A 57671-nucleotide genomic window follows, 5' to 3' on the forward strand; every position below is an offset into this window, starting at 1 on the left:
GAAAGTTTTCCTGTTGTGTATTTAGTATCAGAATTCGCGATTAAAGAAGGGAAATTTATAGATCCTATATTTTGTCCGTTTGCTGCTATTCCAAATGAAGTAGTGGTGAACGATGCTGCCGCTGCACTTATCTCTATCTTTACGGGAACAGAAGTGTCTAGGTTTGGAAAACTAAAGGAGAATTCTTGCTCTTGATTAATATCAAAAGATTCTCCAAGCCATTGACGACCTAGATGAACTATGTTGGTTTGATCGATTTCATGGTATTGATAGTCATCAAACGTGTTCAGCTCTAAAGTGCTGTTTCCTGTTGGTTGATTTAAGTTTTGAATCCTCTTTCCGTCGCCTCCAGATGTTGTAATATAATAATAGGACTTGGTGTCGTATAAATTTAAATTGGTCTGGCTTTCTGAATTCCAATTATCGGTGCCTTCAGCATAAAAAAGAATGTAATCTTCGTTGTTGAAAACACCGTCATTTTCGCCATTTATTTGTATTGCGTTTTCGGTTAAATCATCAGGATAATAAGTGTTATTGGCTAGGGGAAGCATTCGTCCGCCATTTCCATATATTTTTATTCTTCTGGGATCAATTTTCGAAGGGTCGAATCCTAAACTTTGCAAGAAAGATTTGTCTATTTTGTAAACGCCTGATTTCTGAATGTAAAATCGATACCAATCTCCAGAAGCTAAAACAGAATTTATAATTGCAGCCGATTTTTGAAATGAAGAAGTGGATGCAGTTCGCGCTGTGGTATTGCTGATAAAGTAAGAAAAAGATTTTATACGTTTATAGCTGTTTCCTTCCTTAATTATAGGAGACAAAGACAAGAAAGAATATCTCAGATCCCTTGCATTTGTCACTATTATCGATTCATTAAGCTTTTCGGGGATATTTTCGGGTGTTAAATCTCCTAAATCAGCTCTGGAAATAGGTTCGTAAGAGATATTGTTAATTTGTACAGAGCTTCCGTTTGAGACGTTAGGAAGGTTAAGGTTTTGCAGTAATGTTATGCTTTTTTTTGTAATGTCGAAGCGAAAACTGTTTCCTAAGAAGTATGGAATTGTGATTTTATTTTCGCCATAATTTACCTCTTTTTTGTTTTGCCAGTCTATCGTTATCGTCCCATTTGACTGGGAAAACAGGAGAATTGGAACTAAAAAAAGACAGGTAAGAAATGTTTGTTTCATCGTTTAAAAAGGCGAAATTTAATTAAAAAATAATTAGTAAGTAAAAATATAGTATTTCATGTTATAGTAATAATAAAAAGTATATTTTTGCGTTCGTAACTAAAGGTTATTTTCTGGTAAAAAACAGCTAAATAAAATTATTAGAACAGATGTTGCCAATTAAATGTTAATTATTATATTGCAGCACCTAAATTTATCACCTAAGAATGAGTATGAAAGTAAACAAAATTGTAGTCTTGCAGTTAATGATGTCAATGGTATTGATGTTGGGCACGGCTAGTTGTAGCAAAAAATCGAGTTCCACTCACGCTTCTAGAGCTACTGGCTGGGATGTAGATAGTCAGAATGGAACTGCTGCCAGAAATGCAGGAAAAAAACAACAGGCTGGTCCTGGTTTAGTTTTTGTTGAAGGAGGTACGTTTACTATGGGTAAAGTACAGGATGATGTTATGCACGATTGGAATAACACACCAACTCAACAACACGTTCAATCATTCTATATGGATGAAACCGAAGTTACGAACGGTATGTACTTAGAATACCTAGAGTGGTTAAAGAAAGTTTTCCCACCAACAGAAGAAAATTACAAAAATATTTACGAAGGAGCATCTCCTGATACATTAGTTTGGAGAAATCGTTTAGGATACAACGAAACGATGACTAACAACTATTTAAGACACCCTTCTTATGCTAATTACCCTGTAGTTGGTGTTAACTGGATTCAAGCAGTTGAATTTAGCAAATGGAGAACTGACCGTGTAAACGAAGCAGTTTTAGAGAAAAACGGATATCTTAAAAAAGGAGCTAAAACGACCGATGTTAATGCTGAAAATGCATTTAATACTGAAGGTTATTTAATGTCTCCAAGTACATCACGTGGAGCAAGCGATGAGATTGTATTAAAGAAAAATCCTAGCGGAAAAAGAACAAAAGCAGGAGAAGAAGAGAAAAACGTATACGCACAACGCTCTTCAGGAATTATCTTGCCAGAATATAGACTTCCTACTGAAGCAGAATGGGAATATGCAGCTGCAGCTGATGTTGGACAAAGAGAATATAATATCTACAAAGGACAAAAGAAATACCCTTGGTCTGGAGATTACACACGTTCTAACAAACGTAAAAACAGAGGTGATCAATTGGCTAACTTTAAACAAGGAAACGGTGATTACGGTGGAATTGCAGGTTGGTCAGATGACGGAGCAGATATTACAAATGCTGTGAAAAGTTATGCACCAAACGATTTCGGTCTTTATGATATGGCAGGAAACGTTGCAGAATGGGTTGCCGATGTTTACAGACCTATTATTGATAACGAAGCAAATGATTTCAACTATTACAGAGGAAACCAGTATGCTAAGAATAAAATTGGTAAAGATGGTAAAGTTGAAATCGTTACAACTGCTACTATTAAGTATGATACTTTAAGTAACGGTAAAGTAATTGCAAGAAACCTTCCTGGAGAAATTGCTCAAGTGCCAGTTGATGAACAAGAAACTTATTTGAGACAAAACTTCAGCACAAGCGACAATATCAACTACAGAGATGGTGATAAACAATCTTCAAGATATTTTGATTTTGGTGATTCAGAGTCTGGATCTAAAGCAGATCAGGCAATGTACAACTCTCCTAAGCACAATGTTACAACTGACAGTTTAGGAAAAATGATCAGAAAGTATGATAACTCTAGTAAACGTACTACTTTAATTGATGATAAAGTAAGAGTTTACAAAGGAGGTTCTTGGAGAGACAGAGCTTACTGGTTAGACCCAGCTCAAAGAAGATATTTCCCTCAAGATATGGCAACTGATTACATTGGTTTCAGATGTGCAATGTCTAGAGTAGGATCAAAATCTGAAAAAAGAAAATCTCCTAGAAACTAAGATTTAGGAATTCTAATAATAAAAATTCCAAATTCCAAAAGCTGAATATTCAGTCTGGAATTTGGAATTTTTTTATTGTTTTTTTTCTACTTTTATGACTTATTAAAAAATATATAAATGAATATTAAAGACATTCATAACTTGTTTTTACAGTGTAGTTCTCTATCTATTGATACCAGAAAAATCGAAAAGAATTCGATGTTTTTTGCCATTAAAGGAGAGAATTTTGACGCTAATACATTTGCCAAAGAAGCCTTAGATTTGGGAGCTTTATTTGTTGTTATAGACAATGAATCTTATTTTATTGATGACAGGACTATCTTGGTAGAAAACAGCTTGCAAACGCTTCAGGAATTGGCAAAATTTCATAGAAGTTATTTAGGACTTCCAATTGTTGCTTTGACAGGAAGTAACGGAAAAACGACGACAAAAGAATTAATCAATGTTGTGCTTTCAAAAAAGTTCAAAACAAAAGCGACCATTGGTAATTTAAATAATCATATTGGTGTACCGTTGACTTTGCTTTCTTTTACAAAAGAAACAGAAATCGGAATTGTTGAAATGGGGGCCAATCATCAAAAAGAAATCGAGTTTTTGTGTCAGATTGCACAGCCTGATTATGGATATATAACCAATTTCGGAAAAGCCCATTTAGAAGGTTTTGGGGGAGTTGAAGGTGTGATTGCTGGTAAAAGCGAAATGTATCAATATCTTTCAGCAAATCAGAAAACAGTTTTTGTAAATCTAGAAGATCCTATTCAAATAGAAAAATCAAAAGGAATTAAGGCATTTACTTTTGGGGTTAAAAAAGAAAATGCAGATTTAAATATTCAAAATATTACAGCAAATCCATTTGTTGCTATTGAATATAATGATTTTACAATAGAATCTCATTTAATCGGACTTTACAACGCGAACAATATAAATGCAGCTGTAGCCATTGGAAAATATTTTGATGTAAAAGAAAGCGATATAAAAAGCGCTATTGAAAACTATATTCCTGCAAACAATAGGTCTCAAATGATGCAAAAAGGTTCAAATGAGATTATTCTAGATGCTTACAATGCCAATCCTAGTAGTATGGCGGTCGCGATTGCTAATTTTCTTCAATTAGATAAGAAAAATAAAATCATGATTTTGGGAGATATGTTCGAACTTGGAGATGAAAGTCTTTACGAGCATAAGGTTATTATCGACTCTTTAGCTGATCAGAAACAGGCCCAATGTTTCTTATTAGGAAAATCTTTTTATGCTAATAAGATTTCGAATGAAAATATTCAGTTTTTTGAAACATTTGATGCTTTTGCTGAATTTTTAAAAACCTTTACATTTGATTCTAATTCAATATTAATAAAAGGTTCACGAGGTATGGCCTTAGAACGAACATTAGATTATATTTAAAAAAAAGGCCATTCAATTGAATGGCCTTTTTTTTATTAAATACTCATTAAAAACCCGATTAGATTTTCTTTCTTATTTAGGCCTAATTTCTTTCTTAGACGATAACGTGCCAATTCAACTCCGCCTGTCGAAATGTTCATAATTTCGGCTATTTCTTTCGTTGACATATTCATTAACAGATAAGTCGACAAATCTAATTCTCTAGGAGAAATGGTAGGATATTGCCCTTTTAATCGCTTTAAAAACTCAAAATGGACGTTTTTAATGTGTTTTTCTAGGTCTTTCCAGCTTTTATCTGTATTTACTTCTTTTACAATGCTTTTATGCAGTTTGCTAAATTCTGCTTTGGTGGTGTCATCTAATATGGCGGTATCTATATCCTTCAGTTTGTGAATAATTCCATTTAAGACTTTGTTCTTTTTTACTACTTGTAAAGAGTTGTTTACCAATTCTTTATCTTTTGCTAAGATTTTAATTTGAAGCTTATCATTTTTCAGCTTTTCAATTTCTTTTTCTAAATCATGCTGTTCATGTCTGATTTTGGATTCTTTTTCAAGATACAATCTTCTTTGTTCGATAGTTTCATAATACCTGTTTTTTCTAATCTTAAGTTTGATTCTAACAGAGATTAGATAAGCGCCGAGTAAAATGAGTATCAGGTAAAATAAATAAGCCAAAAAGTGTCTGTACCAAGGTGGAGATACTGTAAATTCAACTTCAGTAATGTTTGACTCTATGCCATAACTATTTCTGGCTTTTAATTTCATTACATAATTGCCCTCTCTTAAGTTGGTGTATTCTTTTATTGCAGTTGATGACCAGCCACGCCAGTTCTCTTCAAAAGGTTCTAGTTTATAGGAATACATTACGTTTTCCTGATTTTCATACGTTGGTGATGCAAAAGTAAATTTGACACGATTGTATTTATAAGGTATGCTGTATGATTCTAGCTTACTAGTCAGATTTCCAGTTAAAATAGTATCTCCAGGATTCGTAAAACTTTCAATAAAAGCTTTCGGTTTTGTCATAAACGTGTTCGGAATGGTCGAGTTGTAATGCGCCAAACGATCGGTTAATCCGATAAAAATATTTTGAGGATCTATCGCGTTCACCGAAATGTAATTGTTTACCAAATTCCCTGTTAAATTGGAGAATATGGCTTGTTTCTTAGTGAAAGTTCCGTTTTTATTTTTAACTAATACACCAAGGGACTCGTTGAATGCGTACCATAAGTTTCCTGTAGAATCTTCAATTAAGGTATTGATAGTTGGGATTCCGTTGAATAGATTTGTGATTTTTTTATCTTCAAAAAATGTTTCCTGTTCTACAGAATATCTGTAAAAATGATTTTTTACTTGAAAATAGACTTTGTTATTTATGCTTTGAAGGCTATTTATTCCTTTGAATTTATCTGAAATGTTTACGTGTTTTTTAATGAAGTCAAACCTTTGTAAATCTTCTGATAACTTTACTTGGTATAAGAAAGGATTTTTCTTTAGCCATAAATAATTTGCATCTATTTCTATAGAAAAATTATTGGTGGTTTCATCAAATCCTTTTACTTGATGCAGGTAATCATATCCACTGGCAGATCGTTTAAAAACTGAGAATCCGTTATAGCTTTCGCCTATTATATAGTTTTCGTGGTCAGGTATTTTTTTGAATCCAAAATATCCTTTATTATCGAGTATTTTTGATACTCTATTGTTCTCAATAATTAAGGCTCCACTATTACTGGCGCAAATTAATACGTTATTTATGACTTGAATATTCCAAACTTGCGAGATCGTCCCTTCGACTCTTGTAAACGGACTGTCTTTAAACGAACTTCCCCAAGGATGATAAAATAACCCCTGATTTGTAGCCACATAAAGATTTCCGTTGTGAGTTGTCGAAGCATAGACCGTCCCTATATTGTAGCTGTAGTCAAAATAAGAAAAAGGCGAATTTTCATTAATAAAAGTGATACCGTTATCCAGCCCAAGCCAGATATTGCTTTTTTTGTCAACAAATGAAGCTAAGATTGTATTGTTCTGAATTCCTTTTTGTCGGTTTAGATGTTGGATTATTTTCCCGTTTAAATCGCAGATAATTGCTCCATCTAATACAGAATTAAGTATTATAAACTTGTTTTTGATGATTGATCCGCCTAAGGATGTATTTTTCTTTATAAATTCGTTTGCTTCCGTTGCCCATGGTTTGATAATATCATTTTCAGAGACAAAAAGACCCTTTTCTAAAGTGGCATACAATAATCTGTTGTTAGATAATGGAAAAAGGGACCAGATTTCCTTGTCATTAAAGACAGTAGTGCCTTTTATTGCTGTAAGTTTTCTGTTTTTGTATTCAAGAAGACCAAGAGTTTTGTCCTGAAAATACAAACGATTATTGACCAAAAATGAAAACTGAAATTTATGAGGAGCAGTAAGAGTCGTAACTTTTTCATTTTTTAGAAAAAATACTTTGCTGAAAGATTGAAATATAACCTCTCCTTTAAAAATATGGATTCTCCAAATAAGATTGATGTTTTCTTTATCTATTGGGCTTAATAGATTGTAGAGAGAATGATATTTTAAAATTCCCTTTTCATCATTTTTGAAATACCCAAATTCATTATTTCCACCTACAAATATTCTTCCTAAAGCATCAATTTTTAGGCTTCTAATCTCAGATTTGTTTGGTAATGAATATTTATGCCAGTTTGAACCGTCAAATTGAATTAAACCGCTATTGTTTGCAAAATAAATGTTTCCATTTTTATCTTGATCAATACTCCAGTTTTGAGTTCCACCTTTATACTCTGATCTTTTATAATTTTTTATATCTGGAATTCCAATATTTTTTACCTGCGAAAAACTTTTAAATTGTAAGAAAAATAATAAAATTAGTGCAAAAGGTCTAACTATGAATTTCATAAAATTTTAAATATATTTTTAATATAAATGGGTTATTTTGATTTTTTATTGTTGATTTATCAATCAGGATAAATCCAGTTTTTTAAATTATTTCTAATTTATAACACAATAGTTGCTGTTAAACTAATGTAATATACGTTTTTTTTAATTAACATTTTTATAACATTTTTTTTAAAAACTAAATCATTGTAAATTAATTGATTGTAAAATTAATGTTGTGTTTTTTTAGAATATTAAAATTTAATTTGAAGTGTTTTTGTAAATAAATTTAATCTAATACTTATTAAAATTTAACATTATAATTGCATCAAATTACTAATTAATTAACCAAAATTTTTAGAAAAATAAAATTAACAAAATTATTTATTTTTTGTGTTTCGTTTTTACTGCTTTTTACTTAGGACGTGACGATAAATGGAATCATTACTGACGAAATTGGATTACCTGTCTCAGATGTTTAGACGACCCATTTTTTGATTTAATTTCACAGCTCCATTTGTGAATTTTTTTTCTGCGATAGCCTTTTTTACAAGTTTTTTACAACTTTAAAACAAATTCTTTGGATTGCTTTAGCGATTCTCTTCTTTCTGTCTTTTACTGCTTTTGCTAATTTTATAAGTTCTCCCCTATGATATAACCAAGTTTCAAGTTTTGAATGTTTCACTCTAAAATGGGTTAAGTTGGCAATTTTCATAAAAAGATGCCTTTTTTTCAATTTTACAAGGTGAAATGTAGGCTTTAATATGCTTAATAATATATAATTTTATAAGTTATTTCTTGTAATAATATAAAAAATAAGATTTTTCTTCTGTTAAAAATTATTGCTAATAATGTAAAAAAAGTAGGCTAAAAATATCATATTCTCTATTTTTTAGATTTTGTGGAAAAAGGAGTTTTTTAGCTTGTAATTATTTGTAAAATAGCTGTTTATATGATGTTGGTTACTACTACCACGTTGTAGTTTTAATAATTTTTCACAAGATATCGAGGCAAAACAATAGTGTAGTGTTATTTTTAAATATTAACTTTTCTTTAGTACTATTTTTTATTTTCTTTAAATACTGATAATTAGATTTTTATGTTTTTTTTGATGTGTTTTTATAATATTATAAATTTCAATTTGATGTGTTTTTGTAATGATTTTTAGATATGAAAAGTAAAAATTTAGTTTTAGTATTGCATCAAATTACTAATTAATTAACCAAAATTTTTAGAAAAATGAAATTAACAAAATTACTTGTTTTTTGTATTTCATCTTTATTATTCTCGGTTATAGCTGTGGCTCAGGATGTCACAGTAAATGGAATAATCAATGATGAAAATGGTTTGCCTGTTCCAGGTGCAACAGTTTTATTAAAAGGTACTACTAAATCTACTGCGTCAGACTTTGACGGAAAATTCCAGATTCAGGCTCCTTCAAACGGATCATTAACAATTACTTTTATTGGTTACTCTACAGTAACAGAAGCAGTAAACGGAAGAACAAAAATTACAATTCAATTAAAACCAGAATCACAATCTTTAAATGAGGTTGTAGTTGTTGGATATGGAACTCAAAAGAAATCTGTTGTAACAGGTGCAATCTCAAGTGTAAAATCAGCTGATCTTGAAAAAGTACCAAACGGAAGAGTTGAGCAAGCTTTACAGGGTAGAGTAGCAGGGGTTTCTGTTGCTGCAACTTCTGGAAGTCCTGGTGCGGCGTCTAAAGTTCGTATTAGAGGTATAACTACTTTTAGAGAAGGGGGAAATGATCCATTATGGGTAGTTGATGGAATTGCTGTAGATGCTGGTGCAGTTGGTTTTATTAATCAATCTGACATTGAGTCTATCGAGGTGCTTAAAGATGCTGCTTCTGCGGCAATCTATGGTACTCGTGCTGCTACTGGGGTTATTTTAGTAACTACTAAAAAAGGAAAATCAGGAAAAATTTCTGTAAACTATAATGGTTTTGCAGGTATATCAGCTCCAGCTAAAAAATTAGATATGTTGAATGCGACTCAGTATGCAACTCTTATGAATGAAAAATCTTTGAATGATGGTGGTGCTATTAAATATCCAAATCCAGCGGCTTTCGGTAAAGGAACAAATTGGCAAGATGCAATTTTTAACGATTCTGCATTCAGATACACTCATGAATTAAGCATTAGCGGTGGTGGCGAAAAATCTACTTTCTATGCTTCTTTTGGAATTCAAGATCAGCAAGGTATTGTTGTGACAGATATTTCTAACTATACAAAGAAGAATTTCCGATTAAACTCAACACACAAAATTTCTGATTACTTTACTTTCGGACAGACTTTTGGATATACACACCAAAAAACAAAAGGAATTGGTAACGTAAATAACGAGTTTGGTGGACCTTTAAGCTCTGCAATTAACTTAGATCCGCTTACTCCACTTGTAGTTACTGATCCTGCTGTAGCAAACTCAGGTTATTACACAAACCCAAATGTTGTTAGAGATGCAAATGGAAATCCTTACGGAATCTCTTCTCTAGTACAACAAGAGATGACAAATCCTCTAGCTTATACTCAAACTAGATTAGGAGGATTTGACTGGTCAGACGATTTTGTTGGTAATGCTTATTTAGAGGCTAACATTACTAGTCATTTAAAATTTAGAACAACACTTGGTGGTAAGTTAGCTTACTGGGGGAATGAAATGTTTACTCCAGTTAACTTCTTAAATCCAAACATGAAAGCTGACAGAAATAACTACAACCAAAATAACGAAAAAGCACTTTCTTGGACTTTGGAAAATACATTGTCTTATGCTAACAAATTTGGAGATCATAATGTAAGTGTTTTAGCTGGACAAGGTGCTTATGTAGAAAATATTGGTAGTACTATCGGAACAACAATGTTTGGTCTTCCAATTACAAGCTACAAAGATGCTTCTTGGAATTTTGATATTCCTCAAACTGATAGAACAACAAGAACAAGCGATAAAGTAGAGCACAAATTAGCTTCATTGTTCTTACGTGCTAACTACGATTACATGGAGAAATATCTTTTTACAGGTATCGTTCGTCGTGATGGATCAACTCGTTTTGGTGAAAACAATAAATTTGGAGTTTTCCCTTCATTCTCTTTAGGATGGGTAGTTTCTAAAGAAGGTTTCTGGAAAGAAAACAATGTGGTAAATACTTTGAAATTCCGTGGAGGTTACGGAGTGGTAGGTAATGATAACATTGAAGAATTTAAATATAGAGCTACAGTTGTAGGAGGTTACAATTATACTATTGGAAATTCAGGAAGTATTACAACTGGATACGGAAACTCTACTTTGCCAAATGCAAACTTAGGATGGGAAGAAACATCTCAAACTACTGTAGGTCTTGACGCAAAATTATTCAATGATTTTTCTCTTACACTTGATTATTACAAAAAATCAACAAAAGGAATCTTAAGAAACGTTGTAATTCCTGGATATGTTGGAGCAACTGATGCACCTTCTGCTAACATTGCAGATATGGACAATAGCGGTTTGGAGGTTGAATTAGGGTACAAGAAAAGACTTGGAGACTTTAATTTAGGAGTTAATGCAAACTTTGCTTACTTGAAAAACGAAATTACTTACGTGGGTTCATCTACTAATTTCATTGTTGGAGATGCTACATTCCAATCTATGGGACCTGTAACAAGAACACAAGTTGGACATTCATTTAACGAATTCTACGGATTTAAAACAGCTGGAATTTTCCAAAATGAAGCTGAAGTTGCAGCATACAAAAATGCAAGTGGAGGTTTAATTCAGCCAAATGCTAGACCTGGAGATTTCCGTTGGGTAGATTCAAATGGAGATGGAGCTATTACTGAAGATGATAAACAATTCTTAGGAACAAATATTCCTAAATATACTTTTGGTTTCACAGTAAACTTAGACTACAAAAACTTCGATTTTATGGCATTTACTCAAGGAGCTGCGGGAAGCAAAATTTTCCAAGGTTTAAGAAGATTAGATGTACTTAATGCAAACTACCAAACTAAAGCTTTAGAGCGTTGGGTTGGAGAAGGAACTTCTAACGATTACCCAAGATTGACAAATAATGACCCAAATAAAAACTACACAAACATGTCTGATTTTTACTTGGAAAATGGAAACTACTTACGTTTAAAAGTGGTAACTCTTGGATACACAATGCCAGTTAGTTTATCATCTAAAATTGGAGCAGATAAATTACGTTTTTACCTAACAGGAGAGAACTTAATCACTTTTACAAAATATACTGGATTTGATCCAGAAATTGGAGGCCAAGTTTTTGGTATAGATAAAGGAGTTTATCCGCAAGCAAGATCTATTCTGTTTGGAGCTAACGTTCAATTTTAAAAAAATTAAAGAATCATGAAAACGATAAAATTTAAATATATTTATATAGCTGTGGCACTGGCAGTTCTAGGATCTTGTTCTGAAGATTTTGTGACCACTAATCCGGAAGGAAAATTTGATACAAGTACTTATTTTTCTAACGAGCAGCAATGTTATGCTGCTTTAGTGGGGGTTTACGATCCATTGAGAAAAAATACAGGTGGTTTCGAAAACTTAGTAGCAATGCTAAATGCTGGTTCTGATGATTTTTATGCTGGTGGAGGTAGTTCTACAGATGGAACTGGGATTCAAAATTTCTCTACACACTCACTTTCTTCAATAACTATTCCAGCAAGTTACTGGAACGATCATTACCAAGGTATTTCTAGAGCAAATCTTTTGTTATTTAAATTGCCAGCAGCTAATATGAATGATGGAGTTAGAAAGAGATTTACTGCAGAAGCTAAGACATTACGTGCGTTTTACTATTTTAATTTAGTAAGAATGTTCAAAAACCTTGCTTTAGTTTTAGAGCCGTTAACTACAGAAACGATCTATAATCCAGAGCAAGTTGCACCAGAAGTAATTTATGCTCAAATCGAAAAAGATTTAACAGAAGCTATTGCAGATTTACCAAATACTGTAGTGGCAGATACTGAATCAGGAAGATTTAACAAAGGAGCAGCTCAGGCGCTTTTAGGAAAAGTGCTTTTGTTTGAAGGTAAAAAACCTCAAGCAGCGGCAATTTTAGCAGAAGTAAATGGTACTCCAGGGGGGACAAACCAATATGGTAATAAATTACTAGATAAGTTTAGCGATCTATGGGTAACATCAAACAAATTTAATGCTGAGTCATTAATCGAAGTATCTCACAGTAGTGCAGGAAACTCTGATTGGACTTTCTGGGGCAATGGTAGAGACGAAGGTAACTCTTTAAACATCATGGTTGGACCTAGAGGATATTCTAGACCAAAAGGCTCAGATGCACCAGATCTTCCAGCAGGATGGGCTTTTAACGTTGCAACTCAAAAATTATATGATGCAATGCAAGGCGATCCACGTAAGGATGCTACAATTCTTGACTTAAAAGCATTAAAAGCAGCTGGAAAAGCAGATTATATTCCTGCTTATCAAGACACAGGATATTTCTTGAACAAATATCTTCCAAGACAATCAGATGTTAGTACAGGTGGTGGTAACTCTGAGTTGAACTACAAACAAAACTCTTATGTAATTAGACTTGCAGATACTTATTTGATGGAAGCAGAAGCTTTAGGATCAGGCCCAAGAGCTCAAGCGTTACTTGACGCAGTGAGGGAAAGAGTTGGATTACCTTCAGTTCCTGTAACATTAGCTGCTATCAAGCATGAAAGAAGAATGGAATTAGCAGGTGAAGGACATAGATTCTTTGATTTAGTAAGATGGGGAGATGCAGCGGCTGCATTATCTGATAGAGGTTTTGATGCTGGAACAGATGAGATTTTCCCAATTCCGTACACAGAACTTAATGGTACTAAATTGAAACAAAATCCTAACTATCAATAGTCTTACTAATTAACCAAAACAAAGAGAAATGAACCTAAATATATATTTAAGAAAAAGTGTATACCTAATGCTAGCTTTAGCATTAGGAACACTAAACAGCTGTAGCGAAGAAGTTAATGAAAACCCTCTTGTAGCTACAAATGTAGATCCTTCGTTTACAATTACACCAGTTGCAGGTGCTATGAATACTTATCTTCTTACAGCACAGCCAAAAGGAGTAATTCTTTCGCAATGGGATCTAGGCGATGGTGCGAGTAATGGAAAAATGAATCAAGTAATTTCTTTGCCTGATGCTGGAACATATACTATTACGCACACAGCCGTAGGAGCAGGAGCTGCAATGGCATCTTCTTCTCAACAGATTGTTGTTGCACAAACAGATCCTGCAAAAGGAAACTTAGTGCAAGGAGGAACTTTTGCAACAGCTGCTGATGTAGCTAAATGGACTAGCGCACAATTAAGCCCATCAGGCGCGGCTTTTTGGACTTTTGCTAATAAAAGTGCTACAATTTACTCACCAGGAGGATGGGCTCAGGAAGGTATTTATCAAGCAATCGAAGTTGTAAAAGATAGAGAATATACTATCGATATGACAATTTCTTGCCCTAGTGGTTTAAAAGAAACATTTTTTGAAGTTTATGCAGGTAAATCGGTACCAAAACCAGGTGTTGAGTATAAAGAGAACCTAGTAATGGGTATTGGTACTTGGGATGGTTGCGGAGTATCTAAATTTGCTGGAAAATTATCTGGAATTGGATGCAAGAAAAATGATGCAACTGGGACAGTTTCTAATGTTGTTAAATTCTCTGAAAGCGGTACAATATATCTTTTAATCAGATCTGGAAGTAACGCCACAGGTAATGAGCCAATTACTATCACAAAAGTTGAGTTCAGAGGAAAATAAAAAGTTAAGTTAAGTTTAAGTTTAAGTTTGGTTGTAAATAGCCCATAATCATTATGAGTATGGGCTATTTTTTAAATCCTTCATAGGTAGAACTCGATTTTGATTTCTTCTAAACTTCAATTTAAAAACATAATAATTGGAAGCGAATGAAAAAAAATAGCCTAAAAATTTTATGCCTTTTGTTTTCAGCTGCTGCATTTGCACAGCAGCCAAAAACAAAAAAAGAGTTTACAACCAACGGCAAAAAAATAACCGTTTACACTACCGCAGAAAACTCTAAATTGCGATTAACCACCACAGATAATTTGACTTTTTCTGCCGCAAAACAGCCTTTAGAAACTGAAACTTCTGTTTTTGTACAGCCAGCTAAAAAATTTCAGACTTTTATGGGAATCGGTGGAGCTATTACAGATGCGAGTGCCGAAATATTTGCAAAGCTTTCAAAAGAAAAACAAGCAGAATTCTTAGACGCTTACTACGATCAGCAAAAAGGAATTGGCTATTCTTTGCTAAGAACAACAATTCAAAGTTCTGATTTTAGCAGTGGAAGCTATTCTTATATCGAAGAAGGTGATAAAGAGCTGAAGACTTTTTCTATTGATCATGATAGACAATATCGTATTCCTTTAATAAAACAAGCGATACAGAAAGCTGGAGGAAAATTGACAACTTACGTTGCGCCTTGGTCACCAAATGCTTTTATGAAAAGCAATAAAAATGTATTAAAAGGCGGTACTCTACTTCCTGAATACTATCAGACTTGGGCAAATTTTTATGTAAAGTTTATTAAAGCTTATGAAAAAGAAGGTATTCCAATCTGGGGAACTTCTACGCAAAATGAGCCAATGGCAGTACAGACTTGGGAATCTTGTATTTACACAGCTGAAGCTGAAAGAGATTTCATCAAAAATTATCTTGGACCAACTTTGAAAAAAGAAAACCTTGGCAATAAAAAAATTATTGTTTGGGATCATAACCGTGATTTGATGAATTATCGTGCCAACGTAATTTATTCTGATCCTGAAGCAGCAAAATATGTGTGGGGAATGGGATTTCACTGGTACGAAACTTGGTCAGGCGGAGCACCAATGTTTGATAATGTTGGAAAAGTAAATGAAGCTTATCCTGATAAAAAATTGATGTTTACCGAAGGCTGCATCGAAAAATTTGACGCATCAAAATATCAATTTTGGGGTAATGCAGAACGTTACGGAATCAATATGATTCATGATTTTAATAACGGAACAGTTGCTTGGACAGACTGGAATATTCTTTTAGACCAGTTCGGAGGGCCTAATCATGTTGGGAATTTCTGTTTTGCACCAATTCATGCAGATACAACGACAGGAGAATTAATCTACACACCATCTTATTATTACATCGGACACTTTTCAAAGTTTATCCGTTTAGATGCTGTGCGAGTAAGTACTGCTGTAAGCAAAAGCGCTTTATTGAGTACCTCTTTTTTAAATGCTGACGGAACCATGGCAACTATTGTCATGAACCAATCAGCAAACGATCTTACTTATAATTTGATTATTGGAGATCAAAAGGCAGAAGTAAAAATTCCGCCACACGCTATACAAACACTTGTTTATTAATATTTTGTAGTAAAGTAATGAAGAGGACTAATTTGAATCATCCATCTTAGTCTTCTCTTGCTTTTAATTTTAAAACGATTATTTAAGCAACATGAAAGTTACCTCTCAAATATTTTTATCAGCCTTTATCTTAATGCAATTAAGCTGTTTTACTTCAAAAATGACAGCTCAAAAAAATAATAAAATAAAGGTTTATACTACTGCCGAAAATACCAATTTGAAATTGTCTCTATCAAATGATTTAATTTCAAAGAACAACACTACACAACAAAAAACATCAACAGTATCTATTTTAGTAAATACTGAAAAAACAGACCAAACTTTCCTCGGAATAGGAGGCGCAATTACAGATGCAAGCGCAGAAGTTTTTGCAAAATTATCGCCTAAAAAACAGCAGGAATTCTTAACTGCTTATTACGATAAAAATAAAGGTATTGGTTATACTTTGGCAAGAACAAACATTCACAGCTGTGATTTCAGCAGTGACAGCTATACTTACATTTCTGAGGGAGACAAAGACCTAAAGACTTTTAATATTGACCACGATCGCAAATATAGAATTCCATTAATCAAAAAAGCAATTAAAACAGCCGGCGGGAAACTAACCTTATTTGTCAGCCCTTGGAGTCCCCCAGCTTTCATGAAAGACAATAACGATATTTTGCACGGCGGCGTTTTGTTGCCTGAGTTTGCTCCTGCTTGGGCATTGTATTATACCAAATTCATAAAAGAATATGAAAAAGAAGGAATTCCAATCTGGGGATTAACGGTTCAGAACGAACCAATGGCAAAACAAAGATGGGAATCTTGTATTTATACTCCAGAAGCAGAAAGAGATTTTCTTAAAAATCATCTTGGACCAACTTTAGAAAAAGAAGGACTGGGTTCTAAAAATGTTATTATTTGGGATCATAACAGAGGAGATATGCTAACTAAAAGAGCTAATCTCGTTTTCTCAGATCCAGAAGTTTCTAAGTACGCATGGGGAATCGGATTTCATTGGTATGAAACGTGGAATGGTGGCCCGCCTCAATTCGAGTCTGTGGCAAAAGTTCACGAAGCATTTCCAAATAAAAATCTGCTTTTTACAGAAGGATGTATCGAAAAATTTGATGCTTCAAAATATCAGTTTTGGGGAAATGCAGAACGTTACGGAATCAACATGATTCATGATTTTAATAACGGAACAGTTGGTTGGACAGACTGGAATATTCTTTTAGACCAAAATGGAGGCCCAAACCATGTTGGAAATTTCTGTTTTGCTCCAATTCATGCCGATACTAGAAAAGATGAATTAATCTATACTCCAATGTATTATTATATTGGACATTTTTCAAAATTCATTAGACCAAATGCAAAAAGAGTATTAGAAACCGTAAACGGAGAATCTTTACTAAGTACTTCTTTTAAAAATTCTGACGGACAATTGATTACAATCGTAATGAATCAATCTGAAAATGCAGTTGTTTATTCTTTAGAAAATCAGAAAGAAAAAACAACCATTACAATTCCGGCACATGCTATACAAACCATTGTATATTAATTGCCATACTAACTAAAAAACCACATAAAATGAAATTTAATCTAAAGAATACCATAAAAGCATTTTTCTTTTTGGCAGCTGTAATGGCTCAAGTAAAATGCTCTTCTTCAAGTGATCCGGTAGAAAACCCACCCGTAGATCCGCCAGTGGTAAATCCGCCAGTAGTGGTTACAAACGATGTTGATTTTTGGTTGACCAAAGGAAATCAAAGTGTTTTATTGGCCAAACAATCGGGAACATTAGGATTTGGCACAACAGCAAATGCATATGCTAATATTGAAGTTAATGCTACTCAAAAATATCAGACCATTGATGGTTTCGGTTATACCTTAACAGGAGGAAGTGTCGACGTTATAAACCAATTAAACCCAACAAAAAGAGCGGCTCTTTTACAGGAATTATTCGGGAATGGGGAAAACTCAATTGGAGTAAGTTATATCAGAATCAGTATCGGAGCTTCAGATTTAAATGCAACTCCTTTTACTTATAATGATCTTGCGGCTGGAGAAACAGATTTAAATCTAGATAAGTTTAGTTTAGAAAAAGACAAAAATCTAATTGCTATGCTAAAAGAAATTATAACAATTAATCCTAAAATTTTAATCTTATCAACTCCGTGGTCTGCACCTATTTGGATGAAAGATGTCGCTAGCTTTAAAGGAGGAAAACTGAAAACAGAATATTACGATGTTTACGCTAAATATTTTGTAAAATATATTCAGAAGATGAAAGCTGAAGGAATTACAATTGATGCTGTAACTCCTCAAAACGAGCCTTTGCATGACGGAAACAATCCAAGTATGTATATGTCTGCAACCGATCAGGCAAGTTTTATTAAAAATAGTTTAGGACCTGCATTTAAAACTGCAAATTTAAGCGTGAAAATTATTGCTTACGATCACAATTGCGATAATCCAAATTATCCAAAAGCAATCTTGGCAGATGCAGATGCTTTTCCTTTTGTAGACGGATCGGCTTTCCATCTTTATGCTGGAGATATTAGTGCGTTAACAAACGTTTTCAATTCTTACCCAACCAAAAATGTATATTTTACAGAGCAATGGACTTCTTCTGATGGGAAATTTGAAGGCGATCTAAAATGGCATCTTCGAAATGTAATTATCGGATCGATGAGAAATTATAGCAAAAATGCCTTAGAATGGAATGTCGCAAACAATGCAAATTTTGGACCTTACACAGATGGAGGTTGCAACATGTGTAAAGGGGCTATTACTATAACGTCTAGTGATAGTTTTGAGCGTAATGTAGCGTATTATATTATTGCACATGCTTCAAAATTTGTTCCAATGGGATCTATTAGAATCGAAAGCAATTCTGGAGGTAGTTTGCAAAACGTGGCGTTTATCACACCTTCAGGTTCTAAAGTTTTGATTGTTGAAAATGATGGTTCTGCAACAGAAACTTTCAATATTAAATTTAACGGGAAATGGGTAACAACTTCGCTAGAAGCGGGATCAGTTGGAACTTATACTTGGAAATAAATTTAGAGACAATTCGATATGAAAAAAATAATTTTAACAATACAGCTTCTAATTTCGATAGCTTCTTTTGGGCAAGGTTTCTTGCACAGAGACGGACAAAAAATTGTTGACGGTAATGGCAAAAATGTTCTTTTAAGAGGTTTAGGCCTTGGCGGATGGATGGTGCAGGAAGGTTATATGTTAAAGACACAGCCATTTGCAAGTCCGCAATATCAAATAAAACAGAAAATTCAAGATGTAATTGGTGAAGAAGGAACAAAAGAATTCTATGCTGCCTATAAAGCAAACGGAATTACAAAACGAGATATAGATTCTCTGGCAAAATGGGGTTTCAATTCTATTCGTCTTCCAATGCATTACAATCTGTATACACCACCTATTGAGCAAGAAAAAAATGGTGAAATCACTTGGATAGAAGAGGGGTTTACCATGACCGATAATCTACTGAAATGGTGTGCAGAAAATAAAATATATCTGATTTTAGATTTGCATGCCGCTCCAGGCGGACAAGGAAATGATGCTGCAATTTCGGATTTTGACACAACAAAACCAGCACTTTGGCAGAGCGAAGCCAACCAGAAAAAAATGATTGCGCTTTGGAAAAAATTGGCTTCTCGTTACCGAGATAATCCTTGGATTGGAGCATATGATATTATCAACGAACCGAATTGGAATTTTACAGGATCAAACAAAAATGGTTGTGATGAAAACTCAAACGGACCTTTAAGAGATTTAATGGTTGCTGTTACGAAAGCCATTCGTGAAGTCGATACCAATCATTTAATTTTTATTGAAGGAAATTGCTGGGGAAATAACTACAACGGAATTTTTCCTCTATGGGATGATAATTTGGCTTTAAGTTTTCATAAATATTGGAACTATAATGACAAAGCTTCTATCGAAAAGATGCTTGAGTACAGAGAAAAATACAATGTGCCAATCTGGATGGGAGAAAGCGGAGAGAATTCTAATGTCTGGTTTAAGGATGTTTTAACTTTGGTTGAAAGCCATAATATTGGTTGGGCATTTTGGCCAATGAAAAAAATAGACAATATCGCAGGAGTAGCTTCTGTTACCAAAATTCCTGAATATGATGTTCTGTTGAAATATTGGAAAGACGGCGGACAGAAACCATCTCCAGAATTTGCAAAAAAGACCTTGATGAAAATGGCAAACAATTACAAAATGGAAAACGTAACTGTTAAGCCAGATGTGGTAGATGCAATGTTCAGACAAGTACAGACAGATGATACAAAACCTTATAAGAAGAATGCAGTTCCTGGTAAAATTGCGGCAACTCATTACGATTTAGGAACCAACGGAAAAGCATATTCAGATACTGATTTTGTAAACTATAGATCGGTAACTGGAAAAGACGATCAATGGAATCGTGGCAACAGCATGAGAAATGATGGAGTTGATATTTTGCCATGCAAAGACAAAGATTCAAATGGTTACCAAGTTTCATTTATCGAAGATGGAGAATGGACTCAATATACTGTCGATGCAAAAGAAGGAACTTACAATGTTGCGATTCGTTATTCTAGCGAAAAAGCAGAAGGAAAATTATATCTAGAAATAGATGGAGTAAAATCAAAAGAAATTATTCTTCCTGTTACGGGAGGAAATGAGAAGTGGAAAACAATTGTTTTATTGAATGTTGCATTGAAATCAGGTTCAAATAAAGTGAAAGCTGTATTTGAAAAAGGAGGTTTTAATCTGAATTATTTTGACTTTGTCACGAACAAAACAAAAAAATAGCAGAAAATAATATTTGTCTTGATATTCAATTTATTAACTAAACCATTTAAATAATAAAAAGATGAAAATAATCAATCTCGCAAATAGAGCAGGAATATTTACTTTATTACTATTATTTGTATTTCAGTCTTGCAGCAGTAATAATGATACAAGAGAAACTCCTGTAGAAGTAACTCCCGATAAAATTTCATTACAGGTTGTTGTAGTTGGAAAAACTGCCGAAATGCCAAATGGAGACGGAAGCGGAAAAATTAATTTAAAAATTGACGCTCCTAATGCAAAGTCATATAAAGTTGTGGTAAACAATGAAACAAAAGAGCTTACCACCAGCAATTTTTCATATGAGTTTACACAGCCAGGAACAAAAAGCTATACGATTGATGTTACGGCATTTAATGGAATAAAATACACTAATACTTCTACAACCGTAAGTGTTTTCGTAGCCAGAAAATTAATCTGGTCAGACGAATTTAATACAGATGGAGCGCCAGATACTTCAAAATGGGGCTATGATTTAGGAAATGGAAACGGTTTTGGGAATAACGAATTACAATATTACACAAACCGCTCTGAAAATGTAAAAATCGAAAATGGACTTTTAAAGATTACAGCAATCAAAGAAAGTTATCAAGGAAGCCAATATACTTCGACAAGAATGCTGACAAAAGGAAAATTTTCTTTTAAGTATGGAAGAGCAGAAGTTCGTGCGAAATTGCCAGTTGGCGGCGGGACATGGCCAGCTTTTTGGCTATTGGGAGACAATATAGAAACGGCAGGATGGCCTTTGTGCGGAGAAATTGATATTTTAGAATCAGTTGGGAACAATCCAAATGTAATTCATTCATCATTGCATTCTCCGGGACGTTCAGGAAATACACCAGACACCAAAACAACAACAGCTCCAAACTCAACAACCGAGTTTCATATTTATGCCGCTGAATGGGATGCTGAAAACATCAAATTTTTTGTAGACGATAATTTATTTTACACTTATAAAAACTCAAGTACAACTCCGTTTAATGCCAAATTCTTTGTGATTCTAAATTTAGCAATGGGAGGAAATTTTGGAGGAACAGTAGATCCAAATTTCAAAAATGCAACCTATGAAATTGATTATGTAAGAGTATACAATTAACATAACTTTTTAATAGATTTTTTTCTTTAAAGTCACGTAAACACTAGCTTTACAAGATTAAAATTTTTTAACATGAAAAAGATAAACAAACTTGTTTTTGCAGTAATGCTGCTTTTAACCGTGAACTCATTTTTTGGTCAAAATTTAAAAATAATGACCTATAACATTCGTCTGGATGTTGCCTCAGATGGAGAAAATGCATGGCCAAAACGAAAGGACTATTTTACATCTCAAATCGGGTTTTATAGTCCAGATATTTTTGGAGTTCAGGAAGCAACACCAAACCAAGTTTTAGATATTGCATCGGCTCTGCCAAATTATAGCAGATTTGGAGTAGGAAGAGACACAGGAGGACTAGGAGAGGCTTGTACGATTTACTATAAAAAAGATCGTTTTAAAGTAGAACAGTCTAATACGTTCTGGTTATCTGAAACTCCAAACGTAGTTTCAAAAGGATGGGATGCAGCCTATAACAGGGTTTGCACTTACGGACTTTTTAAAGATTTAAAAACTAAAAAATTATTCTGGGTTTTCAATCTGCACTTAGATCATATTGGTGAAGAAGCGAGAGTGAAAGGCGTACAGCTTGTTCTTTCTAAAATTAAGGAACTAAACACTAAAAACTATCCAGCTTTTTTAATGGGTGATTTCAATTCAGAACCAGATACAAAACAGATTGCCGAAATCAAAAAAGTAATGAATGATACTAGAGATGTTTCAAAAGAAAAACCTTTTGGACCTTCAGGAACTTTCAACGATTTCAAACATAATGAACCCGTAACAACATTATTAGACTACATTTTTATCTCAAAAAATAGTGGTTTAACTGTTCAAAAACACGCAGTGTTAAGTGATTCTAAAGATTTAAAATATCCGTCAGATCATTTGCCTGTCTTAATAGAAATAGATTAAAAATGAAAAACATCAACAAAAAACTTCAAATCCTAGTTTTGCTGCCGCTAATTGTGATGCAGTTCAATTGCGGATCTTCAAAAAGTGTTACTGCCAATTCTGGAAAAGTAGAGTCTTGGATTACTACTACAGATGAAACTTCAAAACTAAAAAAACAAACTGACTTAGTTTTTAGTTCAGAGACAAATTCAAATCAGACAATCGAGATTAATCCAGCAGAGAAATTTCAAACCATCGAAGGTTTCGGATTTTCATTAACGGGCGGAAGTGCTCAGGCCATTAAAAAACTGGATAAATCAAAAAGAGAGGCCTTGCTTCAGGAATTGTTTTCTAGAAAAAATGACGCAATCGGTTTAAGTTATTTAAGAATCAGTATTGGAGCATCAGATTTGAATGAAAAAGTTTTTTCGTATGATGATATGCCAGAAGGCCAAACCGATTTAAAATTGGAACATTTTAATCTTGGTCCAGATTTAGACGATGTAATTCCGGTTTTAAAAGAGATTTTAGCCATAAATCCTAAAATTAAAATAATGGGTTCACCATGGTCGCCTCCAGTTTGGATGAAAGATAACGGAAGCTCAAAAGGTGGAAGCTTACAGCCAAAATACTATGAAGTTTACGCTCAGTATTTTGTAAAATATATTCAAGCAATGAAATCTCACGGAATTGTTATTGATGCCATTACGCCTCAAAACGAACCATTGCACCCAGGAAACAATCCAAGTTTGTTAATGCTGGCAGAACAGCAAGCTGACTTTATTGGGAATCATTTAGGTCCCGCTTTCGCGAAAGCAGGAATCAAAACCAAAATTATTGTTTACGATCACAACTGCAACAAACCAGAATATCCTTTGACGATTTTAAGAGACCCAAAGGCAAATCCGTTTGTAACAGGATCGGCTTTTCACTTATACGAAGGAGATATTAGTGCTTTGACTACTGTGCATAACGAATTTCCAAATAAAGATTTGTATTTTACAGAACAATATACAGGATCGGGAACCAATTTTGAAACAGACTTAAAATGGAGTGTGAAAAATGTAGTAATTGGTTCTATGAGAAACTGGAGTAAAAATGCACTTTCTTGGGGATTGGCAAATGATGAATTCTATAAGCCTTTTACGCCAGGAGGATGCTCAACTTGCAAAGGAGCTTTGATGATTGATCAGAACCAAAATATCAAAAGAGAAGTAGGATATTATATTATCGGACATGCTTCTAAATTTGTTCCAGAAGGTTCAGTAAGAATTGGAAGTAATATTGCGGGAAGCTTATACAATGTGGCTTTCAAAACTCCATCAGGACAGACCGTTTTAATTGTAGAAAATGATGGAGCTTCAGTTGCAACATTTAATATTAAATACAACCAAAAACAAACCACAGCCACTTTAAACGCTGGTGCTGTAGCAACTTACGTTTGGTAAACAACTTAAACATATGAAAAAAACAACAACAATTATGCTGTTTATGCTTTCGCTTTTTGCGTCGGCACAACAGACAATAGATCAGAAAGTCAATGATCTGTTGAAGAAAATGACAATCGAAGAAAAAATTGGACAGTTAAATCAATATACTGGCGACAATCAGGCAACGGGTCCAATTACAATAAACCCAAACAAACAAGCTGAAATAAAAGCAGGTTTAATTGGTTCGATGCTAAACGTAATCGGAACAAAATATACCAGAGGATACCAGGAATTGGCGATGCAGTCAAGACTTAAAATACCGTTGTTATTTGGACAAGACGTTATTCATGGTTACAAAACTACTTTTCCGCTTCCATTAGCCGAAGCGGCAAGTTGGGATTTGCAAGCAATTGAATTAGCAGCAAGAGTTGCGGCAACAGAAGCTGCAGCAAGCGGAATTCACTGGACATTTGCTCCAATGGTCGATATTAGCCGTGATCCTCGTTGGGGACGTGTAATGGAAGGAGCAGGAGAAGATACTTATCTAGGTTCTAAAATTGCTTACGCAAGAGTAAAAGGTTTTCAAGGAAACAAATTGGGAGATTTAAACTCAGTTATGGCCTGCGTAAAACACTTTGCTGCTTATGGAGCCGGAGTTGGAGGAAGAGATTATAACTCTGTAGATATGAGTGAAAGAATGTTGTGGGAAACCTATTTGCCACCATTTAAAGCGGCTTTAGACGCTGGTGCAGCAACATTTATGAATTCATTTAATGATATTAACGGAATTCCAGCAACAGGAAATGTGCATTTGCAGAGAGATATCTTAAAAGGAAAATGGAACTTTCAAGGCTTCGTAGTTTCAGACTGGGGATCAATTGGAGAAATGGTAGCACATGGTTACTCTAAAGATCTTAAAGAAGCAGCTTATTCAGCTATTACTGCAGGAAGCGATATGGATATGGAAAGTAATGCATACCGTAAGAATTTGGCAGAGTTAGTAAAAGAAGGCAGAGTTTCTATAGATTTGGTTGATGATGCAGTAAGACGTATTCTTCGCAAGAAATTCGAATTAGGATTATTTGATGATCCTTACAGATATTCTGATGAAAAACGTGCAGAAAAAGCATTAAACAATCCAGAGCATAGAAAAGCGGCTCTTGAAGTTGCGGAGAAAAGTATTGTATTATTAAAGAATGAAAATCAGACTTTGCCAATTTCTAAAAATGTAAAGACAATTGCATTTATTGGACCAATGGTTAAAGAATATAAAGAGAACATGGGTTTCTGGTCTGTAGAACTTCCTGAAGTTGATTACAATAAATGGATCGTTTCGCAATGGGATGGTTTACAGAATAAAGTGGGTAAAAACACTAAATTATTGTATGCAAAAGGTTGTGAGATCGAAGGAACAAACAAAGATGGTTTTGCAGAAGCTGTTGCAACAGCGAAACAAGCAGATGTTGTAATCTTGAGTATTGGAGAAAGACGCGACATGAGTGGTGAAGCAAAAAGCAGAAGCGACTTGCATTTGCCAGGTGTCCAAGAAGATTTAGTAAAAGCAATTCAGGCAACAGGAAAACCAGTTGTCGTTTTGATAAACGCTGGAAGACCTTTAGTTTTTAACTGGACAGCAGATAATGTTCCTGCTATTATGTACACTTGGTGGTTAGGAACTGAAGCTGGAAATGCAATTGCAAATGTTTTATTTGGAGATTATAATCCGTCAGGAAAACTGCCAATGACTTTCCCTAGAGAAGTTGGGCAGGTGCCAATTTATTACAATCATTTTAGTACAGGAAGACCAGCTAAAGATGAAAACTCAACAAACTATGTTTCAGCTTACATCGATTTGAAAAACTCTCCAAAATATCCTTTTGGATATGGTTTAAGCTACACAACGTTTGATTATTCTGGTTTGAAATTATCATCGACTAAAATAAAAAGCAATGAAACAATTAAAGTTTCTTTCCAATTGAAAAATACAGGAAAAGTTGCTGGAGAAGAAGTGGTGCAATTGTATCTGAAAGATAAATTTGGATCTGTAGTAAGACCAGTTTTAGAATTGAAAGATTTCCAAAAAGTGAAATTAAATGCAGGAGAATCTAAAACAATCGAATTTACAATCGACAAAGAGAAGCTTTCTTTCTATAATGATAAAGTAGAATGGGTTGCTGAACCAGGAGATTTTGAAGTTATGATTGGAGCTTCATCAGCAGATATTAAATTAAAATCAGATTTTGAATTAGTAAATTAAATTAAAAACGGGGCTTCTTTTTGAGCCCCGTTTTTTTTATCAAAATTATTTTAGTCGTTTCTTAAAACTGTATTTCAGCATATTCATTAAACCTTGTTCGATAATATCGATTCCAATTCCATAATTGCTGTCGGCGATTTCATGATGTGCATTTCTAAAATCTTCAAAATCTTCACTTGGAATTTCTAAATTGATCAATGGTTTAAAATCGATATAAATAGACGCGCCATTTTTGTTTACTTTTTTGCGGCTTGTAAAACCAAAATATGGATTTGTAATAGTGCTTTCTTGAATAGTATATTTTTCTTGAGTATCTATTTTCTGATCTGTCGATAAGTTGATTTCGTATTTTTCGTTGTCAAAATTATGCCAGAACGAAACATCGCTGTGTATAAAATCGCGTGCTCCATTTTTGACTACATTTCGATCAAAATACATTAAAAAACGGTTCTTCTCAGCATCAGTAAAATATGGATTTTCAATTGACGTGTTGTACATAATCGTAAATTCATTTAGCTTTTTATCATCACTCACAATCTCAATTGAAGCATCTTTAAAAATAGTTCTAATATCACTTCCGTTTCTGTCGTTAGAATAATTTAAGGCATAGAATAAGAAATTATTCCAGCTGTCAATTATTTCTCTTTTATTCGTGTTTTTAAAATATTTACGCATATAATTGGCACGATTTCCTTTGTAGGTCGAAACCAATTTTAACTGTCCTAAGTTATTTTGAGCGCTGAAATCTGCTTTTTCAGTTATACCATAATATGGAAATTTATACGGTTCTTTAATCGCTAATTTCTGATTTGGTTTTACTTCCAAATAATGCATAAAGTAGATATAACCGCGGTTCTCAATCAATCCAAATTCATCTCTAGAAGTAGCATCAACAAAATAAGTTTGGCCTTTGTAATTGATTTTTACAATAACGTGATTAAAAGTCAATAACGAAGGAAGATAATATTTAATGTAATGGTCCGAATTAAAGTTTACCAATACCACAGAAGAATCAACATTGATATAATCCAGAACCACTTTCAATAAAACCGATTTTGCCTTACAATCACCTTGTTTATTTTCATAAGTTACAGATGGCTCTTGTGGTTTGTGCCCGTTCATTTCGTCAGCATTAAAAACATAATACACATGATTCTGTACATAATCAATCGCAAATTGCAACTTCTCATCTTGATCTGCAATGGCATCGAGCTTTTCAACAAGATTTGGAGCAAATTCTTTTAGAGAAGCTTTATTGTATATTTCTTCATAAAGCGGAGAAATATAATTAGATAAATCAATCCAATTACGATCTGTTGCAAAATCAATAAAAGGAGCAATTTCTCTATTAACGTCAAAAGAGTTAATGTAATTTTCTTTGTCAATAACAAAACGCTCTCCTTTTTTCAGGTGATTGATTTCGGGTGCTATAACATTTCCCTCTTCATCTCTATAGAATGTCTGTTTGTAAGCGATTGTTTCTTTTCTATCATTGATAAAAGAAAACTTATACTTTCCGTAAGCCCAATAAGAACTTGGCGTTACATACACATATTTAAGAAACTCCTTTCTCATAAAATCGCGATCTGTAAAAACCTTTGTGCGAGAATCTTCGGTAATTAAAACATCATAAAGGCGTAAATCTTTAATCGTAATATTTACTTTTTTATTACTGCTCAAAATACCGCCTTCACTCTGATTTTCGCTATCCAAAACTTTAATTTTAGTATCTGGAATTTTGTCAATCAAAACACCATCTCTCAAAACACTGATTCTGTGTATAACATAAGTTTCGTTTTCTTCAACAACAACATCTCTTACTGATGCACTTTCAAGATTTCCTGGTTCATTAAGTGTATAGGCTACGCAAGCATATTCACTATTTTCGGTATCGCTTGTGTAATAAATTTTATCTAAGAAATAGCAAAAATCACGTCCTTCGTCAACTTGTTTATTAGAGAAATCGGATTCTTTTATATATTCAATAAGCTGATGATCGTCAATTGAGGGAGCCCAATTTTCTGGTTTTTGAATTTTATAACTTTCTGATTCAATGATATTTTCCATGATTCTTTTTATAGGTGTATATTCTTACTTTGAAAACGGCTAAAATAACTAATAAAAGTTCATTTTTTTCTATAATCGTGTGAAATTTGTAATAAAAAAAGCCTCACTAAAAGTGAGGCCACATTATAAATTATAAATAGGGACAAGGTTATTTTATAACAGTATTTACAAAATCCATGGCGCCAATTCCTTTATAAGAAGCATACAAAGCTTTGTCAAACGCTTCTTGTTTTGCTTTTTTGTTTTTTGCATCAGTTTCAACAATCATCTCGTTGAAAATTCTTTCTTGCTCTTCACTATATTTCAAGGAAGCTTCTAAGAGATAGGCTTTAGAAACAAACCCAAAAGAATTTAGAATTTTACTTCTAATCTTTTGATTAAAATTTTTTAAAGTATTGGCATTCATGATGTTCTACATTTAATTTCTACACTCACTTTGAAGATAAATGGTAGCTTTGTATTATTTTTCTTTGTCTTTTGATTTCAATTATAACAATTAAAACCATTAATGTGTTATTATGACGCAATGTACTTATTTTTTTTAAATTTGATTTTAAATTTTCGTTAAAATTGTGGTTTAAACACTTCTATTTTAATTGAAAATCATCTCTTTAGAAAAACACTTGAGTTTTATAAAAATGGAGTAAATTGCAACGTTATTAAAAGAAAGAATTTATAAAGATTTTTGATGTTAAAAGACATTATAGATAATAACGAAAATTACCAGCCTGGACTTTCCATCGATTGTGTCATTTTTGGTTTTCATGATAATCAATTAAAAGTTTTATTGATTAAAGTAGAGCGAGCCAATAAATGGTCTTTACCTGGAGGATTTATCCCCGTTGATCAAGATATAGATACTGCTGCTATTACAGTATTGAATAGCAGAACCGGTGTTGACGGTGTTTTTTTAAGACAATTTGCAACCTTTGGAAAGGTAGATCGTAACAAACAGCATTTTGATAAAAAAACATTGGAGTACCTTAAAATCGAAGAGGCAAAAGGGAAATGGCTTATGCGCCGTTTTGTTACGATTGGCTATTATGCTTTGGTCGATTTTTCGAAAATTCTTCCAAATCCAGCAAACCGACATGAAATAGTAGAATGGATTGACCACAAAGAAGTTCCTGAACTTATTTTAGACCATCGTGAAATTCTGGATAAAGCCCTAAATACTCTAAGAATCGAATTGAATTTAATGCCAATAGGTTATAATTTATTGCCAGAAAAATTTACAATTCCAGAATTACAAAAATTATACGAAACGATTTTGGACAAAAAGTTGGATCGCCGAAATTTTTTAAGAAAAATAACCAACATCGGAATCCTTAGAAAGCTCGATGAAAAGAAAAGCAATGTAGCCCATAAAGCTCCAAACCTATATTCCTTTGATAAAGAAAAATACGATGAAGTTCTTAAAAACGGACTGAATCAAGGTTGGTAAGAAATAATAATTTAAAATGTACGGTTATGATTTCAATTGAAACCTTTAGAAAATTAGCGTTATCATTTCCAAATGCAACAGAGGAACCTCATTTTGAGAAAACTTCTTTTCGAATCAAAAAGAAGATTTTTGCCACTTTTGACGAAAAAAATAATCATGCCGTTTTAAAATTAACCGAAATTGACCAGTCGGTTTTTTGTGCGTCAAGCGAAAAGATTTTCTATCCAATTCCAAATAAATGGGGAAAACAAGGTTGGACAATCGTCGAACTTTCAAGAGTAAGGCCCGAAATGTTTGAAGATGCCTTGATACGATCTTATGAAACTGTGGCTTCACAAAAGAAATGAAATTGCTATCTCACAATCGTTCTAAAAGTCAAATTAACCCTCGCTTTTTGTGTAGTTTTTGTTGGAGGAAGTCTGTGAAGCCAATGCGTTTGCGTTTCATCTTTCATAACCAATAAGCTTCCGTGTTCCAGAATCATAGAAACCGTTTCTTTTGACTCTTTATGTTTGAAAGCAAATTTGCGTTCGGCACCAAAACTTAAAGAGCCAATTGCGCCGTTTTTCTTTAAATCTTTTTCGGCATCGCTGTGCCAAGCCATTCCTTCTTCTCCAGTATGATAAAGATTAAGCAGGCAGGAATTGAAAGTTTCACCGGTTTTTTCTTCAATGATTTTTTTTAGTTTCAAAAGTTCTCGCGTCCAAGGCAAAGCTTTTTTTGTTGTATTCGAATACGTATATTCAAATTCCTGATCGCCGTACCATGCCACTTTTCTTTTGGTTAAAATTAATTTTCCAAAGATTATCGCTTCATCATTTTTCCATTCAATTGTATTTAATAAAATATCACGGTAGAAGTCGGCTTCTGTTCTCGAAAATAATTTTCCGTAATAATTCACCGTTCCATCTTTCGGAAGAAGATTAGTTGTTTCGTCTATTTGAGGATTAAATAAGTCCATTTTTCCATTTTTGATATTCTGATTTCATGCAGTGACCGCAAGGTCTGAAACCATTTTGTATGGCATCTTTTTCAGAAGAAAAGAAAACCCGATTCTCCCGTTTCATTCTTTTTCCCGAAGAACATTTTAGTGTTCCGTAGATCTTTAATTTCTGGTTGCCACCGAAACAAATTTCGCCTTTTTTAATTTTATTTCGCAGTTCTGAATCTGAAATTTTACTATGCTTGATCATAATTAAATTGTTAAAGATTTATTTCTCGCAAAGTCGCAGAATCGCAAAATTTTTTCTCATTTTATGTCATTTCGACGAAGGAGAAATCTTCGCAAGTAACTCCGCAACAATAGTCCAATCTTTGTAGAGCTTCTCGCGAAGATTTCTCCTTCGTCGAAATGACAAACTCTTTAGGAACTTTGTCAAAAAACTTCGCGACTTCGCGAGCAAAAATCACGAAAGGGCATCATGAAAAATAATTCCCAACGTAAAACGTTCACCCGAATGCACTTCGCTTACACCATGTTTCATATTTACACGATAATACCCTTTTGTACCTTTTACAGGCCTGAAATTGGTTGTGAAAACGAGAATATCTCCTTTTTTAGGTTTTAAAACAATCGCTTTAGATTGTGCTCTAGGAGTTTGTTGCGTTAGAACAAATTCACCGCCAGTAAAATCTTCATCAGGTTCATTTAGAAAAAGTACAATTTGGATAGGAAAATAAACATCGCCATACAAATCCTGATGTAAAGTATTAAAGCCGCTTTTGCCGTATTTTAAAATTAAAACTGTAGCCTTCAGCTGATTATTATCATGACACTGTTTTAGTAAATCTTCATGTTTTGCTGGAAAAACAGTATCAATATTTAAAACTTTCATCCAAGCATTTGCAATTGGAGCCAATTTTGGATAAATCGAAGAACGTATATTTTGAATTAAATCTGGAAGCGGATAATTGAAATATTTGTATTCGCCCAAACCAAATCGATAGCGTTCCATTACAACTGTTTTTCGGTATATGGATGGATTGTCATAATCGAATTTTAGATCTTCGCATTGTTCGTTATTAAGCACTTTTGGAATAATTGCAAATCCATTTTCGTGCATAGATTCAGTGATGCTTTCCCAGTCTTGAGAAGCAATTTTGGATTGTATATTTTGCATAGTAATTTAGATAGAGATTTTTTTTCGCCACGAATTCACGAATTAAAATAATTCTATACGCATAGATTTTAAGAATAATTCGTGAATTGCTTCGCCTGTTCGCTATCGCCCGAGTCGTAGCAGAAAAACTTATAGATTTATTTGCGCACCTTCCCAACCAATAATGGCTGTTTTTCTGGTATTTCCCCACATATAGCCACCAAATGTTCCCGAAGATTGGATAACACGATGACGCGGAATAAGAAATGCAACGGGATTACTGCCAATTGCAGTTCCAACCGCTCTAGATGCATTTGGCTTTTCAATTTGTTGTGCAATTGTTCCATAAGTAGAAAGTTGTCCCATTGGAATTTTTAATAAAGTTTCCCATACTTTCAGCTGAAAATCGGTTCCTTTTAAATGCAACTTAATTTCAGATAATTTGCTCCAATCGTTCTGAAAAATAAATAGCGCATTTTGCTGTGCTAAGTCTAGTTTTTGGGTAAAAGAGGCATTTGGAAATTTATCTTTCAATGCAATAAGTCCGGTGATTTCATCTTCTGCGAAAGCCATAAAACAAACGCCTTTTGAGGTCGATGCAACAATAATATTCCCAAACGGACTTTCGGCAAAACTATAATTGATAGCTAGATTTTTTCCGCCATTTTTATATTCTGCAGGCGTCATTCCTTCAATATTAACAAATAGATCATGCAGTCGACTAGTTCCTGAAAGCCCAGTTTCGTAAGCTGTTTCAGAAATTGTTGCCTGATTTTCTTTGAGTAATTTTTTGGCGTGTTCGATACTTGTAAATTGCAAAAATTTCTTCGGACTCGTTCCTGCCCATTCACTAAAAAGTCTCTGAAAGTGAAACGGACTTAAATGTACTTTTTCTGCAACTTCATCAAGATTGGGTTGATCTTTAAAATTTGCTTTGATATAATCGATTGCTTCTGCAATACGGTTATAATTAATGGTTTCTTGCGTGTTCATTTTTCTTCCATTTTTATAAGGCAAAGATCGATTGGTTTTGGCACGTATAAAATCTGAAACTTGCTTTGTTTTTTTGTTTCGGGTTTCAAGTTTCAGGTTCCAAGTTAAGTTGGAACCTGGAACTTGAAATAAAATTTTACAATTCTTTTTCCATTTTAAAGTTAATTAATTCAACGCCCAAGCGAATATTTTTCTGTGCTGCTTTTGCAACAAATCCTTTCTTTTCAAAAAATGGTTTTGCAGTAATACTAATATCTGAAGTTATGGTTTTTGAATGATGTTTTCTAGCTTCGGTTTCTAATTCGTTTAGCATTTTATCAGCAATTCCTTGTCGCTGAAAATCTTTATGAATGTAGAAGAAATCAATATAATTTCCATCTTTTAAGGTTCCAAAACCCGCAATTTTATTTTTAATGATAGCTAATAAAACAAATTGTGTTTCTATAACAGCAGTCCAGCGTTCTGTATTTTTTACACCAGAAATCCAGGCTTCTATTTGAGCTGTATTATAATCGTTTTTGCAGACAGATTGTATGGTTTCGATATACAATTGCTGCATTTCGGTAAGGTCTGAGATTGTAGCTTTTCGAATGTCCATGTTTTTTATTTTTTTGCTAAAAGAAGGCTAAGAGCTGATTAAGGTATACTTAGCAGTACTCTGATTTCCGGTAATATCAAAAAGTTTTAATGATAATCCTTTTTTTAAATCTCGGCTTGCGGTAGCTGCAGAAATATCCTTAAAAACATGCATATAATCTTTTCGGGTAAATTCCTTAATTCCTAGAGAATAAAAATACTCTAACCGGTCAATGTCTTTTATTGTTCTGTTATCGTAATTAAGGAGATTTTCCAATGATTTATTTATTACATCCAGCATATACTCAATAAAATAAGTTGATTTACCACTTCTATCACTCATAGCCAGAGATTTGTAATAACTGTCTTGTGTTTTACTTATCAATGTCTCAAAAGGCAAAAATTCGAAAACAGGGTATTGTTCCATTAGAATAACAGTCTGCCATAATCTTCCCATTCTGCCGTTTCCGTCTAAAAATGGATGAATAAATTCCATTTCATAATGGAAGACACAACTTTTTATTAAAGTTAGTTCATCTTTGTTTTTTAAATAGTCAAATAAATCATTCATTAAAAAAGGAACATTCTCGTAAGGTGGAGCAATATGTGCAACTTTTGTGCCTTTTACAATTCCAACTCCTTGTTTTCGATATTTTCCAGCATCAAGAACGAGGTCTTTCATTAATAACTGATGAGCACTTAAAAAACTTTTAGAAGAAGTTGATTTATATTTACCTAATTGATCGTAAACCTCGATTGCATTTAGAACTTCTAAGACATCTTTTTGTGGGCCAATTACTCTCTTGTTTTCAATTAATGCAGTAATTTGTTCTTCTGTTAAAGTGTTTCCTTCAATTTGTAATGAAGAATGTATTGTTTTAATTCTATTCTGTTTTCTAAGTTTTGGAGACTGCTTGTCAAGGTATAAAGTGTTCAACGCTCCGATCTTTTCAGATATAGAACTTATTAATTTTAATATGATTGGAGTAATGTCATAAGGTGGTTTCATGATAGTATCATTTGATACTATCAAAAATAATATTTTTTGATTTAATGCGCTGTAGTTTTAGAAAAAACATTAATTACAATCACACCAATAATGATTAAACTTAACCCAATAATAGCAGGTAAATCTGGAATTTCTTTGAAGAAAATAGCGCCAATTGCGGTAATTAATACAATTCCGACTCCAGACCAGATGGCATAAGCAAATCCGACAGGAATGGTTCTGATGGCAAAACTCAAACAATAAAAGGCACCACAATAGCCAATAATGGTTATGATACTCGGAATAAGTTTGGTAAATTCTTCAGACTTTTTTAATGCCGATGTTGCAATGATTTCAAAAACTATAGCGATAAATAAAAATAAAAAATTCTTCATGATTGTCGTTTTTTACAAAGTTAAGCTTTGTTTGAAACGGACGGGAATTTATTTATCGAATATGAATTTCTGTTTCATTATTTTTTACTTCATCAAAACAATCAATGCATAGCATTTTAAAATCTGCTCTGGCTTGAAAAGTATCAGTCCATTCTTCTCCATTATCAAGAAGCCATTGTTCACAATCTCCGCACCAAGCAATTTGAGGAAGATCTTCCTCGGCTTCTGAATAATAAAAACCTACTTTTTCTTTAGAGTCTGTTGCCATTGCAATATGAATGCAGCCAAAAGTCATTTCTTTTGTGCCGTGTATTTCGCATAAAACTTTTTCGATCATAATTCTTTTTTGCTTTATTATGAGTTCTGGAGTTTCAAATTTAAACTTTAAATTTTAGAGTCGTGAATAGTATGGTAATATTTAAGGTTCTTGGTTTACGTTTGCGTGAGGGATAGGAGCTAGCTACCAAAGTAGCGCGGATAGCCCGACATAATTTAAGAAAAGGCCCAATGTACGCAAAGCATATTGGGCCTTTTTTTAAAATTATGGCACGCCCTGATTAATTTTAGATATCTCTTTTAAGGATTGAATGATAATCCTACGCTAAAAAATAATCTTACCTTGTCGATATTGTTTATCCATGACGTATCAAAATGAATTGGCCCTAAAATGGACTGATAGGAAATCGCTGCGCCTCCTGATATTACTAAGCTGGTATCGATGTTGTTATCCCAATTTCCTTTTGGATTAAAGGCATGCTTTATATAATCGTTGAAGGTGTCAAAACCAACAGAAGCGATATTGAAGTGGGGAGTCAGGTAAATTTTCCCGATTAAGTTTATTTGAGATCCAAGTTTGAGGCCCATATATTGTGTAACATTAAGTTCGTCTTCATGAAGTCCTGCAAACGAGAAGCGATTGCTTCCAGAACTTGGAATAATACCGCCTATGAAATATTTTGCCGCGTAACCAAATCCTGAAAACGGAATATCATCATGTTTAAGTTTATCCTGAAAAATAAAATAAGAGTCAAATCCTATGATTCCTGTAATTTTCTTTTTTATAGCTAATCTCTTCTCGTATGTTAAACCAAATTTGGTGTAGCCATTCGTTGAGCCAGAAACGCGTGTTTGGTCTGGATCAGAAAAAGCAGCGTCGATATCGGTAAGAAATGATCGTGCTATATTCGATTTTATAATTGTCCCTTCTGTGGCAAAGAAAACTCGATCCATGTCATTATAAGAATAATGCAGGTTGAATTCTATATTATTGAAGTTGTAATTGTTGATGCTTACAGAGTTTGGATTGTATTCTCGATCATATTTAGGTTTTAGATTGGTGTAGCTATAATTTAAACCAAAGCCTAAATAGCTTTTTAAAGAATTTATATTTCTGTTTACCTCATTGTTGAGTTCAAAAGAATTATAAAGTATATTGTCTGATGCTTTCCCATTTATGTAGATTTCTTGGCGCAGAAAGGCTCCATAAGCTTCAGATATCCACCACCATTCTCTATGCTTTCCAAAATTTTTCTGATAATTGATTCTTGCTTTTGGCTGTTCGGCAATATCTACCGTTAAAAGAAGACGAGAGGCGTCGGCAAGAACATTTCTTCCTGTGTAGTTAAAAATTATTCCGACACCTCTGTAAGTGTCATAATGCACTGATGTGTTTAGCTGGTTTTTGGCACGTTCAAATCCGAACAATGTAATGCCTAGTTTATCTTCGTCTTTAATGAAATAACTATACGTAATCTCGTCAAAAAGATTGGTTCCCATTGCTCTATTAATTCCTGCAATTAAGTCTTTAGTGGTATATTTTACATGAGTTTTTAGATTTGCCCTTCCGACAACCAGCGGCATATTTTCGGGACTTATTTTTTTGTATACAATTGTATCTAGAACAAACTCATTGGGCATATTGGGCAATTTATGAGTTCGCTGCTGAAATCCTTTTAGCTTTTCTGAAAGCGCAATTAAAGCCGGAAGATTTTGATTTGTGGCAATTTTACCGTCTTTGTAGATTTCGTTGCTATTGGCAAAATCGGCAGTAGAGAAGCGCAGATTAGGTAAATGATCGACCAATATTGTACATAGATCGCGGTTTGCAGGATTCTTGATGTTACTCGGAAACATACTGGTCTGCATTAATATAGTCATAAGATTGTTTAGCTTATCTACGGGTTCCATTCCGCCTCCGACATCACTTCCAATAATAATATCGGCACCCATTTCTTTGGCAACATCAGTTGGGAAGTTATTTAATACTCCACCGTCTACCAAAACTGTTTTTCCGTAAGGCATTGGTTTGAAGATGGCAGGCAGCGACATACTGGCGCGCATGGCGTAAGATAAACTTCCTTTGCTTAAAATAACTTCTTTTCCTTCGACCAAGTCTGTAGCCATAGCTCTGAAAGGAATCGGGAGACTGTCAAAATCTTTAACATTGTAGACAGGGAAAGTTAATTCAGAAAGATATTCTCTTAGATTTTGATCATTTAACAGAGAACCAATGCTGTTAAGTTTCCCGTCTTTAACACCTATTCCGACTAAATACCGTTGAAATTCTCTTTTTTCTTCGGCACTTACAGCTCGTAATGACTGCCCTCCGCCTAAGAGCTTATCCCAATAAATATCTTTAGTGATTTTTTCTATACTGTCACCAGAATATCCCATTGCATACAAACCACCTATTATACTTCCCATACTGTTTCCAACAATAAGGTCTGGAACGATGTGAAGTGAATCTAATTTCTGTAAAAGAGGAATATGTGCAATCCCCTTTGCGCCTCCACCGCTTAGTACTAACACAACTTTAGGCTTTTTTTCCTGAGAAAAAATAATTTGCGGGAGACTTAGTAAAAATAAGAAGACGAGTAAATAAGATGTTTTTTTCAATTTTTTACTATTTAAGTATTTGATAAATAGATTCTTATTCTGGTTATTAAAAGTAAGCAGATATTTATAAAAGTACAATTTTTTGATAGAAATGTTTTTTTACTGAAGTGTAAAAATAAATAAACCTCACATTTATGCGAGGCTCTGTTGGTATTATTAGTTTGATTTTATATTTTTTAAAAGAGCTTTGTTTATCTCTTCTTGTTTTTGCTTTCTTTCTTGATCTTCTTTTTCCTTTTTCTCGAGATCTGCTTTTTTTGTTAGCGAAATTTCCATTTCCTTTTTTAAATCCGTCACTTTTTTAGAGCTTGCTTCTAGATCAGTTTTGGATTTGTTTAGCTTTTCTTCCGATTTTGCTATTTGTTCTTTGGTTTTCTGAATGTTTTTTTGAACATCACTATTTGTATTATTAGGAGAATTTTCAAGTGCAGCTAATTCGTCTTGTTTCTTTTTCAAATCAGCATTTAATTTAGCATTTTTTTCTTCTAGCTTTTGTTTTTTCTTTTCTTCATTGTATAATGTTTTTTGGGCTTTTGAGCTATGATTGTGCAATTGATTGGACATTGCTTGCTGAGACCAGTTATTTTCGTCTCTTAATCGCTCACTTGCCCATTTTTGATTTTGTGCATTTATTTGTTGATGCATTTGCATTCGCTGGTCAATTTGTGCTGAAGCAAAAAACGGCAATATTAGTATCAGGATTGTAAAAAAATATATTTTCATGATTTGGGTTTTGGTTGGTTTTGGAATCCAAATATATTTAAAAATTATTCAAAATTATCTGATTAATTTTAAAGCTTTATTGAAATTTAAGCTCTGGATAGAAACAAAAAAAGAAACCCGACAGATTTTTAAAACCTGTCGGGTTTGAATATGTAATCGAAGAAATCTAAAATCAGAAATCTTCAATCTAAAATAGATTTAGTATCTGTAGTACTCTGGTTTGAATGGACCTTGAACTTCAACACCAATATAAGCAGCTTGATCTTCTCTTAAAACTTCAAGTTCAACGCCTAATTTTGCTAAGTGTAAAGCAGCAACTTTTTCATCTAAATGTTTTGGTAACATGTAAACTTCATTTTTGTAAGCTGCGCTGTTGTTCCATAATTCGATTTGTGCCAAAGTTTGGTTTGTAAATGAGTTACTCATTACAAAACTTGGGTGACCTGTAGCACAACCAAGGTTTACTAAACGACCTTCAGCCAAGATAATGATATCTTTTCCGTTGATGTTGTATTTGTCAACCTGAGGTTTGATTTCGATTTTAGATGCACCGTGGTTTTTGTTCAACCAAGCCATATCAATTTCGTTATCGAAGTGACCAATGTTGCAAACAACAGTTTTGTCTTTCATTTGCTCGAAGTGCTCTCCAAGAACGATATCTTTGTTTCCTGTAGTTGTAATGATGATATCAGCATTAGCAATTACAGTGTTTAATTTTTTAACTTCATAACCGTCCATTGCAGCTTGTAAAGCACAAATTGGATCGATTTCAGTAACAGTTACAATAGAACCAGCACCTCTGAAAGAAGCGGCAGTTCCTTTTCCAACGTCACCGTATCCACAAACTACAACTCTTTTTCCAGCTAACATTAAGTCAGTTGCACGACGAACAGCATCTACAGCAGATTCTTTACATCCGTATTTGTTGTCAAATTTAGATTTAGTAACAGAGTCATTAATGTTGATTGCAGGCATTGGTAAAGTTCCAGCTTTTACTCTCTCATAAAGTCTATGAACACCAGTTGTAGTTTCTTCAGAAAGACCTTTAATTCCAGGAACTAATTCTGGGTAACGATCGATAACCATGTTAGTTAAATCTCCACCATCATCTAAGATCATGTTTAATGGTTTTCTGTCTTCACCAAAGAATAAAGTTTGCTCAATACACCAGTCAAATGATTGCTCGTCAAGACCTTTCCAAGCATATACAGAAATTCCAGCAGCAGCAATAGCAGCAGCAGCTTGATCTTGAGTAGAGAAAATATTGCAAGAAGACCAAGTAACTTCAGCACCAAGAGCAATTAAAGTTTCGATTAAAACTGCAGTTTGAATTGTCATGTGTAAACATCCAGCGATACGAGCACCTTTAAGAGGTTGTTCGTCTTTATATTCAGCACGAAGCGCCATTAAACCTGGCATTTCAGCTTCAGCTAGTTCAATTTCTTTTCTTCCCCAAGCCGCTAGAGAAATGTCTTTTACTTTGAAAGCCACATATGGCGTAGTCGTTGTACTCATTTATAGTATATTTGTATTGTAAAATTTTTTGCAAATTTAAGGAATAGCTTTTGAATTTTACTAATTTCTCTCAGATTTGTGAAATCTTTAATTTCTTAATCTTTAGAACATTAGTTTATAAAACGATTTAAACCATATAAGTGATATAAGTTCATTTAAAAAAGATTCTGAAACTATTACCTTTGTCGCGAATTGCTTATATTTACTAATGCATTCTTTAAACCAACAGTTATATTTTCTTAAATGACTTATATGGTTTAAAATTTACCACCAAAAATTTATAATTAATCATTTACAATTTATAATTAAAAAGTAATGCCTTTATTTCAGACCATACAATTCAATGAAACGACTAAAATTTTAATTTGGGAAATAACCGAATCTTTTGATGAATTGTACAGTAGAGTAACGTTGAAAGAAAAAACACAGCGCAGACTGGACGGAATGAAATCGCAAATGCATCAGCGTGCTTTCTTGAGTGTTAGAATGCTGATTCAGGAAATGGGTTTTACTGATAAAGATCTGCATTATGATGAATTTGGAAAACCATATTTTGATTGTGATCATCATATCTCAATTACACATTCTTATCATTTTGCGGCCATCATTATAAGCAAAGAAAAGGTTGGAATTGACATGGAATTACAGCGTGAGAAAATTCAAAGGATTGCAGATAAATTTACCGATTACGAATGCAGGTATTTAGAACCGAATTCTACAGAAGAATATATAAAAAAGCTTACCGTTATCTGGGGAGCCAAAGAGGCGATCTTTAAAATAAGAAATGAAAAAGGGATAAGTTTTAAAGATCATATTAATGTAAACAACTTCTCTTTAGGAGAAACCCAAACGCAGGCAAGTCTTCATTTTGATGATCTCATAAAGGATTTTGATGTGCACTACGAAGAAATCAAATCAGATAATTTTGAGGGAACTTTTACTTTGGTTTATGCTTTTGAGAAATAAAATGTCAATTTAAAAATTCTAAGATTTAGATATTTAAACTTCGCTTTCTTTCTGTCGATGCTGAAATATACTCATGTATAAAAAAGTACTCATTTTTCTGGCGCGTCTTTTTAATGTTTCGGCGTTTTCGCCTTCAAAATGTTCATCAATGGTTTGAGACCAATGATTGAGCCAGATTCCGAATTCGTTTATAGTGATTTTTTCATCAAAATGAGCATCAACTTCATTGTGTACAGCGTGAGGATTTCCTTTGTATTTGCGAACGCCAAATAAGTTAGTTTCCCAAAAATCAGTCAGCTTCTCGAGGTGCGCATCCCAATCAGAAATCATTTCATTAAAATAAAAGCCGATTTCTCGATCGGCTCTTATTTTAGCATAAAATTGATGTACTAAAAAAGATACATCAGCTCTATTTTCTATTTGTTTTTTCATAGAATAAAACTATTCAAGAATATAAAAAATACGCTTAAAAGTGTGCTTACCATAATCAGGTTGAAAACTACTTTATGTTTCATTTGTGCTAAGATAGATGTATTTGCGAAAACACAAGCTAAAACAATAATTCCTAGCTGAATCATCTGTGGAATTGAAGTTCCGTTTGATAAAACGTACATAGCTGCAGCGCCTCCTAAACAGCTTTGTCCAATTACTGCCATTGCAGCAGAACCCATATAGTTTCTATTGAAAATGTCGAATGTTGTTTGATATAGTGTCATGGTATTCAGTTTTTTATATCAACAAAATTACATCCACAATGGCGTTTCATTTTATGATTAAAATCATAAAACGAGAATTTTTTTATCTGTATACTTTTCGATTAATAATCTTCAATTCACCTTTTTTTTCCAATGCTTTTATCGTTCGAATAACGGTTTCAACCCGTAAACCGGTTAAATCTCCAATCTGCTGTCTGGTAAAGTTGATAAGATAACCATTTTTATCTTTTTGAAAATTGAAGTAAGCAATTCCGTGATCTATTAATTTCAATACACGATGTTCTGGTTCATGGGTAGAAATTTCGGCAGCCATAACCGATTTGTAATACAATCTCTGCGCTAGATTTTCGATTATTTGAATACTCACTTTTGGATTTTCTTCTAAAAGCCTCATGAAGTTTTCTTTTGGAAGAATAAAAAGCTCGGTATTTTCTACAGCAATAGCATTTGCTGGATATTTTTGGTTTAAAAATAGTGGTGGTTCGCCAAAAGATTGTCCGTTATAAAAAATACCTTGAATAAATTCACGGCCATCATCATTATAATTGCTCATCTTTACTTCACCAGAAATAATCTGATAATAGTGTGATGGCAGATTTCCTTCTTCAAAAATAATATCATTTTTATCAAATGATTTTTTTACGACACCGTACTTTTCTAGTAATTCGACTGTAATCATAATGTATTGTTTACGTTACCAAAAGACATTGAACAAATATAATTTATTCAAAATAGTTCTTCTACATTAAAAATCTTTTACTTTTACACCCCGTATGCAAGAACAAATACTTACTATTAAACAACAGATTTTAGAAGCTAAAAGCAATGGCCAAAAATTACTGGCAGTGCTTTTGGATCCTGATAAAATTGTATTGGAAAATGTCAATCATTTAATTGAAAAAATTAATGGTTCGCCTGCAACTCACATTTTTGTAGGAGGAAGTATTGTTCAGAATAACATTTTGGAAGAATTGATTTCGGGGTTAAAGCAAAAAACGAATTTACCTGTTATTTTGTTTCCTGGCGATCCTTCACAGATTTCGCCGCAAGCCGATGCAATTCTGTTCCTATCGTTATTGTCTGGCCGAAATCCCGATTATTTGATAGAATATCAAGTTCAGGCTGCTCCAATTCTTAAAAAAACAAATTTAGAAGTTATTTCTACGGGATATATTTTAATTGAAAGCGGTAATGAAACTGCCGTTGCTCGTGTAAGTAAAACAAAACCTCTAAGCCGCGAAAATCTTGATTTGGTTTTGGCGACGGCTCAAGCAGGTGAAATGTTAGGAAATCAACTTATTTATTTAGAAGCGGGAAGTGGTGCTAAACAACCTGTTCCAGCAGAAATGATTGAACTGATTTCTCAAAATATTGAAATTCCTGTTATTGTTGGCGGAGGAATTGTAGATTTGCACGGAATTCAAAAAGCCTATCAAGCTGGCGCAGATTTGGTTGTTATTGGAACTGCCTTTGAAAATAACAGTCGTTTTTTTGAATTATAAATGTCAAATACCACATTTTCATGATAGATTTTTTTTTAGAAAGTTATAAAAATGCACCGCTTTGGCACATTGCTTTGGAGTTTCTGGTATTTGTCTGCGGAATTTTAAGTGTATGGTTTGCTAAAAAAGAAAATATCTGGGTATATCCTACAGGATTAATTGCAACGGCAATATCGGTCTATCTGCTTTATATTGCCGGTTATGTGGGAGACATGATTATTAATGCTTATTTTTCTATAATGAGTATTTATGGATGGTATGTCTGGGCAAAAGGAGGAACTGCAGAGGATAATCTACCAATTACCCGTACAAGTTTTAATGAAAAAATAATCGGAATCTTACTGTTTATTGTGACTGTTTTTGTAGTTTTCGGGATTTATAAATATTTTGGATACGAAATTCATAAAGACAATTATGTTGATATGATTTCATCTGGAATATTTTTCGCAGGAATGTGGTATATGGCCAGAAAAAAAATAGAAAACTGGACACTTTGGATTATTGGTGATATTATTGTTGTGCCTCTCTATGCTTATCGTGGCTTAGGAATGTTGTCGCTTCAATACATAATTTTTACAATTTTGGCTATTTCAGCTTATTTAGAATGGAGAAAGATCTTAAACAGCAAAAAACAAATATCATAAAAATTGCTTTGTTTGGACCTGAAAGTACAGGAAAAACAACCTTAGCAAAACAGCTTGCAGATTATTATGAAACCGAATGGGTTCCTGAATTTGCACGCGATTATTTGCAAGAAAAATGGGAAGAGAATAAGCATATTTGTGTAGCTGATGATATGATGCCAATTGCTTATGGTCAGACTGCATTGGAAAATGAAAAACTGGCCAATGCAAATAAATACTTGTTTTGTGATACCAATTTGATGGTAACCAAAGTGTTTTCTGAAATGTATTATGGTTTTTGTGATCCGCTTTTAAATGAAGCAGCATTAAAACATGAATACGATTTGTTTTTCCTGACCAATATTGATGTTCCTTGGGAAAAAGACGATATTCGTGATACTCCAGAAGGAAGAGAAACGGTGTTTTCTGTTTTTAAACAGACATTAATAGACACAAAAAAGCCTTTTATAACACTATCAGGAGATAAAGAAACACGTTTAGCAAAAGCAACAGGTATTATTCATGAACTGACTTTGGCTAAACAAAAAGGATTTACGTCATCAGATTTTGTTCAAATTTATGATAGAGGAATCCCTTTTGAAAAAATTCTAAAACAGCTTGAAATTCTTGATAACGGAATTGCTAAAAGTAACTTAATAAGTCCTGCAACGATTGAAAATGGAATTTTAAGTTTATCTGAAAAAGATTTTGAAGATAAAGCTGTTTTTTTTGATAAACAGAAAGAAAATTTAAAAATTAAAAAATTTGTTCCTGCTTCTGGTGCGGCAACAAGAATGTTTAAATTTTTGAATGCATTTTTAAATGATTTTGATATTCAGAAAGAAACTATTAATGCTTATATAAATAGAAAAAAAGACAAAGAACTTGCCATTTTTATTATCGGAATGGATAAGTTTCCTTTCTTCAAATGTATAGATCAAAAGTTAAGAGAGATTTATCCTGATTTTGAATCTCTTGAAAGAGATTACAAGAATTATTATTTTATAAAATCATTGTTGTCTCCTGACTATTTTAATTTTGCAAATAAGCCAAAAGCAGTATTGCCATTTCATTGGTATGAAACGCATATTGCAACTCCAATTGAAGAACATTTAAATGAATGTATACATTATGCTACTTCAAATAAAGTCTCTAATTTGCATTTTACTGTATCAGAAATTCATCAGAATTTGTTTTATAAAGGTGTTGATGAGGTTATAGGGAAGATTGAAGAGCCATCAGGAGTTAAAATTAATATTGGTTATTCATATCAAAATAAAAGCACAGACTCCATTACTATTGATGAAGAAAATAAATTAGTAAAAGATAAGTATCATGATTTAATTTTTAGACCTGGGGGACATGGTGCTTTGATTGAAAATTTAAATGATCTTGATGCAGATGTAATCTTCATTAAAAATATAGATAATGTCATTCAGAATCATATTGATAAAATTACACTATACAAAAAAGCATTGGCAGGTGTTTTAATAGAAATACAGCAGAAAGTTTTTTCTTATTTAAAAGCAATTGATCAAGATGATATCAAAGAAAATCATTTAGAAGATATTGTTTTGTTTTTAAAAGAAGAGCTAAATGTCGAGATGAGTAATGACTTCAGTAAATTTACTTTTGAAAATAAAATAAACAAAATCAAAGAACTATTAGATAGACCAATTCGTGTTTGTGGAATGGTGAAAAATGAAGGAGAACCTGGAGGCGGACCGTTTTGGGTAATGAATGATAAAGGAGTGAATTCTCTTCAAATTGTTGAAACCTCTCAAGTAGATTTGACAAGTAAGAAGCAACAGGCAATTTTAGCTGAGGCAACACATTTTAACCCTGTAGATTTAGTTTGTGGTATTAAAAATTATAAAAAAGAGAAATTCGATTTATTGCAATTTGTAGATCAAAAAGCGGGTTTTATTGTTGAAAAAAGTGTTGATGGCAAAACAGTAAGAAGCTACGAATTGCCAGGTTTATGGAATGGATCAATGGCCAATTGGCTAACTGTTTTTGTTGCTGTTCCTTTGATTACTTTTAATCCAGTAAAAACAGTAAACGATTTGTTAAAAGCGGCTCATCAGCCACAATAATATGGATACAGACAAAATAATATCAGAGTTAAACTTTAAAGCCGTCCGCAGTAGTGGATCGGGCGGACAAAACGTGAACAAAGTTTCGTCAAAAGTGGTGCTGAATTTTGATCTGAATACTTCGCAAGCTTTATCTGAAGACGAAAAATTACTTTTACAGGAAAATATAGCAGCAAGATTAACTTCTGAAAATATCCTAATTTTAAATTGCGATGAAGATCGAAGTCAGCTTAAAAACAAAGAAATTGTAACCAAACGATTTTTGGAAATTATCAAAAAAGGACTTTATGTTCCTAAAATTAGAAAAGCTACGAAAGTTCCAAAAGCAGTAATTAAAAAAAGAATCAAAGACAAAAAGAACATTTCTGATCTAAAACAATCTAGAAGAAAACCGAACATCGAGTAAAATTCCAAATTCCAACAACTAAGGTTAATGTTGGAATTTGGAATTTTGATTTCAATCTAGTTGAATTTTTGGAATTTGGAATTTTCAATATTGGAATTTAACTTTTTAACATTACATTTGCACTGTCTCAAAGGGGTGCTCCAAATAACGAGCTGAGATCATACCCAAAGAACCTGAGCGAGTAATGTTGCTAAGGGATAACGACACTATCGAGCGTGCACACTTTATTTTGTCGTGAAACACATTTATTAATTTAACAAAAGAATAATTCCCCCTTTTATTCGTAATTCTTTACGAATGAAAACTATTTTTGAAGGTACTAAGGTACTAAGATACAAAGGTTCTGAGGTTCAAAAAATGAGCAGAACCAAATCTATTTTCTTTTCTCTATTTTCTATTTTCTTTTCTCTTTTCTCTTTTGCACAACAGCAAGATTCTACCAAAGTGAATCAGCTTGATGATGTATTGGTTTCAGCGGTTCGTGTTACTTCAAAAACTCCCGTGAGCTTCAGTAATATGGATAAAAAGGAAATTAAATATAGAAATCTAGGTCAGGACATTCCTGTTTTAATGAATTATCTTCCTTCGGTTGTAACAACTTCAGATGCAGGAAATGGTGTTGGTTATACTGGGATTCGAGTTCGTGGAAGTGACGCAACACGTGTAAACGTAACCATAAACGGAATTCCGTATAATGATGCAGAAAGTCAAGGAACGTTTTGGGTAAATATGCCTGATTTTGCTTCTTCTGTAGAAAGTCTTCAATTACAGCGCGGAGTTGGAACATCAACAAATGGAGCAGGTGCTTTTGGTGCCAGTTTAAATATGCTAACAGATAGTTATGCAAGAAAATCGACAGGTGAGATTTCAAGTTCTGCAGGATCATTCAATACAATTAAAAATACCGTAAAGTTTAGTACAGGTTTATTAAATGATCATTTTGAAATTGCTGGGCGTTTGTCTACAATAAAAACACACGGGTATATTGATCGTGGAAGTGCCGATTTAAAATCATACTTCTTGCAGGGAACTTACGTTGGCAAAACCACTTTGATTAAAGCATTGGTTTTTGGTGGAACTCAAAAAACGTATCAATCTTGGAACGGAATTGATGCAGAAACGCTTAATACAGACCGTACTTTTAATTCTGCTGGAATGTATACAGACGATGCTGGAAATGTACATTTCTATGATAACGAAACCGATAATTACAATCAGGATCATTATCAATTGCATTGGAGTGAATCGATTTCTGATAAATGGAGCACAAACCTGGCATTTCATTATACAAAAGGTAAGGGGTATTACGAAAATTATAAAGAAGATGAACCCGTTGAAGGCTATGGACCAATTAAACCAACAAAAACAGTTGAAGATGACAATGGAAATTTAGTTCCAGTAACAGATTTGATTCGTCAAAAATGGTTGGATAATGATTTCTACGGAACTACTTTTTCTGCTAAATATGTAACAGAAAAACTAAATGTTATTTTAGGTGGCGGTTGGAATAAATACGAAGGCGACCATTTTGGAAAAGTAATCTGGGCGCAATATTCAGATCAGTCAGCGTTAGGAGCTCATTATTACGATGATTATTCGTCAAAAACGGATGGTAATGTTTTCGTGAAAGCAAATTATCAATTCACAGAAAAATTAAGTTTCTACGGAGATTTGCAATACAGAAATGTGAAATATAAAGCAAATAGTAAAGAAACTGGTTTAGTAGATGATAATTTTAATTTCTTTAATCCGAAAGCTGGTTTGAACTATGCTTTTAACGAAAAAAACACTTTGTATTTTTCTTATGCGCGAGCAAATCGTGAGCCAAATAGAACAGATTATGAAGGAGGAAATGTAAAATCAGAAAAGCTAAATGATTTTGAGTTAGGATGGAGATTCAATTCAGAGAAATTTCAATTGAATTCGAATCTGTATTATATGGGTTATAGAGATCAATTGATTTTAACGGGAAGGTTAGACGATGTTGGAAACCCAATTCGTGCCAATACAGAGAAAAGCTACCGTTTAGGATTTGAGTTCGATGCCACAATTGCACTTTCTGAGAAATTTACATTAAGACCAAACTTTACGTTGAGCAGCAATAAAAACGTAGATTTAGCTGTTGATGGAGAATTTTACGGAACTACAAAAATTGCCTATTCTCCAGAAGTAATTGCTGGAAACGTTATTGTGTATAAACCTATGGAGAGATTGTATCTTTCGTTACTGCAAAAATATGTTGGAGAACAATACATGAACAATATTGAACTTCCAGCAGCTAAATTGGCAGATTACTTCGTAAACGATTTTAATGCATCTTACGAAATAAAGCCAAAAACGATTTTCCAATCGATAACGATTACAGCTTTGGTAAATAATATTTTCGACAAGAAATATGTTTCAAATGGAGCAATGTGGGATGTATATCCATACTATTATCCGCAAGCAGGAACAAACTTCTTAATTGGTTTGAGTTTGAAATTCTAATTAAGAGAAGACGCAAAAAAAGCCTGAAAATAATTTCAGGCTTTTTTGTTTTTAGTTGTATACATGAACCACGGTCCCAGAAGATTCGACACGATATTGTTTCATCGGATACTCTTTTCCGCCAAGTCCTGTAAATAAATTATATTGCGTTTTATCGCAAGAACATACAGCATAAATTCCGTCAATTGTCATTGCAGTGCACGAAGTTAAGGCTTGATTCGGACAAGCTGCATCAAAAGCGGTATAAGTTCCTTCTCCAGTTTTCATTACAATGATTCCTTTTGCACCAAAATTGGCAACGTAAACTGGATTACTCGGATATATTAATTTGTTATAAGTTGGAAGATTAGTGTCCAGATACGCGTTTATCGAATAGTTAGGAATGTACGGATTGTTATTACTTCTATTATTGTCACTGCAAGAGAATAAAACAGCTGTAAATGCTATAAAGAACCAGATTTTTTTCATTATTTGAATAAGAATTAGTTAAAACAAAAATAATTTATTTAGATTTGAAATCTATATGATTAACATATAATTATGTACTATTAAAAATTATAGTATATTTGTGGTAAGAAAATCCCGTCGCGATGGGATTTTTTGTATTTATATAAACGATGAAGTTATGAGTAAAGTATCTTATTATACAGCAGAAGGATTAAAAAAATTAAAAGATGAATTGGAGCATTTAAAAAGTGTAATGCGTCCAAAGGCATCTCAAGATATTGCAGATGCAAGAGATAAAGGTGACTTGTCTGAAAATGCAGAATATGATGCAGCAAAAGAAGCGCAAGGTTTATTAGAAATGAGAATTTCTAAACTTGAAGAAGTTTATGCAAATGCAAGATTAATAGACGAATCTCAATTAGATGTTTCTAAAGTTTTGGTTTTATCGAATGTAAAAATCAAAAATCAAAGTAACGGAATGGAGATGAAATATACTCTTGTTGCAGAAAGTGAAGCAGATTTAAAAACAGGAAAAATCTCTGTAACTTCTCCTATCGGAAAAGGTTTGCTAGGAAAATCTGTTGGTGAAGTAGCTGAAATTACAGTTCCTAATGGAGTTTTGAAATTTGAAATTCTTGAAATCTCAAGAGACTAAATTTAGTTTAACCGTTTAATCGTTAAATCGGTTAAACGATTAACCAAATAAACGAATAAACAATGAGTACAATATTCACTAAAATAGTAAACGGAGAAATTCCAGCTTACAAAATCGCTGAAGATGAAAACTATTTAGCATTTTTGGATGTAAATCCTAATGCTAAAGGACACACGCTTTGTATTCCGAAACAAGAAATCGATAAGATTTTTGATATGGACGAAGAACTGTATTTAGGTTTAATGAAATTTTCTAAAAAAGTGGCAGCAGCTTTAGAAAAAACAGTTCCATGTAAAAGAATCGGAATAGCAGTTGTTGGACTTGAAGTGCCTCATGCACACGTACATTTGATTCCGTTAAACCACATGGACGAAATGCGTTTTATTGATAAAGTTTCACTTTCAAAAGAAGAATTTGAAGCTTTGGCAAAAGATATTCAATCAAATTTATAAGACTTCGATTTCGATCAGTCTAACAAAAAAGATGACTAAAGTGCAGTAAAAATTATTACTGCACTTTTTTATTTAATGAAATCTGAAAAGTAGTTCCTTTACCAATTTCAGAATTCAGTACTTTTATTTTCCCATTGTGATATTCCTCGACAATTCTTTTAGTTAAAGAAAGTCCAAGTCCCCAACCACGTTTTTTAGTTGTAAAACCAGTTTCAAAAATGGTTTTAAATTGTTTTTTAGGAATTCCGGTTCCAGAATCTTTAATGTTGATTTTTACAAAATTAGCATCCTGTTCAATGTAAAGATCTAAGGTTCCTTTTCCTTTCATGGCATCAATAGCATTTTTAACTAAATTTTCGATAGTCCAGCTATGCAGCGTTGGATTTATCATAGCTAGAATAGGTTCGTTTGGAGCTTGAAACGAAAACGCGACCTGCTTAGAAAAACGAGATTGCAAATACTCATAAGCCGTTTTTGTTTCTTCTACAATGTCGTGAAGTTCTAAAACGGGTACAGAACCAATTTTAGAAAAACGATCAGTAATAGTTTGCAAACGTTCAATATCTTTTTCGATTTCAGTGCTAATTGATGGATCAATATCTTCGGTTTTTAATATTTCGACCCATCCAATTAATGAAGATAGCGGTGTTCCAATCTGATGTGCTGTTTCTTTTGCCATTCCTGCCCAAAGTTTGTTTTGGGTTGCCATTTTGGTACTTTTATAGAAGTTGTAAATTAAAGCAATGCATAAAAATATAATCAGCAGCAACGCAATCGGATAATATTTAAGTTTGTTTAATAAGGAAGAGTTTCCGTAATATAACGTCTGATATTTCCCTGGAGCATATTCGAAAGTGATAGGCTCATTTTCATTTTTCAGCTTATTTAAGAACGCAGTTCTTTTTTTCTTGTCATTAAGAATTTCATCAGGAACATTTACTGCACTTACTACTTTATCATACAACATTATTATACCTGGAATAGAAGTATTATTGTTGAAAATCTGAAGAGGAAGTTCGACATCAGTATTCTCATCGGCGTTAACGATTGTAATTTGCGCTTTCACAAAAAGGTTCATTTTCAAACGTTCCTCGTTTTTAAAAATTTGGAAGAAAGTGTAAGTGTTCCAAAGAATTAGAGAAATGATTATAAAACATACCGAAATAATAATCCAGCGGGTTGTATTTGTTCTTTCAGAAAAAGACATATCAGTTTTTTTGAGGTATAAATATAACGAAATATACACATTTTATATTTTGCCAATGTGGAAAGATTTTTCGTTTTTATCTGCAAAACTATTTCTTCTAATTAAACCATTTCAATACTTTTGTAGCTGCTAAAATGAGATTCTGTCTAAATTTTAAAGTATGATCAGCGTTAACCCAAAAGAGATTCCAACGGCCAAATTGCAAGGCTATCTGCAGAGTTCAATCGGACCGAGACCTATTGCTTTTGCAAGCACAATTAGCGAAACTGGAGTTCCAAATTTATCTCCGTTTAGTTTCTTTAATGTGTTTAGTGCCAATCCGCCAATTTTGGTTTTTTCGCCATCAAGACGTGTTCGTGATAATACCATTAAACATACTTTAATCAACGCTGAAGCAACACGAGAAGTGGTAATAAATGTCGTTAACTACGATATTGTGCAGCAAACTTCTTTAGCAAGTACAGAATATGGGGACGGAGTAAATGAATTTATTAAAGCTGGATTAACTCAAATTCCTTCTGATTTAGTAAAACCATATCGCGTAAAAGAATCTCCAGTTCAGTTTGAATGCAAGATTACGCAGATTATTCCGTTAGGAACAGAAGGAGGAGCAGGAAATTTGATTTTATGTGAAGTTGTTAAAATTCATATTGACGAATCGATTTTAGATGAAAACGGAGCAATCGATCAGCATAAAATTGACTTGGTTTCAAGACTTGGAAATAATTGGTATTCAAGATCTAATCAAGGACTTTTTGAAGTGGCAAAACCCCTGACAACATTGGGAGTAGGCGTAGATGCGATACCAGATTTTGTAAAAGAAAGCACTGTTTTTGATGGGAATGATTTAGGAAAATTAGGAAATGTTGAAACCTTGCCTACAAAAGAAGAAGTTAGTATATTTGTGAAAGAAAATTTCGCAGTCAAAGGAGTTTTAAGCTCAGACGACCAGAAAAAAGTACATTTAGAAGCCAAAAAATACTTGGATAGTGGCGATGTAGAATCGGCTTGGAAAGTGCTTTTAGCTAAAAAATAAAAAAATAGAAACAATAATTAATATAGACGAAGATGGAAGTTACAGGAAAAGTAAAAGTGGTTAACCCAGAGCAGCAAGTTAGTGCCTCATTCAAAAAAAGAGAGTTAGTTGTTACTACTGAGGAGCAGTATCCACAACATATTTTAATCGAATTTACACAAGATAAATGCGATTTGTTGAGTAGCTATAAACAAGGAGATGCAGTAAAAGTTTCTATCAATTTAAGAGGAAGAGAATGGGTTAATCCACAAGGAGAAACTAGATATTTCAATAGTATTCAAGGTTGGAGAATCGAAAGATTAGCAGCAGAAGGACCTGCACAAGGAGCTCCAATGCCAGCAGCAGAAACTTTTGCTCCAGCAACAAACTTAAATGAAGACGAACCAGACGATTTACCGTTCTAAGAGTCTAAAATTCAATTTACTAAATTCCAAATTCCAATTCATTCTCGTGAATTTGGAATTTGGAATTTTATTTTTGATTAAAAAAGCAAAAATCTTACTCATAGTTTTGTCATTTCGACGAAGGAGAAATCTTCGCAAGTAACTCCACAAAGATTTGTTTTTCATACGGAAATAATAAGATTATGAAACATTGGTATTTGGAATTTTATTATTGGAATTCAAAAATTGATTATTTAAAATGTATTATCTATTCAACGATTTATTTTTTCCGCCAGTCACAGAAGCAGATGAAGAAGGTGTTCTGGCAATTGGAGGCGATTTAAGTTCAGAACGTTTGCTATTAGCTTACAAAAGCGGTATTTTTCCTTGGTTTAATGAAGGAGAGCCGATTCTTTGGTGGGCGCCAGATCCTAGAATGGTATTGTTTTTTGATGAATTGGTGATATCCAAAAGCATGAAAAAGATTCTCAACAAGAAAATGTTTAAGGTCACTTACAACAAAAATTTCAGAGAAGTAATTTCAAATTGCCAGCAGATAAAACGTGAAGGCCAAAATGGGACTTGGATTTCTGATGAAATGATAAATGCGTACTGCAAATTGAATGAAGAAGGAGTTGCAAAATCAGTTGAGGTTTGGCAAGATGATGTTTTGGTTGGCGGTTTGTATGGAATTGATTTAGGAGATATTTTTTGTGGAGAAAGCATGTTTTCTAAGGTCTCAAATGCTTCAAAAACAGCTTTTATTGCTCTAGCGTTGTATTTGAAGAAAGAAAATTATAAATTATTGGATTGCCAGGTTTATAATCCGCATTTGGAGAGTTTAGGCTGTAGAGAAATTGATCGTGAAGAGTTTATGTCCATTTTAAAAAGTAAATAGAAAATGAGTGCAATTTACAGTGTAAAAGAAATTTATATTTATCCAATAAAAAGTTTGGCAGGAATCAGTCTTGAATCTGCAAAAGCTGAAGAAATGGGGTTTGAAAACGATCGCCGTTGGATGCTCATTGATACAGAAAATCAAATGCTTACACAAAGAGAACATCGCATTATGAGTCAGTTTTATCCGCAGATTGTAAATGGAAAAATCAGCATTACTTTTCAAGATCAAAAGCACGAATTTTCTGTTGATGAGCATTTAGAAAATGTAATAGAAGTTAATGTTTGGGATGATAAAAGTGAAGTGGTTGAGGTAAATCTTGAAACTTCAAAATGGTTCAGCCAGCATTTGGGTTTTGATTGTAAATTGGTTAAAATACTCAAAAATGGAGCTCGTAAACATGAAAGTTCTAAATTAAAAGAAACGTTCAATGTGAGTTTGGCAGATGGTTATCCATATTTAATGATTGGATCTAAAAGCTTAGATTTTTTGAATGACAAATTGGATGAAAAAATTACCATCAAAAGATTTCGCCCAAACATTGTCGTAAGCACCGAAAATCCTCATGAAGAAGATGATTTTAAGACTTTTGCGATAGGAGACGTTCAATTTAAAAACATAAAACCTTGCGGAAGATGTGTTATGGTAAACAATGATCCGGAGAATGGACGTTTGAAAAAAGAACCTTTAAAAACTTTAAGCAAGTACAGAAATGTAGATAATTCTGTTTTATTTGGAACCAATATTGTGAGTTTGAATTCTGGAATTATCAGTGTTGGCGATGAGGTTATTTTCTAGAAATTCAGTTTTATAAAATTCCAATTTAGAGTATTAAAAATTACCAATTCATTTTTTAAAGTTGGTAATTCTAAAATCAATTTTAAGGTTTCGTGCGCCATCATGTTGCCTATAATTCCTGGCAGAGTTCCCAAAACACCATTCAAATTGCAGTTCGGAACATCTTTTGGATCGGGCATTTCAGGAAATAAATCTCTAAGATTTTTACTTCCGTTATGATTAAAAACTGCAATCTGACCTTCAAATTTTAAAATACTTCCGTAAACTAAAGGTTTATTAAGCTGAACACAAGTATCATTGACTAAATAACGAGTAGAAAAATTATCGGAACCATCGACAACAATATCATATTGCTGAATGATTTCTGATGCATTTTCAGCAGTTAATTTTTCATTAATCGCAACAGCTTCAATAAGCGGATTTAGTTTTGAAACAACATCTTTTGCGACAATTGATTTATGATTACCAATTTCATTTTCGGTATATAAAATCTGCCTGTGGAGATTATGAATTTCAATTGTATCAAAGTCCATAATGCCGATAAAACCAACTCCTGCAGTTGCAATATATTGTAAAATTGGACAGCCTAAACCGCCTGCTCCAATTACTAAAACTCTAGCTTTTTTTAATTTTTGCTGACCTTCATCGCCAATTTCAGGCAGAATAGTTTGTCTGTTGTAACGTAAAAATTCTTGTATAACACTCATTTTTTTAATTGTGAATTGTGAATTGTAAAATGTTAAATTTTCAAACTTGAAACTTGAAACTTGAAACTTGAAACATTTCAACTATAAGCCTTGTTCCAATCTTTCCAAACTGGTTCATAACCTGCATTTTTTATAATTTTTGAAATTTCTTCTGCAGAACGTTCATCGCTGATTTCAAATTGCTCCAAAGATTGCGGATCAACAACGTAACCGCCCGGATTTGTTTTAGAACCAGCACTCATACTCGTAACTCCAATCGGAATAATGTTGTTTCTGAATTTCTCGTTTTCGCGAGTTGAAATCGAAATTTCTAAATCCTCATTCCACAAACGATAAGCGCAGATTAATTGTGTCAAATCTTTATCATCCATAATAAAATTGGGTTCGATAATACCTTCGGCAGGACGCAGACGCGGAAAAGAAACAGAATATTTGGTCTGCCAATATTTCTTTTGAAGATAATCTAAATGTAAAGCATTGAAGAAACTATCAGTTCGCCAGTCTTCCAAACCTAACAAAACACCTAAACCAATTTTATGAATACCCGCAGTTCCAATTCTATCAGGAGTTTCCAGTCGATAATCAAAATTTGATTTTTTTCCTTTGGTATGATACTTTTTGTAAACTTCCTGATGGTACGTTTCCTGATAAACTAAAACTGAATAGACTCCCGCATCATGCAAACGCTGATAATCTTCTGTAGAAAGTGGCTGTACTTCGACAGAAATAATAGAGAAATCTTTTCTAATTAAATCGATTGCATTTAGAAAATAATTGATATTTACAGTATAATTTGCTTCGCCTGTAACCAATAAAACATGATCAAAACCAGTTTTTTTTAAGGCTTCAACTTCCAATTTTATTTCAGCATCAGAAAGGGTTTTTCTTTTGATTTTATTGTCTAAGCTAAATCCGCAATAGGTGCAAATATTTTGGCATTCGTTGCTTAAATATAATGGAGCGTACATTTGAATGGTTTTTCCGAAACGTTTCTTGGTAATTTCATGGCATTTTTGAGCCATTTGCTCTAAATAATTTTGAGCAATAGGAGAAATTAGAATCAAAAAATCATCGAGGTTGTATTTGGTTTTAGCCAAAGTACGCTCAACATCTTTTGATGTGGTTTTATATATTCTAGATTGGATTTTATCCCAATTGTATTGTTCAAAAATAGATTTAAATGTTTTCATGGTTATTAACCGCAAAGTGCGCGGAGATTTACGCAAGGTTCGCAAAGCTTTGCGTTCTTAGCGCTTTTCTTTGCGAACTTTGCGGTTAAATTTTTATTCATAAAGAAAAGAAGTCAATGGGCTAGAAGCTGAAGCATAACTTTGCTGATTGGCAACTTTAGCTTCAAAAGCTTTTCTTCCTGCAATGACAGCTTCTCTAAAAGCCTCAGCCATTAATTTCGGATTTCCAGCAACGGCAATTGCGGTATTCACCAAAACTGCATCGGCACCAATTTCCATTGCTTTTGCAGCATCAGAAGGTGCTCCAATTCCAGCATCTACAATAACAGGAACAGTACTTTGTTCAATGATAATTTCTAGGAAATCTATTGTTTTAAGACCTTTATTGCTTCCAATTGGTGAACCCAAAGGCATTACTGCAGCAGTTCCCACGCTTTCTAAATGTTTGCACAAAACAGGATCGGCGTGAATGTACGGAAGTACAATAAAACCGAGTTTAGCCAATTCTTCTGTTGCTTTTAAAGTTTCAATCGGATCTGGCATTAAGTATTTCGGATCAGGATGAATTTCTAGTTTTACCCAATTGGTTTCTAGAGCTTCACGTGCCAGCTGTGCAGCGAAAACAGCTTCTTTGGCATTTCTTGCTCCCGAAGTATTGGGTAACAAATTGATATTTGAATGATTTAAATGTGATAAAATAGCATCTGTGTCGGTTTCAAGATCGATACGTTTTAATGCTACAGTAACCAATTCGCTTTCTGAAGCTAAAACAGCATCTTCCATTTCCTCATTAGAACCAAATTTCCCAGTTCCGAGGAACAAGCGGGATTTAAAGGTTTTATCTCCTATATTAAACAATGATGTCTGCATATAATTTTTCGTTTAATTGTTGAATTAATTTTTCTTTTTCATCACTTTCAGTTATGATTCCAGATACGGCAATTCCGAAAATCCCAGTTTCCATTAACGGACTTAGATCGCGTAGTGTAATGCCCCCAATAGCATAAACAGGAATATCGATTTTATTTTTTTTCAATTTTTGAAGAATCTCATAGTAACCTGATAACCCCAAAATTGGACTCAGTTTTTCTTTTGTTGCCGTAAATCTAAAAGGCCCCAAGCCAATGTAATCGCAACCGTT

52 protein-coding genes (2 of these 52 cut by a window edge) are annotated in these 57671 nt (G+C 33.4%); 27 read left to right on the forward strand and 25 right to left on the reverse strand.

Annotated elements, in window-relative coordinates:
* On the reverse strand, positions 1–1190 hold the 5' end (the start) of the coding sequence (porU, locus tag AC5ZCW_RS19970; RefSeq protein WP_496121416.1) for a type IX secretion system sortase PorU. The gene continues 2644 nt to the left of window position 1, outside the view; only the first 1190 of its 3834 coding nucleotides appear in the window; the start codon lies at positions 1188–1190; the stop codon falls past the left edge of the window.
* 212 nt (positions 1191–1402) lie between these two features.
* On the opposite strand from porU, the gene gldJ reads away from it, so the two are divergent.
* Both gldJ and AC5ZCW_RS19980 read left to right on the forward strand, forming a co-directional pair.
* Positions 1403–3073 carry a gliding motility lipoprotein GldJ gene (gldJ, locus tag AC5ZCW_RS19975; protein WP_343544412.1) on the forward strand — a complete coding sequence of 557 codons (1671 nt, stop codon included), beginning with the start codon at positions 1403–1405 and terminating at the stop codon, positions 3071–3073.
* A 117-nt stretch (positions 3074–3190) separates the two neighbouring features.
* The gene (locus AC5ZCW_RS19980; RefSeq protein WP_343544326.1) at positions 3191–4474 is read left to right on the forward strand and encodes a UDP-N-acetylmuramoyl-tripeptide--D-alanyl-D-alanine ligase; all 1284 of its coding nucleotides are present in this window, start codon (positions 3191–3193) and stop codon (positions 4472–4474) included.
* A 35-nt stretch (positions 4475–4509) separates the two neighbouring features.
* On the opposite strand, the gene AC5ZCW_RS19985 is transcribed toward AC5ZCW_RS19980, so the two are convergent.
* Complete coding sequence (locus AC5ZCW_RS19985) at positions 4510–7389, reverse strand: helix-turn-helix and ligand-binding sensor domain-containing protein (protein ID WP_496121417.1); 2880 nt, start codon at positions 7387–7389, stop codon at positions 4510–4512.
* Between the two features lie 526 nt (positions 7390–7915).
* The gene (locus AC5ZCW_RS19990; RefSeq protein ID WP_343544324.1) at positions 7916–8083 is read right to left on the reverse strand and encodes a hypothetical protein; all 168 of its coding nucleotides are present in this window, start codon (positions 8081–8083) and stop codon (positions 7916–7918) included.
* A gap of 524 nt (positions 8084–8607) precedes the next feature.
* Here AC5ZCW_RS19990 and AC5ZCW_RS19995 point away from each other — a divergent pair.
* The 11 genes from AC5ZCW_RS19995 to bglX all read left to right on the forward strand — a co-directional run bounded on the left by AC5ZCW_RS19995 (position 8608) and on the right by bglX (position 26266).
* On the forward strand, positions 8608–11718 hold the full coding sequence (locus tag AC5ZCW_RS19995) for a SusC/RagA family TonB-linked outer membrane protein (RefSeq protein ID WP_343544323.1): 3111 nt from the start codon (positions 8608–8610) through the stop codon (positions 11716–11718).
* A 15-nt stretch (positions 11719–11733) separates the two neighbouring features.
* A complete protein-coding gene (locus AC5ZCW_RS20000) occupies positions 11734–13242 on the forward strand; it encodes a RagB/SusD family nutrient uptake outer membrane protein (protein WP_496121419.1) in 1509 nt (502 codons plus the stop codon).
* A gap of 28 nt (positions 13243–13270) precedes the next feature.
* Positions 13271–14146 carry a hypothetical protein gene (locus AC5ZCW_RS20005; protein WP_496121420.1) on the forward strand — a complete coding sequence of 292 codons (876 nt, stop codon included), beginning with the start codon at positions 13271–13273 and terminating at the stop codon, positions 14144–14146.
* A 146-nt stretch (positions 14147–14292) separates the two neighbouring features.
* A complete protein-coding gene (locus tag AC5ZCW_RS20010) occupies positions 14293–15747 on the forward strand; it encodes a glycoside hydrolase family 30 protein (RefSeq protein ID WP_343544320.1) in 1455 nt (484 codons plus the stop codon).
* Between the two features lie 160 nt (positions 15748–15907).
* On the forward strand, positions 15908–17290 hold the full coding sequence (locus AC5ZCW_RS20015; RefSeq protein WP_496121421.1) for a glycoside hydrolase family 30 protein: 1383 nt from the start codon (positions 15908–15910) through the stop codon (positions 17288–17290).
* A 29-nt stretch (positions 17291–17319) separates the two neighbouring features.
* Positions 17320–18792: a glycoside hydrolase family 30 protein gene (locus AC5ZCW_RS20020; protein ID WP_496121422.1), complete on the forward strand. Its 1473-nt coding sequence runs from the start codon at positions 17320–17322 to the stop codon at positions 18790–18792.
* 18 nt (positions 18793–18810) lie between these two features.
* On the forward strand, positions 18811–20553 hold the full coding sequence (locus tag AC5ZCW_RS20025) for a cellulase family glycosylhydrolase (protein ID WP_496121423.1): 1743 nt from the start codon (positions 18811–18813) through the stop codon (positions 20551–20553).
* A 61-nt stretch (positions 20554–20614) separates the two neighbouring features.
* A complete protein-coding gene (locus AC5ZCW_RS20030) occupies positions 20615–21688 on the forward strand; it encodes a glycoside hydrolase family 16 protein (RefSeq protein WP_496121425.1) in 1074 nt (357 codons plus the stop codon).
* Positions 21689–21760: 72 nt separating this feature from the next.
* Positions 21761–22600, forward strand: a complete 840-nt coding sequence (locus tag AC5ZCW_RS20035; protein WP_496121426.1) for an endonuclease/exonuclease/phosphatase family protein — start codon at positions 21761–21763, stop codon at positions 22598–22600.
* Positions 22601–22602: 2 nt separating this feature from the next.
* Positions 22603–24027, forward strand: coding sequence for a glycoside hydrolase family 30 protein (locus AC5ZCW_RS20040; protein WP_496121427.1), 1425 nt, complete (start codon positions 22603–22605; stop codon positions 24025–24027).
* 13 nt (positions 24028–24040) lie between these two features.
* Positions 24041–26266 carry a beta-glucosidase BglX gene (gene bglX / locus AC5ZCW_RS20045; protein WP_343544313.1) on the forward strand — a complete coding sequence of 742 codons (2226 nt, stop codon included), beginning with the start codon at positions 24041–24043 and terminating at the stop codon, positions 26264–26266.
* A gap of 45 nt (positions 26267–26311) precedes the next feature.
* On the opposite strand, the gene AC5ZCW_RS20050 is transcribed toward bglX, so the two are convergent.
* Positions 26312–28333 carry a hypothetical protein gene (locus AC5ZCW_RS20050; protein WP_496121428.1) on the reverse strand — a complete coding sequence of 674 codons (2022 nt, stop codon included), beginning with the start codon at positions 28331–28333 and terminating at the stop codon, positions 26312–26314.
* A gap of 148 nt (positions 28334–28481) precedes the next feature.
* Positions 28482–28739 (reverse strand): hypothetical protein, encoded by a 258-nt coding sequence (locus AC5ZCW_RS20055; RefSeq protein ID WP_496121429.1) that lies wholly within the window; start codon positions 28737–28739, stop codon positions 28482–28484.
* 282 nt (positions 28740–29021) lie between these two features.
* Here AC5ZCW_RS20055 and AC5ZCW_RS20060 point away from each other — a divergent pair, with 282 nt between their 5' ends.
* Both AC5ZCW_RS20060 and AC5ZCW_RS20065 read left to right on the forward strand, forming a co-directional pair.
* Complete coding sequence (locus AC5ZCW_RS20060; RefSeq protein ID WP_496121430.1) at positions 29022–29777, forward strand: NUDIX hydrolase; 756 nt, start codon at positions 29022–29024, stop codon at positions 29775–29777.
* 26 nt (positions 29778–29803) lie between these two features.
* Positions 29804–30124, forward strand: coding sequence for an MmcQ/YjbR family DNA-binding protein (locus AC5ZCW_RS20065; protein WP_496121431.1), 321 nt, complete (start codon positions 29804–29806; stop codon positions 30122–30124).
* A 5-nt stretch (positions 30125–30129) separates the two neighbouring features.
* On the opposite strand, the gene AC5ZCW_RS20070 is transcribed toward AC5ZCW_RS20065, so the two are convergent.
* From AC5ZCW_RS20070 to ahcY, 11 genes are all read right to left on the reverse strand, one after another.
* Positions 30130–30738, reverse strand: a complete 609-nt coding sequence (locus AC5ZCW_RS20070; RefSeq protein ID WP_496121432.1) for an alpha-ketoglutarate-dependent dioxygenase AlkB family protein — start codon at positions 30736–30738, stop codon at positions 30130–30132.
* A complete protein-coding gene (locus tag AC5ZCW_RS20075; protein WP_343544307.1) occupies positions 30725–30970 on the reverse strand; it encodes an Ada metal-binding domain-containing protein in 246 nt (81 codons plus the stop codon). Before AC5ZCW_RS20075 ends, AC5ZCW_RS20070 begins: the two co-directional genes overlap by 14 nt.
* 213 nt (positions 30971–31183) lie before the next feature.
* Positions 31184–31897 (reverse strand): 2OG-Fe(II) oxygenase, encoded by a 714-nt coding sequence (locus AC5ZCW_RS20080; RefSeq protein ID WP_496121434.1) that lies wholly within the window; start codon positions 31895–31897, stop codon positions 31184–31186.
* A gap of 129 nt (positions 31898–32026) precedes the next feature.
* Complete coding sequence (locus AC5ZCW_RS20085; protein WP_496121436.1) at positions 32027–32869, reverse strand: bifunctional helix-turn-helix domain-containing protein/methylated-DNA--[protein]-cysteine S-methyltransferase; 843 nt, start codon at positions 32867–32869, stop codon at positions 32027–32029.
* A gap of 136 nt (positions 32870–33005) precedes the next feature.
* Positions 33006–33467, reverse strand: coding sequence for a GNAT family N-acetyltransferase (locus AC5ZCW_RS20090; RefSeq protein WP_343544304.1), 462 nt, complete (start codon positions 33465–33467; stop codon positions 33006–33008).
* Positions 33468–33494: 27 nt separating this feature from the next.
* Positions 33495–34454, reverse strand: a complete 960-nt coding sequence (locus AC5ZCW_RS20095; RefSeq protein WP_496121438.1) for a Fic family protein — start codon at positions 34452–34454, stop codon at positions 33495–33497.
* Positions 34455–34495: 41 nt separating this feature from the next.
* Complete coding sequence (locus AC5ZCW_RS20100) at positions 34496–34828, reverse strand: DMT family transporter (protein WP_111426179.1); 333 nt, start codon at positions 34826–34828, stop codon at positions 34496–34498.
* A 52-nt stretch (positions 34829–34880) separates the two neighbouring features.
* Positions 34881–35165, reverse strand: coding sequence for a hypothetical protein (locus AC5ZCW_RS20105; RefSeq protein ID WP_343544302.1), 285 nt, complete (start codon positions 35163–35165; stop codon positions 34881–34883).
* A 239-nt stretch (positions 35166–35404) separates the two neighbouring features.
* Positions 35405–37636: a patatin-like phospholipase family protein gene (locus tag AC5ZCW_RS20110; protein WP_496121439.1), complete on the reverse strand. Its 2232-nt coding sequence runs from the start codon at positions 37634–37636 to the stop codon at positions 35405–35407.
* Positions 37637–37879: 243 nt separating this feature from the next.
* Positions 37880–38446, reverse strand: a complete 567-nt coding sequence (locus AC5ZCW_RS20115; protein WP_496121440.1) for a hypothetical protein — start codon at positions 38444–38446, stop codon at positions 37880–37882.
* A gap of 198 nt (positions 38447–38644) precedes the next feature.
* Entirely contained in the window at positions 38645–39961 is a 1317-nt protein-coding gene (gene ahcY, locus AC5ZCW_RS20120; protein ID WP_496121441.1) for an adenosylhomocysteinase, read from the reverse strand.
* A 315-nt stretch (positions 39962–40276) separates the two neighbouring features.
* Between ahcY and AC5ZCW_RS20125 the strand changes: the two genes are divergently transcribed.
* Complete coding sequence (locus tag AC5ZCW_RS20125; protein WP_496121443.1) at positions 40277–40927, forward strand: 4'-phosphopantetheinyl transferase family protein; 651 nt, start codon at positions 40277–40279, stop codon at positions 40925–40927.
* Between the two features lie 33 nt (positions 40928–40960).
* Here the strand turns inward: AC5ZCW_RS20125 and AC5ZCW_RS20130 are convergent, their stop codons facing one another.
* From AC5ZCW_RS20130 to AC5ZCW_RS20140, 3 genes are all read right to left on the reverse strand, one after another.
* Positions 40961–41359 carry a group III truncated hemoglobin gene (locus tag AC5ZCW_RS20130; protein ID WP_496121444.1) on the reverse strand — a complete coding sequence of 133 codons (399 nt, stop codon included), beginning with the start codon at positions 41357–41359 and terminating at the stop codon, positions 40961–40963.
* Entirely contained in the window at positions 41356–41643 is a 288-nt protein-coding gene (locus AC5ZCW_RS20135; RefSeq protein ID WP_281631104.1) for a hypothetical protein, read from the reverse strand. The genes AC5ZCW_RS20130 and AC5ZCW_RS20135 overlap by 4 nt, the downstream gene beginning before the upstream one ends.
* An 82-nt stretch (positions 41644–41725) precedes the next feature.
* On the reverse strand, positions 41726–42322 hold the full coding sequence (locus AC5ZCW_RS20140) for a Crp/Fnr family transcriptional regulator (protein WP_496121446.1): 597 nt from the start codon (positions 42320–42322) through the stop codon (positions 41726–41728).
* 94 nt (positions 42323–42416) lie between these two features.
* On the opposite strand from AC5ZCW_RS20140, the gene AC5ZCW_RS20145 reads away from it, so the two are divergent.
* From AC5ZCW_RS20145 to AC5ZCW_RS20165, 5 genes are all read left to right on the forward strand, one after another.
* Positions 42417–43145: a phosphoglycerol geranylgeranyltransferase gene (locus AC5ZCW_RS20145; protein WP_496121448.1), complete on the forward strand. Its 729-nt coding sequence runs from the start codon at positions 42417–42419 to the stop codon at positions 43143–43145.
* Between the two features lie 20 nt (positions 43146–43165).
* Complete coding sequence (pnuC, locus tag AC5ZCW_RS20150) at positions 43166–43789, forward strand: nicotinamide riboside transporter PnuC (protein WP_496121449.1); 624 nt, start codon at positions 43166–43168, stop codon at positions 43787–43789.
* Complete coding sequence (locus tag AC5ZCW_RS20155; protein WP_496121450.1) at positions 43750–45864, forward strand: DUF4301 family protein; 2115 nt, start codon at positions 43750–43752, stop codon at positions 45862–45864. The genes pnuC and AC5ZCW_RS20155 overlap by 40 nt, the downstream gene beginning before the upstream one ends.
* A 1-nt stretch (position 45865) precedes the next feature.
* A complete protein-coding gene (arfB, locus tag AC5ZCW_RS20160; RefSeq protein ID WP_496121452.1) occupies positions 45866–46270 on the forward strand; it encodes an alternative ribosome rescue aminoacyl-tRNA hydrolase ArfB in 405 nt (134 codons plus the stop codon).
* A 297-nt stretch (positions 46271–46567) separates the two neighbouring features.
* Complete coding sequence (locus tag AC5ZCW_RS20165) at positions 46568–48757, forward strand: TonB-dependent receptor (protein ID WP_496121453.1); 2190 nt, start codon at positions 46568–46570, stop codon at positions 48755–48757.
* A 51-nt stretch (positions 48758–48808) separates the two neighbouring features.
* Here AC5ZCW_RS20165 and AC5ZCW_RS20170 read toward each other — a convergent pair whose 3' ends face one another.
* Positions 48809–49225, reverse strand: a complete 417-nt coding sequence (locus AC5ZCW_RS20170; RefSeq protein WP_343544287.1) for a Rieske (2Fe-2S) protein — start codon at positions 49223–49225, stop codon at positions 48809–48811.
* Positions 49226–49382: 157 nt separating this feature from the next.
* Here AC5ZCW_RS20170 and greA point away from each other — a divergent pair, with 157 nt between their 5' ends.
* Complete coding sequence (gene greA, locus AC5ZCW_RS20175; RefSeq protein WP_111288069.1) at positions 49383–49859, forward strand: transcription elongation factor GreA; 477 nt, start codon at positions 49383–49385, stop codon at positions 49857–49859.
* Positions 49860–49921: 62 nt separating this feature from the next.
* A complete protein-coding gene (locus tag AC5ZCW_RS20180) occupies positions 49922–50311 on the forward strand; it encodes an HIT family protein (protein ID WP_198854543.1) in 390 nt (129 codons plus the stop codon).
* Between the two features lie 55 nt (positions 50312–50366).
* Here the strand turns inward: AC5ZCW_RS20180 and AC5ZCW_RS20185 are convergent, their stop codons facing one another.
* A complete protein-coding gene (locus AC5ZCW_RS20185) occupies positions 50367–51518 on the reverse strand; it encodes a sensor histidine kinase (protein WP_496121454.1) in 1152 nt (383 codons plus the stop codon).
* Between the two features lie 160 nt (positions 51519–51678).
* On the opposite strand from AC5ZCW_RS20185, the gene AC5ZCW_RS20190 reads away from it, so the two are divergent.
* The 4 genes from AC5ZCW_RS20190 to AC5ZCW_RS20205 all read left to right on the forward strand — a co-directional run bounded on the left by AC5ZCW_RS20190 (position 51679) and on the right by AC5ZCW_RS20205 (position 54633).
* The gene (locus AC5ZCW_RS20190) at positions 51679–52554 is read left to right on the forward strand and encodes a flavin reductase family protein (RefSeq protein ID WP_496121455.1); all 876 of its coding nucleotides are present in this window, start codon (positions 51679–51681) and stop codon (positions 52552–52554) included.
* A gap of 32 nt (positions 52555–52586) precedes the next feature.
* Entirely contained in the window at positions 52587–52958 is a 372-nt protein-coding gene (locus AC5ZCW_RS20195) for a DUF3127 domain-containing protein (RefSeq protein ID WP_111367968.1), read from the forward strand.
* A 238-nt stretch (positions 52959–53196) separates the two neighbouring features.
* Complete coding sequence (gene aat / locus AC5ZCW_RS20200) at positions 53197–53835, forward strand: leucyl/phenylalanyl-tRNA--protein transferase (RefSeq protein ID WP_343544284.1); 639 nt, start codon at positions 53197–53199, stop codon at positions 53833–53835.
* A 3-nt stretch (positions 53836–53838) separates the two neighbouring features.
* Positions 53839–54633, forward strand: coding sequence for an MOSC domain-containing protein (locus tag AC5ZCW_RS20205; protein WP_496121457.1), 795 nt, complete (start codon positions 53839–53841; stop codon positions 54631–54633).
* Here AC5ZCW_RS20205 and AC5ZCW_RS20210 read toward each other — a convergent pair.
* The 4 genes from AC5ZCW_RS20210 to AC5ZCW_RS20225 form a co-directional block, all read right to left on the reverse strand.
* Positions 54630–55340, reverse strand: coding sequence for a HesA/MoeB/ThiF family protein (locus tag AC5ZCW_RS20210; protein ID WP_496121459.1), 711 nt, complete (start codon positions 55338–55340; stop codon positions 54630–54632). The two genes, AC5ZCW_RS20205 and AC5ZCW_RS20210, sit on opposite strands and share 4 nt — an antisense overlap.
* Positions 55341–55417: 77 nt before the next feature.
* Complete coding sequence (gene thiH, locus AC5ZCW_RS20215) at positions 55418–56530, reverse strand: 2-iminoacetate synthase ThiH (protein ID WP_496121461.1); 1113 nt, start codon at positions 56528–56530, stop codon at positions 55418–55420.
* 93 nt (positions 56531–56623) lie between these two features.
* Entirely contained in the window at positions 56624–57400 is a 777-nt protein-coding gene (locus tag AC5ZCW_RS20220) for a thiazole synthase (protein ID WP_496121463.1), read from the reverse strand.
* A protein-coding gene (locus AC5ZCW_RS20225; RefSeq protein WP_496121464.1) for a thiamine phosphate synthase crosses the window boundary here: on the reverse strand, positions 57381–57671 show its 3' end. The gene runs 348 nt beyond the window's last position; only the last 291 of its 639 coding nucleotides appear in the window; its start codon lies off the right edge, out of view — the gene reads right to left on this strand; the stop codon is at positions 57381–57383. The genes AC5ZCW_RS20220 and AC5ZCW_RS20225 overlap by 20 nt, the downstream gene beginning before the upstream one ends.

Source organism: Flavobacterium sp. PLA-DH12 (assembly GCF_059511845.1).

What these genes read in the sequence shown, in the direction of transcription:
- gldJ (WP_343544412.1), top strand. Translation starts at nt 1,403, where the DNA reads ATGAAAGTAAACAAAATTGTAGTCTTGCAGTTAATGATGTCAATGGTA.
- AC5ZCW_RS19980 (WP_343544326.1), top strand. Translation starts at nt 3,191, where the DNA reads ATGAATATTAAAGACATTCATAACTTGTTTTTACAGTGTAGTTCTCTA.
- AC5ZCW_RS19985 (WP_496121417.1), bottom strand. Translation starts at nt 7,389, where the DNA reads ATGAAATTCATAGTTAGACCTTTTGCACTAATTTTATTATTTTTCTTA.
- AC5ZCW_RS19990 (WP_343544324.1), bottom strand. Translation starts at nt 8,083, where the DNA reads ATGAAAATTGCCAACTTAACCCATTTTAGAGTGAAACATTCAAAACTT.
- AC5ZCW_RS19995 (WP_343544323.1), top strand. Translation starts at nt 8,608, where the DNA reads ATGAAATTAACAAAATTACTTGTTTTTTGTATTTCATCTTTATTATTC.
- AC5ZCW_RS20000 (WP_496121419.1), top strand. Translation starts at nt 11,734, where the DNA reads ATGAAAACGATAAAATTTAAATATATTTATATAGCTGTGGCACTGGCA.
- AC5ZCW_RS20005 (WP_496121420.1), top strand. Translation starts at nt 13,271, where the DNA reads ATGAACCTAAATATATATTTAAGAAAAAGTGTATACCTAATGCTAGCT.
- AC5ZCW_RS20010 (WP_343544320.1), top strand. Translation starts at nt 14,293, where the DNA reads ATGAAAAAAAATAGCCTAAAAATTTTATGCCTTTTGTTTTCAGCTGCT.
- AC5ZCW_RS20015 (WP_496121421.1), top strand. Translation starts at nt 15,908, where the DNA reads ATGACAGCTCAAAAAAATAATAAAATAAAGGTTTATACTACTGCCGAA.
- AC5ZCW_RS20020 (WP_496121422.1), top strand. Translation starts at nt 17,320, where the DNA reads ATGAAATTTAATCTAAAGAATACCATAAAAGCATTTTTCTTTTTGGCA.
- AC5ZCW_RS20025 (WP_496121423.1), top strand. Translation starts at nt 18,811, where the DNA reads ATGAAAAAAATAATTTTAACAATACAGCTTCTAATTTCGATAGCTTCT.
- AC5ZCW_RS20030 (WP_496121425.1), top strand. Translation starts at nt 20,615, where the DNA reads ATGAAAATAATCAATCTCGCAAATAGAGCAGGAATATTTACTTTATTA.
- AC5ZCW_RS20035 (WP_496121426.1), top strand. Translation starts at nt 21,761, where the DNA reads ATGAAAAAGATAAACAAACTTGTTTTTGCAGTAATGCTGCTTTTAACC.
- AC5ZCW_RS20040 (WP_496121427.1), top strand. Translation starts at nt 22,603, where the DNA reads ATGAAAAACATCAACAAAAAACTTCAAATCCTAGTTTTGCTGCCGCTA.
- bglX (WP_343544313.1), top strand. Translation starts at nt 24,041, where the DNA reads ATGAAAAAAACAACAACAATTATGCTGTTTATGCTTTCGCTTTTTGCG.
- AC5ZCW_RS20050 (WP_496121428.1), bottom strand. Translation starts at nt 28,333, where the DNA reads ATGGAAAATATCATTGAATCAGAAAGTTATAAAATTCAAAAACCAGAA.
- AC5ZCW_RS20055 (WP_496121429.1), bottom strand. Translation starts at nt 28,739, where the DNA reads ATGAATGCCAATACTTTAAAAAATTTTAATCAAAAGATTAGAAGTAAA.
- AC5ZCW_RS20060 (WP_496121430.1), top strand. Translation starts at nt 29,022, where the DNA reads ATGTTAAAAGACATTATAGATAATAACGAAAATTACCAGCCTGGACTT.
- AC5ZCW_RS20065 (WP_496121431.1), top strand. Translation starts at nt 29,804, where the DNA reads ATGATTTCAATTGAAACCTTTAGAAAATTAGCGTTATCATTTCCAAAT.
- AC5ZCW_RS20070 (WP_496121432.1), bottom strand. Translation starts at nt 30,738, where the DNA reads ATGGACTTATTTAATCCTCAAATAGACGAAACAACTAATCTTCTTCCG.
- AC5ZCW_RS20075 (WP_343544307.1), bottom strand. Translation starts at nt 30,970, where the DNA reads ATGATCAAGCATAGTAAAATTTCAGATTCAGAACTGCGAAATAAAATT.
- AC5ZCW_RS20080 (WP_496121434.1), bottom strand. Translation starts at nt 31,897, where the DNA reads ATGCAAAATATACAATCCAAAATTGCTTCTCAAGACTGGGAAAGCATC.
- AC5ZCW_RS20085 (WP_496121436.1), bottom strand. Translation starts at nt 32,869, where the DNA reads ATGAACACGCAAGAAACCATTAATTATAACCGTATTGCAGAAGCAATC.
- AC5ZCW_RS20090 (WP_343544304.1), bottom strand. Translation starts at nt 33,467, where the DNA reads ATGGACATTCGAAAAGCTACAATCTCAGACCTTACCGAAATGCAGCAA.
- AC5ZCW_RS20095 (WP_496121438.1), bottom strand. Translation starts at nt 34,454, where the DNA reads ATGAAACCACCTTATGACATTACTCCAATCATATTAAAATTAATAAGT.
- AC5ZCW_RS20100 (WP_111426179.1), bottom strand. Translation starts at nt 34,828, where the DNA reads ATGAAGAATTTTTTATTTTTATTTATCGCTATAGTTTTTGAAATCATT.
- AC5ZCW_RS20105 (WP_343544302.1), bottom strand. Translation starts at nt 35,165, where the DNA reads ATGATCGAAAAAGTTTTATGCGAAATACACGGCACAAAAGAAATGACT.
- AC5ZCW_RS20115 (WP_496121440.1), bottom strand. Translation starts at nt 38,446, where the DNA reads ATGAAAATATATTTTTTTACAATCCTGATACTAATATTGCCGTTTTTT.
- ahcY (WP_496121441.1), bottom strand. Translation starts at nt 39,961, where the DNA reads ATGAGTACAACGACTACGCCATATGTGGCTTTCAAAGTAAAAGACATT.
- AC5ZCW_RS20125 (WP_496121443.1), top strand. Translation starts at nt 40,277, where the DNA reads ATGCCTTTATTTCAGACCATACAATTCAATGAAACGACTAAAATTTTA.
- AC5ZCW_RS20130 (WP_496121444.1), bottom strand. Translation starts at nt 41,359, where the DNA reads ATGAAAAAACAAATAGAAAATAGAGCTGATGTATCTTTTTTAGTACAT.
- AC5ZCW_RS20135 (WP_281631104.1), bottom strand. Translation starts at nt 41,643, where the DNA reads ATGACACTATATCAAACAACATTCGACATTTTCAATAGAAACTATATG.
- AC5ZCW_RS20140 (WP_496121446.1), bottom strand. Translation starts at nt 42,322, where the DNA reads ATGATTACAGTCGAATTACTAGAAAAGTACGGTGTCGTAAAAAAATCA.
- AC5ZCW_RS20145 (WP_496121448.1), top strand. Translation starts at nt 42,417, where the DNA reads ATGCAAGAACAAATACTTACTATTAAACAACAGATTTTAGAAGCTAAA.
- pnuC (WP_496121449.1), top strand. Translation starts at nt 43,166, where the DNA reads ATGATAGATTTTTTTTTAGAAAGTTATAAAAATGCACCGCTTTGGCAC.
- AC5ZCW_RS20155 (WP_496121450.1), top strand. Translation starts at nt 43,750, where the DNA reads ATGGAGAAAGATCTTAAACAGCAAAAAACAAATATCATAAAAATTGCT.
- arfB (WP_496121452.1), top strand. Translation starts at nt 45,866, where the DNA reads ATGGATACAGACAAAATAATATCAGAGTTAAACTTTAAAGCCGTCCGC.
- AC5ZCW_RS20165 (WP_496121453.1), top strand. Translation starts at nt 46,568, where the DNA reads ATGAAAACTATTTTTGAAGGTACTAAGGTACTAAGATACAAAGGTTCT.
- AC5ZCW_RS20170 (WP_343544287.1), bottom strand. Translation starts at nt 49,225, where the DNA reads ATGAAAAAAATCTGGTTCTTTATAGCATTTACAGCTGTTTTATTCTCT.
- greA (WP_111288069.1), top strand. Translation starts at nt 49,383, where the DNA reads ATGAGTAAAGTATCTTATTATACAGCAGAAGGATTAAAAAAATTAAAA.
- AC5ZCW_RS20180 (WP_198854543.1), top strand. Translation starts at nt 49,922, where the DNA reads ATGAGTACAATATTCACTAAAATAGTAAACGGAGAAATTCCAGCTTAC.
- AC5ZCW_RS20185 (WP_496121454.1), bottom strand. Translation starts at nt 51,518, where the DNA reads ATGTCTTTTTCTGAAAGAACAAATACAACCCGCTGGATTATTATTTCG.
- AC5ZCW_RS20190 (WP_496121455.1), top strand. Translation starts at nt 51,679, where the DNA reads ATGATCAGCGTTAACCCAAAAGAGATTCCAACGGCCAAATTGCAAGGC.
- AC5ZCW_RS20195 (WP_111367968.1), top strand. Translation starts at nt 52,587, where the DNA reads ATGGAAGTTACAGGAAAAGTAAAAGTGGTTAACCCAGAGCAGCAAGTT.
- aat (WP_343544284.1), top strand. Translation starts at nt 53,197, where the DNA reads ATGTATTATCTATTCAACGATTTATTTTTTCCGCCAGTCACAGAAGCA.
- AC5ZCW_RS20205 (WP_496121457.1), top strand. Translation starts at nt 53,839, where the DNA reads ATGAGTGCAATTTACAGTGTAAAAGAAATTTATATTTATCCAATAAAA.
- AC5ZCW_RS20210 (WP_496121459.1), bottom strand. Translation starts at nt 55,340, where the DNA reads ATGAGTGTTATACAAGAATTTTTACGTTACAACAGACAAACTATTCTG.
- thiH (WP_496121461.1), bottom strand. Translation starts at nt 56,530, where the DNA reads ATGAAAACATTTAAATCTATTTTTGAACAATACAATTGGGATAAAATC.
- AC5ZCW_RS20220 (WP_496121463.1), bottom strand. Translation starts at nt 57,400, where the DNA reads ATGCAGACATCATTGTTTAATATAGGAGATAAAACCTTTAAATCCCGC.